This is a genomic window from Cellulomonas sp. ICMP 17802, assembly GCF_041295535.1.
Classification (GTDB): Bacteria; Actinomycetota; Actinomycetes; order Actinomycetales; family Cellulomonadaceae; genus Cellulomonas.
In genome coordinates, this window is the sequence record NZ_JBGFQZ010000021.1 from 1 (window position 1) to 54,616 (window position 54,616).

Below are 54,616 nucleotides of genomic sequence, written 5' to 3' on the forward strand. Positions count from 1 at the left end.
AGCACGTCGACGCCGAGGGTGTCCAGGACGACGGCGATGGGGCTGGCGACGGAGAAGCTGCCGTCGTCCTCGCCGGCCCAGAGCAGCCCGACGACGGTCCCGTCCTCGGCGACGACCGCGGAGCCGGAGTCGCCCTCGGCCGAGAAGGCGTCGACGCCCTCGCCCGGCTCGATCCGGATCTGGTCGCGCAGGGTCTTCCACCCGATGCCGGGGCCGAAGTCGACGGAGGTGGTGTAGTCGGTGGAGGTGACGACGCCGCTGGTCAGGCCCGTGGTGCGCCCGCTCTTGCGCACGGCGGCGTCCTCGGCGGCCGGTCCGGAGCCGGTGACGGGGCCGATGCCGACGATGCCGGGCAGCCACGGCGCACCCGGCGCGAGCGCGACGACGGCCGCGTCGATCCGGTCGGTGAGGGCACCGCGGACCAGGGCCCCGATGCGGTCGTGCCGCGGGTCGCCGCCGTCGGCGAGGGCGGGCTGGATCCAGGTGCTGGCGACGTCCTCGAGCCCGTCACCCGCGGCGACGTGCCAGTTGGTGAGCCCGAACGTGCGGCCGGTGTGCCGCTCGTAGACCAGCACGCCGAGCGTCCCGTTGACCGACCGCAGCTGCGCCTGCCCGTCGATCGGGACCGTCACGGGCGTGGCCGGCCCCAGGCTGATCCCCCCGGCGAGTGGGCGGACGCGCTTGGACGGCTGAGGGGCGGCCGCGGCCCCGGCGAGCAGCCGGACGCGGTGCTCGACGATGTCCGTGGGGATCCCGTCGATCTCGCTCGGGATGCGCTCGCTGTCCGCGAGGTCGTCGTCCGCACGCTTGCGCTCCACGTGCACGACGATCGCCTGGCGACCGGTCGGTGAGCCGCCGGACCGCTTCTCGCCGATGTCGACCCCGACCACGCCCGGCCGGGCGATGAGCGCGTCCTCGACGGTGCGCTTGGTGGTGCGGATCTGGTCGCGGGTGTGCGAGGCGGGTGTGGGGTCCTGCTCAGTCATGGCGCGCTTCTCCTCAGCCGGTCGGGTGCTCGTCAGGAGCGGGTGAATCCGGGCCAGATACATCGGTCCGGAAGAAGAGTTCCAGAGATGTATCTGGCTGCCGAGAGCATGCTCCTCTCCGGCGACCCCGATCGGTGGGGTCGCCCGCGGGTGCTCGCGGGGGGACGGTCCGCGACGCGGGCGGTCCGGGGGCACCCGTGGGCGGCCGGATCGTCCTTGTCGGGGTTGTCAGGGTCGTCCTACTGTGTGCGGGGCGGCCGCCCGACGAGGCCGCCTGTGAGGGGTCCATGATGAGTGACGACCTGGTGGAGCCGGTGGACACCGAGCTCCGCAGCCAGGGTGAGGGGCTCGCCGACCAGGCGGCCCGCGCGGTGGTGGCCTACCGCGACGGAGACCGTGCTCCGCTCGCCGCCCTGGTGCAGGTGATGACCCCCCTGCTGTGGCACACGGTGCGCGCCCAGGGGGCCGACCCCGAGCTGGCGCAGGACATCGTGCAGAACACGTGGCTGACCCTCGTCCGGGACATCGAGTCGATCCGCGACCCCCGCGCGACCCTGCAGTGGATGCTCGTCACCGCCAAGCGGGCGGCGTGGCGCTCGGTACGCCGCAGCCGGGACGAGCTGGTCCGCCACGAGCAGGACGAGCACGTGACCGACTGGCTGGCGGCGCCGACCGACGACCTGCCCGACTCGGTGGCCGTCCGGAGCGAGCGCGACGAGGTGCTCTGGCGCCACGTCGCGGAGCTGCCCGACCGGTGCCGCCGGCTCCTCGGGCTGGTCGCGCTGGTCGACCGCCCCGACTACTCCATCGTCTCGAGGTCGCTCGGCATGCCCGTCGGCAGCATCGGCCCCACGCGCGGGCGCTGTCTCGCCAAGCTGCGCGTCGCGCTCGCCTCCGACCCCGCCTGGAGCATGTCATGAGCGCCGACGAGAAGACCCTCGCCCTGGTCGCCGCGGGCGGCCTCGACATCGACGACCTGCACATCCTCGAGCGGCTCGCGGCCATGGTCGAGATGGCGGACCCCGTCCCGGAGGGCCTGGTCGAGCGCATCGGGATGGCGCTGACCATCGAGGCCATGCACGCCGAGATCGCGGAGCTCCACCTCGTCGGCGAGCCCGCCCTCGCGGTCCGCGCCGACGAGGCGAGCATCGAGGCCGGCACGATCACGTTCACCACCGACGTGCTCACCGTGATGATCTCCGTGCACGCCGAGGCCGGCCGGGTCCGGGTCGACGGGTGGGCCGCCCCCGCGGGCGAGCTCTCGGTCGAGCTGCACCAGGGCGGCGAGGTGACCACGACGTCGTCCGACGCCGACGGACGCTTCTCGTTCTCCGACATCGAGCGCGGACCGGCACGGCTCGTGCTCCGCCGCCCGTCGGACCCGACGGTGCCCATCGTGACGCCGCAGATCGAGCTCTAGCGCAGATGACCGAATCCGGCGGTCCGGCGGCGGCCGGGCCGCCGAGTCTCGGCGCTCTCGTCGAGCAGGTGCAGCGGGCGGACGACGACAACGCGGAGGGCAGGCCCACCCGCGCGCGCCGGCGGCTGCGCCCGGCGCTGCGCGCGCTCGACGCGATGCCGACCACCCCCGAGGTGGCCCACTGGCGTGCCCGCGCCCTGATCGAGCTGGCCAAGTGCGACTTCGAGACCCGGGGTGGCCCGCGGCCGATGCTCGAGCGCCTCGACCAGATGCTGGCCGAGCAGGAGGCCGCGGGTGGCGGCTGGCCGGGGCTGCGGCCGGCGGTCGCCGGGCTGCGCGGGCTGCTCGCGCTGCGGGCCGGGCGGCAGGACGACGCCCTGCGCGAGCTGGACGTCGCGGTCGCGGCGTCCGACGAGGCCGACCCCATCGACGCGGTCCGCTCCCTGCTCAACCGCGGTGTCCTGCACATGGACCGGCGCGAGCTGACCGCCGCCCGCGCGGACCTCGCCGACTGTGCCCGGCGCGCGCGCCAGGCGGGCTTCGTCCGCCTCGTGTTCAAGGCGGAGCACAACCTCGGCTACCTCAGCTTCGTCGCCGGGCGCATGCCCGAGGCGCTCGCGGTCATGGAGGCGGCGGCCGCCATCCTGCCGGGCCCGCCGCGGCCGACCGCGATCCAGGACCGCGCCCGGGTGCTGCTCGAGGCCGGGCTGGTGGGTGTCGCGGACAGCACCCTGGCCGAGGCCGCCGCGCTGTTCGAGGAGCAGCACCTGCCGCACGACGTCGCCGAGTGCGAGCTCGGCCGGGCGGAGTGCGCCATGCTGCGCGGCGACCTGGTCGCGGCCCGCGAGTTCGCGGTGTCCGCCGAGCGCAGGTTCCGGCGCCGGGGCGACGACGCGTGGGTGATCCGGGCGTCGCTGCTCGCGCTGCAGGCCGACGCGGAGGCCTGCGCGGCGGCGCCCGACGGCGCGCACGTGCGGGCCCGGTGGGCGTCGCTCGCGCGGAGCGCGGGCCGCCTGGAGCAGATGTGCGTGAGCACGGGCCGCACCATCTGGGCCACGGCCGCGGCCTACGTGCGCATCGAGTCCGACGTCGCCCGCGGCGTGCTGCAGGACCCGGCTGCGGTGCTCGAGGCCCTCGGGCCGGTCCGGAACAGCGACCCGATCGCGGTCCGGCTGCACGGCCGCCGCATCCGGGCCATGCTCGCGCTCGAGGCCGGCGACCGGGAGCGCGCGGGCCGGTACGTCCGCGCAGGTCAGCGCGATCTCGGGCTGCACCGGTCGCGGTTCGGCTCGCTCGACCTGCGCACGGCGGGCGCGGTGCACGGGACGGGCCTGGCCGACCTCGACGTCTCCCTGGCGTTGGCCACGGGCCGGGCCGCGGCGGTGCTGGACGCGGCCGAGCGCGTGCGGTCGGTGATCGGCGGGACCCCGCGGGTCAACCCGCCCAGCGACCCCGTCTCCGCCGCGCTGCTCGAGGAGCTCCGGGAGCTGATCGACCAGAACCGCGGTGTCCGGCTGCGCGTGGGTGGCGACCCGCGCCTGGTCCGCGTCGAGCGCGAGGCGCAGCGCCTCAAGCACGAGATCCTCGCGCGGTCGTGGCACGAGCGCGGCCGCGCGGGCGGCGACCGTGCGGGCCGCTCGGTCGAGGTGCGACGGCGGCTGCGGGACCGGCCGGGCGGCGTCGTCCTCGACGTGCTCGAGCACCGCGGCGAGCTCCTGGCCGTCGAGGTCGGCGAGGACCGCACGGCGCTGCACCGCCTGGGGGAGGCCGCCGGCATCGCGGAGCTGGTCCGCCGGGTCCACGCCGACCTCGAGGTGACGGCCAACCCGCTGGTCCCGGCCGACCTGCGCGACGTCGCCCGGAACTCGCTGCGGCACGGCATGTCCGCGCTGCAGACGCGGCTGAGCCCGGCGCTGGAGGCCTCGGGCGAGCTCGTGGTCGTCGCGACCGGCTGGCTCGGCGTCCTGCCGTGGTCGATGCTGCCGTCGCGGATCGGCCGGCCGACCGTCGTCGCGCCGTCCGTGCACCACTGGATGACCTACGCCGGCACGCTCCAGGGCGTGCCGACGCGGGTGAGCGCGGCGGCCGGGCCCGGGCTGCAGCACGCCGAGACCGAGGCCGAGGAGATCGGTCGGCTGTGGCCGGGCGGCGAGGTCGTGGTGGGTGGCGAGGCGACGGTGTCGCGGATGATCGGGCTGCTGGGCGAGCCCGGCATCGTGCACCTCGCCGCGCACGGGCGGCACGAGCCCGACAACCCGCTGTTCTCGTCGGTGCGCATGGCGGACGGTCCGCTGTTCGCGCACGAGCTGGACTCCGGCGGCGGCTCGCCGGACCTCGTCCTGCTCTCCAGCTGCGAGGTCGGCCGCGCGAGCATCCGGGCCGGCGGCGAGGCGTTGGGGCTGGCCAGCGTGCTGCTGCGCACCGGCGTCGGCTGTGTCGTCGCCGCGGTGGCGCCCCTGCCAGACGAGACGGCGCTCAAGGTCATGACGCGCACCCACGCGCTCCTCCGGTCGGGGGTGCCCGTGGCCGTGGCCGTCGCGACGGCCACGGCCGAGGACGCCGCGGAGACCGGCGTGGTCGCGCCCCTGGTGTGCTTCGGCGCCCCGCTCTGAGCGTCAGCCGTGGTGGTGGGACCCCATGCCCGGCATGCCGGGCATCCCGGGTGCCGCAGCCCCCGCGTCGGTCGACGCCAGCCCCGGCACGGTGATCGTCGCCGCGAGCAGCGACCCGAGCGCGAGGACCCCGAGCCGGACGAGCGGGCCGGCGGACCGTCCCGACGGGCCGGGTCGCAGCCCGACCGCGAGGAGCACCGCGGCGCCGAGCTGCAGCACCGCGGCCGCCACGTCCGCCGGGCCGAGCGACCCGGTGACGGCCACCGCGGCGACCAGCCAGCCGACGGCGCCGCCGAGCAGGGTGGCCAGCGCGGCGCGGGGCAGCGGGGCCGGACCGCGGAGTGCGGCGACGGCCCAGCCGAGCTCGGCGACGCCGACGACCGCGAGGGCGACCCCGAGCCCGGGGTGGTGCCCCAGGTGCTCGGAGCCGAGGGCGATCAGGACCAGCCCGCCCCCCAGGGCGGCGTAGGCCGACCCGGTCCGTCCGACGAACGCCCGCGTGCCCTCCTGGGTGGCGAACGCCGGGACCGCCGGGGCGGCCGCCGGACGCACCGCGTGCGTGGTCATGCTCACGCCGTCCGCGCGCCGGTGCCCACCGTCTGGTCGGCCTTGTCGGCGGCGAGGCCGACGCCGAGCAGCAGGATCGCGCTGGCGAAGTGCAGAACGTTGTCGGCGCCGTTCAGGGCGAGGATGTTCGCGCCGGAGCCGACGAGGAACAGGCCGAGCACGCCCACCAGCAGGTAGACGGCGCCGATCGTGGTGTTCGTGCCCTTGGCGGCGCGCACGGAGGTGCGGGCGGCCACCAGCAGGGCCGCGCCGATGAGCAGGTGCACGATGTTGTGCAGCGGGTTGACGTCGAACACGATCAGCGGCCGGCCCTCGGTGGCGGCGAACGAGACGCCGCCGGTGACGGCGAAGCCGGCGAGGCCGACGAGCAGGTAGACGATGCCGAAGACGGTGCCGACGAGGCGGTTCGGGGACTGGGACACGGGGGTCCTCCTTCTGGAGCCGGGTACGTGCGTACGGGCAGGGTTCGCAGCGGGCGGCCGTCCGGATGGGACCGGATTTGGAGGACCTCGCCGCGGTGACGTACCCTCGGGTCATCCAAAGACCGCCGGTCGTCGGTCCGTCGTGCGCACACCAGTGCGTGTGTCGGTCCGCCCGAAGTCCCGCAGCAGCGGAGGCCAGCGCAGGTGAGAGTTCCCGGAAGGCTCGGTGCTGCCGAGCCGCCTGACGAGCCCCGCGCCTGCGCGGGGCTCTTTCGTTTGTGGGGCGTGACGACTGGTGGCACCACCATCGGAAGGATTGCCATGGCGAGGCCGGACAAGGCAGCCGCTGTCGCGGAGCTCACGGACCTGTTCCGTGACAGCAACGCGGCCGTGCTGACCGAGTACCGCGGGCTCACCGTCGCGCAGCTCAAGAAGCTGCGCAAGGCGCTCAGCGGCAACGCAACCTACGCCGTGGTGAAGAACACGCTGACCGCGATCGCGGCCAAGGATGCCGGCCTCGAGGGCCTCGACGACGTGCTTGCGGGCCCGTCGGCGATCGCCTTCGTCTCCGGTGACCCGGTCGAGGCCGCCAAGGGACTGCGTGACTTCGCCAAGGCGAACCCCGCACTGGTCATCAAGGGCGGTGTCCTCGAGGGACGCGCCCTGACCGCTGCGGACGTCACCAAGCTCGCGGACCTCGAGTCCCGCGAGGTGCTGCTGGCCAAGGCTGCCGGCGTGTTCAAGGCGTCGCTGTTCCAGGCGGCGTACCTGTTCACGGCGCCCGCCGCACAGGCCGCGCGCACCATCGACGCCCTGCGCCTCAAGCGCGAGGAGTCGGCCGAGGTCGCAGCCTGAGCCATCCGGCACAGGCGCTCACAAACCCCCTGCCCGAGCCGGCCACCACGGCCGCCGGGCGCTGAACGGAAGGAACCGCCATCATGGCGAAGCTCACCACCACCGAGCTCATCGACGCGTTCAAGGAGCTCTCCCTCATCGAGCTCTCCGAGTTCGTGAAGGCGTTCGAGGAGACCTTCGAGGTCACCGCTGCCGCTCCGGTCGCCGTCGCGGCCCCCGCCGGCGCCGGTGGCGCTGCCGAGGTCGAGGCCGAGGAGGAGAAGGACTCGTTCGACGTCGTTCTCGAGGCCGCGGGCGAGAAGAAGATCCAGGTCATCAAGGAGGTGCGTGCCCTCACGAGCCTGGGCCTCAAGGAGGCCAAGGACCTCGTCGACGCCGCCCCCAAGGCCGTCCTGGAGGGTGTCAACAAGGAGGCCGCCGAGAAGGCCAAGGCGACCCTCGAGGGCGCCGGCGCCACGGTCACCCTCAAGTGATCACCGCCTCCGGCAGGGTCGGTGCGCCGACCGGCCGGAGGTAGGGGAGCGACGCTCCCGCAGCTGGTCGACGAGGCCCGCGTCCCGATGACGGACTCGGGCCTCGTCGCTTGTCTGACCAGCCACGACGTGGTCCGTCCACAGCCGGACGGGGGTCCAGGCTTTCGCCGGCCCGCCGGGTGTGCCACCATGTGCGCGGCGACAACGTCGTCGCCGGACGGGCGGAGCCGCCTGTTCGTACCGGACGCCTCGTGGCCGGTCACCCACCTCGGTGGGGGACTCCAGGAGGTGTCGATGCCGGGTGGACTTTGACACCGCGGCCGAGTATGCTAGCGCTTTGCGCTGGCCTGTGCCCGCGATCCCGTATAACCCGAGCCCACCTTCGTCGTTCGTACACGACGTCGCCAGGCTCGCCGGCCGGGGGATCGCGCCTAGCCAGGACCAGTGCAGCGTGCACTCGATCCGCTGGGAAGGACCCCTCTTTTGGCTGCCTCGCGCACCCCTTCTGCTCCGACCGCCGACGCCATCGCGAACCGCACCGCCTCTCGCCGTATCTCCTTCGCCAAGATCCACGAGCCCCTCGAGGTCCCGGACCTGCTCGGTCTGCAGACGGAGAGCTTCGACTGGCTGCTCGGTAACGAGAAGTGGCAGGGCCGTGTGGCCAAGGCCCTCGAGGCCGGACGTCAGGACGTTCCCGAGACCGCTGGTCTCGAGGAGATCTTCGAGGAGATCTCGCCTATCGAGGACTTCGGCGGATCCATGTCGCTGTCGTTCCGCGAGCACCGCTTCGAGCCGCCGAAGTACACGGCCGAGGAGTGCAAGGAGAAGGACTTCACCTTCGCCGCGCCGCTGTTCGTCACGGCGGAGTTCGTCAACTACACCACCGGCGAGATCAAGAGCCAGACGGTCTTCATGGGTGACTTCCCGCTCATGACCGAGCGCGGCACCTTCATCATCAACGGCACCGAGCGCGTGGTCGTCTCGCAGCTCGTCCGTTCGCCCGGCGTGTACTTCGAGCGCACCGCCGACAAGACGTCCGACAAGGACGTCCTCACGGCCAAGGTCATCCCGAGCCGCGGCGCCTGGCTCGAGTTCGAGATCGACAAGCGCGACAACGTCGGCGTGCGCGTCGACCGCAAGCGCAAGCAGAACGCCACGGTGCTGCTCAAGGCCCTCGGCATGACGGATGCGGAGATCCGCGAGGAGTTTGCGGCGTACCCCGCCGTCATCGACACGCTGGACAAGGACCACGTCCAGACGCAGGACGAGGCGCTGCTCGACCTCTACCGCAAGATCCGCCCGGGCGAGCCGCCCACGGTCGAGGCCGGCCGCGCGCTCATCGAGAACTTCTACTTCAACCCGAAGCGCTACGACCTCGCCAAGGTCGGCCGCTACAAGCTGAACAAGAAGCTCGGCCTGGACGTCCCGCTCGCGGACTCGGTCCTGTCGCGTGATGACGTCGTCGCCACCATCAAGTACCTCGCGTCGCTGCACATCGACCTGCCGACCCTGCCGGGCACGCGTGCCGGCGAGGCCGTCGAGATCCGCGTCGAGCCCGACGACATCGACCACTTCGGCAACCGTCGCATCCGCGCGGTCGGCGAGCTCATCCAGAACCAGGTCCGCACGGGCCTGTCGCGGATGGAGCGCGTCGTGCGCGAGCGCATGACGACGCAGGACGTCGAGGCGATCACGCCGCAGACCCTGATCAACATCCGCCCCGTGGTGGCGTCGATCAAGGAGTTCTTCGGCACGTCGCAGCTGTCGCAGTTCATGGACCAGAACAACCCCCTCGCGGGCCTGACGCACAAGCGTCGCCTGTCCGCGCTGGGCCCGGGTGGCCTGTCCCGCGACCGCGCCGGCATGGAGGTCCGTGACGTCCACCCGTCGCACTACGGCCGCATGTGCCCGATCGAGACCCCTGAGGGCCCGAACATCGGCCTCATCGGCTCGCTCGCCACGTACGGGCGGATCAACCCGTTCGGCTTCGTCGAGACGCCGTACCGCAAGGTCATCAAGGGCAAGGTCTCGGACGAGGTCCACTACCTGACGGCCGACGACGAGGACCGCCACGTCATCGCGCAGGCGAACGCCCCGCTCAAGGCGAACGGCTCCTTCGAGGAGGACCGCGTCCTGGTCCGCGTCAAGGGCGGCGAGATCGAGTACGTCGCCGGCGAGGCCGTCGACTACATGGACGTCTCCCCGCGCCAGATGGTGTCGGTGGCCACGGCCCTGATCCCGTTCCTCGAGCACGACGACGCCAACCGTGCCCTCATGGGTGCCAACATGCAGCGCCAGGCCGTCCCGCTGGTCCGTTCCGAGGCCCCGCTCGTGGGCACCGGCATGGAGCGTCGCGCGGCCATCGACGCGGGCGACGTCATCGTCGCGACGAAGCCGGGTGTCGTCACCGAGGTGTCGGCCGACCTGATCGTCGTCGCCAACGACGACGCCACCACGTCGACGTACCGCGTCGCCAAGTTCCGTCGCTCGAACCAGGGCACCTCGTACAACCAGCGCGTGCTGGTCGACACCGGCGCCCGCGTCGAGGTCAACTCGGTGCTCGCCGACGGCCCGGCCACGGACGAGGGCGAGCTCGCGCTCGGCCGCAACCTGCTGGTCGCGTTCATGTCGTGGGAGGGCCACAACTACGAGGACGCGATCATCCTGTCGCAGCGCCTCGTGCAGGACGACGTGCTCTCCTCGATCCACATCGAGGAGCACGAGGTCGACGCGCGCGACACCAAGCTCGGCCCGGAGGAGATCACGCGGGACATCCCGAACGTCTCCGAGGAGGTCCTCGCGGACCTGGACGAGCGCGGCATCATCCGCATCGGCGCCGAGGTCGCGGCGGGCGACATCCTCGTCGGCAAGGTCACGCCCAAGGGCGAGACCGAGCTGACCCCCGAGGAGCGCCTGCTCCGCGCGATCTTCGGCGAGAAGGCGCGCGAGGTCCGCGACACGTCGCTCAAGGTCCCGCACGGCGAGTCCGGCACGGTCATCGAGGTCCGCACGTTCAGCCGGGAGGACGGCGACGAGCTGCCCGCCGGCGTGAACGAGCTCGTCCGCGTGTACATCGCGCAGCGCCGCAAGATCACGGACGGCGACAAGCTCGCCGGCCGCCACGGCAACAAGGGCGTCATCTCCAAGATCCTGCCGGTCGAGGACATGCCGTTCCTCGCCGACGGCACCGCGGTCGACGTCGTCCTCAACCCGCTCGGCGTGCCCGGCCGCATGAACGTCGGCCAGGTCCTCGAGACGCACCTCGGCTGGGTGGCCAAGCAGGGCTGGGACATCCAGCTCGCCGAGGGCGACGTCTCGTGGCGGGACGACGTCCCGGCCATCGCCGCGTCGTCGCCGGCCGGCAACCCGGTCGCGACGCCCGTGTTCGACGGTGTCCCGGAGACGACCCTCACCGGTCTGCTCTCGGCCACGCTGCCGAACCGTGACGGCGAGCGCACCGTGGGCGGTGACGGCAAGGCGCGCCTGTTCGACGGGCGCTCCGGCGAGCCGTTCCCGGAGCCAGTCGCGGTCGGCTACATGTACATCCTCAAGCTGCACCACCTCGTCGACGACAAGATCCACGCACGCTCCACGGGTCCGTACTCGATGATCACGCAGCAGCCGCTGGGTGGTAAGGCGCAGTTCGGTGGCCAGCGGTTCGGCGAGATGGAGGTCTGGGCCCTGGAGGCGTACGGCGCCGCCTACACGCTGCAGGAGCTCCTCACCATCAAGTCGGACGACGTCCCCGGCCGCGTCAAGGTGTACGAGGCGATCGTCAAGGGGGAGAACATCCCCGACTCGGGCATCCCGGAGTCCTTCAAGGTGCTCCTCAAGGAGATGCAGTCGCTCTGCCTGAACGTGGAGGTGCTCTCCTCGGACGGCGTCTCCATCGACATGAAGGAGAACGACGACGAGGTCTACCGCGCAGCGGAGGAGCTCGGCATCGACCTGTCCCGGCGCCCGAACGCCAGCAGCGTCGAAGAGATCTGACGTCGAGCCTGCCGCCCTTCCGTGAAGGGTGGGCGGCGGGCCCGCACCCTTAGCAACATTTCCGTTCAGCTGGTGCACACCGGCAAGCGAAGGAAGTAGGACCCCCCTTGCTCGACGTCAACGTCTTCGACGAGCTGCGTATCGGCCTTGCCTCGGCCGACGACATCCGTGCCTGGTCGCACGGTGAGGTGAAGAAGCCCGAGACCATCAACTACCGGACCCTGAAGCCGGAGAAGGATGGCCTGTTCTGCGAGAAGATCTTCGGTCCCACCCGGGACTGGGAGTGCTACTGCGGCAAGTACAAGCGCGTGCGCTTCAAGGGCATCATCTGCGAGCGCTGCGGCGTCGAGGTGACCCGCTCGAAGGTCCGTCGTGAGCGCATGGGCCACATCGAGCTCGCCGCGCCCGTCACGCACATCTGGTTCTTCAAGGGTGTGCCGTCGCGGCTCGGCTACCTGCTCGACCTCGCCCCGAAGGACCTCGAGAAGGTCATCTACTTCGCGGCCTACATGATCACGTGGGTCGACGTCGACGGCCGGCACGAGGACCTCCCCAACCTCCAGAACGGGATCGACCTGGAGAAGAAGGAGATCTCGGACCGCCGCGACAACGACATCAACACCCGCGCCACCAAGCTCGAGGCCGACCTGGCCGAGCTGGAGGCCGAGGGTGCCAAGGCCGACGCCCGCCGCAAGGTGCGCGACTCGGCCGAGCGCGAGATGGCTCAGCTGCGCAAGCGTGCCGACCTCGAGCTCGACCGCCTGGACCAGGTCTGGGACCGGTTCAAGAACCTCAAGGTCGCGGACCTCGAGGGCGACGAGATGCTCTACCGCCAGCTCCAGGACCGGTACGGCAACTACTTCGAGGGCTCGATGGGCGCCGCGGCGATCCAGAAGCGCCTCGAGGCGTTCGACCTCGAGGCCGAGTCCGACTCGCTGCGCGAGATCATCAAGACCGGCAAGGGCCAGCGCAAGACGCGTGCCCTCAAGCGCCTGAAGGTCGTCAACGCGTTCCTCACGACGACCAACTCGCCCACCGGCATGGTGCTCGACGCCGTCCCGGTCATCCCGCCGGACCTGCGTCCGATGGTCCAGCTCGACGGTGGCCGGTTCGCCACCTCGGACCTGAACGACCTGTACCGCCGCGTGATCAACCGGAACAACCGCCTCAAGCGGCTGCTCGACCTCGGCGCGCCCGAGATCATCGTCAACAACGAGAAGCGGATGCTCCAGGAGGCCGTCGACTCGCTGTTCGACAACGGCCGCCGCGGTCGTCCGGTGACGGGTCCGGGCAACCGCCCGCTCAAGTCCATCTCGGACATGCTCAAGGGCAAGCAGGGTCGGTTCCGCCAGAACCTGCTCGGCAAGCGCGTCGACTACTCGGGCCGTTCGGTCATCGTCGTCGGCCCGCAGCTCAAGCTCCACCAGTGCGGCCTGCCCAAGCAGATGGCGCTGGAGCTCTTCAAGCCGTTCGTGATGAAGCGCCTGGTCGACCTGAACCACGCGCAGAACATCAAGTCGGCCAAGCGCATGGTCGAGCGCGCCCGTCCCGTCGTCTGGGACGTGCTCGAGGAGGTCATCACGGAGCACCCGGTGCTGCTCAACCGCGCACCCACGCTGCACCGTCTGGGCATCCAGGCGTTCGAGCCCCAGCTGGTCGAGGGCAAGGCGATCCACCTGCACCCGCTCGTCTGCGCCGCGTTCAACGCGGACTTCGACGGTGACCAGATGGCCGTCCACCTGCCCCTGAGCGCCGAGGCGCAGGCCGAGGCCCGCATCCTCATGCTCTCGAGCAACAACATCCTCAAGCCGTCGGACGGTCGTCCGGTGACCATGCCCTCGCAGGACATGATCATCGGCCTGTACCACCTGACCAACGACAAGGACGAGGCGCTCGGCGCCGGCCGCGCGTTCAGCACGGTCTCCGAGGCGATCATGGCGTTCGACCAGGGTTCCCTGGACCTCAACGCCGTGGTGAAGATCCGCTTCGACGACCTGGTCCTGGCCGAGGAGGACGCGCCCGAGGGCTGGACCGAGGGCGACGCGCTGCTCTTCGAGACGACCCTGGGTCGTGCGCTGTTCAACGAGCTGCTGCCCGTGGACTACCCGTACGAGAACGGCGTCGTCGACAAGAAGCGTCTCTCGGTCATCGTCAACGACCTGGCCGAGCGCTACCCCAAGGTCGAGGTCGCTGCCTCGCTGGACGCGCTGAAGGAGGCCGGCTTCCGCTGGGCCACCCGCTCGGGCGTCACGATCTCCATCTCGGACGTCGCGACCCCGTCGGCCAAGGCGGCCATCCTCGAGGCGCACGAGGCGCGCGCGGCGAAGGTGCAGGGCCAGTACGAGAAGGGCCTCATCACCGACGACGAGCGTCGCCAGGAGCTCATCGAGATCTGGACGCAGGCCACCGACAAGGTCGCCGACGCGATGCGGGAGAACTTCCCGCGCCAGAACACCGTCTACAAGATGGTCGGCTCGGGTGCGCGCGGTAACTGGATGCAGGTCCGCCAGATCGCCGGTATGCGTGGCCTCGTGGCCAACCCGAAGGGCGAGATCATCCCGCGCCCGATCAAGTCGAACTACCGCGAGGGGCTGTCGGTCCTCGAGTACTTCATCGCGACGCACGGTGCCCGCAAGGGTCTGGCGGACACCGCTCTGCGGACCGCCGACTCGGGCTACCTGACCCGTCGTCTGGTGGACGTCTCGCAGGACGTCATCGTCCGTGAGGACGACTGCGGCACCGAGCGTGGTCTGACCATGCCGATCGGCGTGCCGGGGACGGACGGCGCCCTGCGTCGTCACGACAAGGTCGAGACGAGCGTCTACTCGCGCACGCTGGCGAGCGACGTCGAGGTCGACGGCGAGATCATCGGCCACGCCGGTGACGACGTCGGTGACGTGCTGCTCGACCGCCTCCTCGAGGCGGGCGTCGACACCCTGAAGATCCGCTCGGTGCTCACCTGCGAGTCCCGCGTCGGCACCTGCGCGCGCTGCTACGGCCGTTCGCTGGCCACCGGCAAGCTCGTCGACATCGGCGAGGCCGTCGGCATCATCGCGGCCCAGTCGATCGGTGAGCCCGGCACGCAGCTGACGATGCGTACCTTCCACACCGGTGGTGTGGCGTCGGCCGACGACATCACGCAGGGTCTGCCGCGTGTCCAGGAGCTCTTCGAGGCCCGCACCCCCAAGGGTGAGGCGCCCATCGCGGAGTTCTCGGGCCGCATCGCGGTCGAGGAGGGTGACCGTTCGCGTCGCCTCGTCCTCACGCCGGACGACGGCTCGGAGGAGATCGCCTACCCGATCACCAAGCGCTCGCGCCTGCTGGTCACCGACGGCGACCACGTCTCCGTGGGCACCCAGCTGGTCCAGGGTGCGGTCGACCCGAAGAAGGTCCTGCGCATCCTCGGCCCGCGTGCCACGCAGAAGCACCTGGTCGACGAGGTGCAGGTCGTCTACTCGTCGCAGGGTGTGGACATCCACGACAAGCACATCGAGGTCATCGTGCGGCAGATGCTGCGTCGCGTGACGGTCCTCGACTCCGGCACCACCGACCTGCTGCCCGGCGAGCTCGCCGAGCGTGGGCGCTTCGAGGACGCGAACCGCGCTGCGGTGTCCGAGGGCGGCCAGCCGGCCTCGGGCCGTCCGGAGCTCATGGGCATCACGAAGGCGTCGCTCGCGACCGACTCGTGGCTGTCGGCGGCCTCCTTCCAGGAGACCACCCGGGTGCTCACCGAGGCCGCGATGTCGGGTCGGTCCGACCCGCTGCTCGGCCTCAAGGAGAACGTCATCCTCGGCAAGCTCATCCCGGCCGGCACGGGCCTGCCCCGCTACGGCAACATCGCGGTCGAGCCCACCGAGGAGGCCAAGGCCGAGCTGTACCCGACCTTCGGCTACGACGAGATCGACTTCCCCGCCCTGGGCCTCGGCTCGGGCGAGGCGATCCCGCTCGAGGACATCGACTTCGGCGACTACCGCTGACGGCAGCTGCTCTCACCCCGAGGGGGTCCACCGTCCGCGGTGGGCCCCCTCGGGCCTTTCGTCCCGCGCCCGGGAATCGGCCGGGGCGCACCCTTGTTGTGCAGGTGTCCGCGTCCCTGGCCGATGGCAGCGGCTGTGGTCAGCCGCTTTGACGCCCCACCGGGCGCCAGGTAACGTAGGACACCGTGCCCGCGCCGTCGGGCTCTCGCGCATGCACTCGGTGGACGCCTCCTGCTCTGGGATGGTGCGTCCGGGAGCATCGGGTGGTTTCCCCCACCGCGCCGTCTCTCCGTCAAGGCAACCTTGCGGACTGCGGTGCGGAGGAGTGGGGCGACACGCCCGGGCGCGGGGGTCGGTTCGGGACGTACGACCTGCGGGGTAGTCGCGCGACGGGCGACGAACCCCGACCATGCCGGCCGTCCAGGGTGACGGGTGCCGGTCGACCAGAGATTCATCCAACAGACGGAGACGTAGTGCCTACGATCCAGCAGCTGGTCCGCAAGGGCCGGCAGGCGAAGACGAACAAGTCGAAGACGCCTGCCCTCAAGGGCTCCCCCCAGCGACGCGGTGTCTGCACCCGCGTCTACACCACGACCCCGAAGAAGCCGAACTCCGCGCTCCGCAAGGTCGCGCGCGTCCGCCTCTCGAGCCAGGTCGAGGTCACCGCGTACATCCCCGGTGTCGGTCACAACCTGCAGGAGCACTCGATCGTGCTCGTGCGCGGTGGCCGTGTGAAGGACCTCCCGGGTGTCCGCTACAAGATCGTCCGTGGTGCCCTCGACACGCAGGGCGTCAAGAACCGTAAGCAGGCGCGCAGCCGCTACGGCGCGAAGAAGGTGGGCTGATGCCTCGCAAGGGTCCGGCCCCCAAGCGGCCGCTCGTCATCGACCCCGTCTACGGGTCCCCGGTCGTCACGCAGCTGATCAACAAGGTCCTGCTCGACGGCAAGAAGTCCGTCGCGGAGCACATCGTCTACGGCGCCCTCGAGGGCGTGCGTGAGAAGACGCAGGGCGACCCGGTGGTCGTGCTCAAGCGCGCGCTGGACAACGTCCGCCCGTCGCTCGAGGTGCGTTCGCGCCGCGTCGGTGGTGCGACCTACCAGGTCCCCGTCGAGGTGCGCCCGGTCCGTCAGACCACCCTCGCGCTGCGCTGGCTCACCGACTACTCGCGCGCTCGCCGCGAGAAGACGATGACCGAGCGCCTCATGAACGAGATCCTCGACGCGTCCAACGGCCTCGGTGCCGCGGTCAAGCGTCGCGAGGACATGCACAAGATGGCCGAGTCCAACAAGGCCTTCGCGCACTACCGCTGGTAATCCCGGCACCCACGGGCGCTGCGCCGCCGGTCCGATCCTCGGGCCGGACCGGTGGCGCCACCCAAGCCAACCGACAAGGGGCAACTCACGTGGCACTGGATGTGCTGACGGACCTCACGAAGGTCCGCAACATCGGCATCATGGCTCACATCGATGCCGGCAAGACGACGACCACCGAGCGGATCCTGTTCTACACCGGGGTCAACTACAAGATCGGTGAGACGCACGACGGTGCGTCGACGATGGACTGGATGGAGCAGGAGCAGGAGCGCGGCATCACGATCACGTCCGCCGCGACGACCTGCTACTGGCACGACAACCAGATCAACATCATCGACACCCCGGGCCACGTGGACTTCACGGTCGAGGTCGAGCGCTCGCTGCGCGTCCTCGACGGTGCCGTCGCCGTCTTCGACGGCAAGGAGGGCGTGGAGCCCCAGTCGGAGACCGTCTGGCGTCAGGCCGACAAGTACGACGTCCCGCGCATCTGCTTCGTCAACAAGATGGACAAGCTCGGCGCGGACTTCTACTTCACCGTCGACACGATCGTGAACCGCCTCAAGGCCAAGCCGCTGGTCATCCAGCTGCCCATCGGCTCCGAGAACGACTTCATCGGCGTCGTCGACCTGGTCACCATGCGTGCCCTCGTCTGGCGCGGCGAGACCGCCCTGGGCGAGAAGTACGAGGTCGAGGACATCCCGGCCGACCTGGTCGAGAAGGCGGACCAGTACCGGGCCGAGCTGCTCGAGGCCGTCGCCGAGACGGACGACGAGCTGCTCGAGAAGTTCCTCGGTGGCGAGGAGCTGACGATCGCCGAGATCAAGGCCGGCATCCGCAAGCTCACCGTCGCGTCCGAGGCCTACCCGGTCCTGTGCGGCTCGGCGTTCAAGAACAAGGGCGTCCAGCCCATGCTCGACGCCGTCATCGACTACCTGCCGACGCCCCTGGACGTCCCGGCGGTCGAGGGCCACGACATGAAGGACCCCGAGCTCGTCGTCGAGCGCCACCCCGACTCGACGGAGCCGTTCTCGGCCCTCGCGTTCAAGGTCGCCTCGCACCCGTTCTTCGGCAAGCTCACCTACGTCCGGGTGTACTCGGGCAAGGTGGCGCAGGGCGCCCAGGTGCTCAACTCGACCAAGAACAAGAAGGAGCGCATCGGGAAGCTCTTCCAGATGCACTCCAACAAGGAGAACCCGGTCGAGGACGCCACGGCGGGCCACATCTACGCGTTCATCGGTCTCAAGGACGTCACCACGGGCGACACCCTGTGCGACCCGGCCTCGCCGGTCGTGCTCGAGTCCATGACGTTCCCGGAGCCGGTCATCGACGTCGCCATCGAGCCGAAGACGAAGGGTGACCAGGAGAAGCTCTCCGTGGCCATCCAGAAGCTGGCCGAGGAGGACCCGACCTTCCGCGTCAAGCACGACGAGGAGACCGGCCAGACCGTCATCGGCGGCATGGGCGAGCTCCACCTCGACATCCTCGTGGACCGCATGCGTCGCGAGTTCAAGGTCGAGGCCAACGTCGGCAAGCCGCAGGTCGCGTACCGCGAGACGATCCGTCGCTCGGTCGAGAAGATCGACTACGTGCACAAGAAGCAGACCGGTGGCTCGGGCCAGTACGCGAAGGTCCAGATGACCTTCGAGCCGCTGGACCCCGCCGAGGGCGAGCTCTACGAGTTCTCGAACAAGGTCACCGGTGGCCGCATCCCGCGCGAGTACATCCCGTCGGTCGACGCCGGCATCCAGAGCGCGATGCAGCTCGGCGTCCTCGCGGGCTTCCCGCTCGTGGGCGTCAAGGCGATCCTGCTCGACGGTGCCGCGCACGACGTCGACTCCTCGGAGATGGCGTTCAAGATCGCGGGCTCGATGATCCTCAAGGAAGCGGTCCGCAAGGCCGACCCGGTTCTGCTGGAGCCGGTCATGGCCGTCGAGGTCCGTACTCCTGAGGAGTACATGGGTGACGTCATCGGCGACATCAACTCGCGCCGCGGCATGATCCAGTCCATGGAGGACGCGACGGGCGTGAAGGTCATTCGCGCCCAGGTCCCCCTTTCCGAGATGTTCGGGTACGTCGGTGACCTGCGGTCGAAGACCCAGGGTCGCGCGGTGTACTCGATGCAGTTCGACAGCTACGCCGAGGTTCCTCGGAACGTTGCCGACGAGATCATCAAGAAGACCCGGGGCGAGTAGTCCCACAGGTCGAAACCTGTAGTTCCATCACACAAACCGACCCGTAGGACGCCGCACCAAGCAGCTACCGTCCGGTAGCTGCACACGTCGGCCAATCTCTACCAAGTCCTGAGGAGGACACCCAGTGGGCAAGGCGAAGTTCGAGCGGACGAAGCCGCACGTCAACATCGGCACCATCGGCCACGTCGACCACGGCAAGACGACGCTGACCGCTGCCATCTCGAAGGTGCTGCACGACAAGTACCCCGACCTGAACCCCTTCACGCCTTTCGACGAGATCGACAAGGCGCCCGAGGAGAAGCAGCGCGGCATCACCATCAACATCGCGCACGTGGAGTACCAGACGGAGAAGCGTCACTACGCTCACGTCGACGCTCCGGGTCACGCGGACTACATCAAGAACATGATCACGGGTGCGGCGCAGATGGACGGCGCCATCCTCGTGGTCGCGGCGACCGACGGCCCCATGGCCCAGACGCGTGAGCACGTCCTGCTCGCCCGTCAGGTCGGCGTGCCCTACCTGCTCGTCGCGCTGAACAAGACCGACATGGTCGACGACGAGGAGATCCTGGAGCTCGTCGAGGTCGAGGTGCGCGAGCTCCTCTCGGCCCAGGGCTTCGACGGCGACGACGTCCCCGTCGTGCGCGTCTCCGGCCTGAAGGCCCTCGAGGGCGACCCGATCTGGGTCAAGTCCGTGCAGGACCTGCTGGACGCTGTCGACGAGAACGTCCCGGACCCGGTCCGCGACATCGACAAGCCGTTCCTCATGCCCATCGAGGACGTCTTCACGATCACCGGTCGTGGCACGGTCGTCACCGGTCGCGTGGAGCGCGGCAAGCTCAAGGTGAACGAGGAGGTGGAGATCGTCGGCATCAAGGAGAAGGCGATCAAGACCACGGTCACCGGCGTCGAGATGTTCCGCAAGCTGCTCGACTACGCCGAGGCCGGCGAGAACGTCGGTCTGCTCCTGCGTGGTACGAAGCGCGAGGAGGTCGAGCGCGGCCAGGTCGTCGTCAAGCCCGGCTCGATCACGCCGCACACCGAGTTCGAGGGCCAGGTCTACATCCTGGCCAAGGACGAGGGTGGCCGTCACAACCCGTTCTACGGGAACTACCGCCCCCAGTTCTACTTCCGCACCACCGACGTCACCGGCGTCATCACGCTGCCCGAGGGCACCGAGATGGTCATGCCCGGCGACAACACCGAGATCCACGTGAACCTCATCCAGCCCATCGCGATGGAGGAGGGCCTCGGCTTCGCCATCCGCGAGGGTGGCCGCACCGTCGGCTCGGGCAAGGTCATCAAGATCATCAAGTGACGCGAGCCCCTCGGGGCAGCTGATCTGACGGAAGGGCCCGGGAGCTTCGGCTCCCGGGCCCTTCTGTCGTCTGCGGGCGGACCCGGGCTCAGCCCGAGTCCGGGTAGCCGGCGCGGCCGTCCCCGTCGAGGTCGGTGCACAGGCCGTGGGCCTCGGCGGCGCCCAGGTCGGCGACGCAGTCGGCGTAGCCCTCGATGTAGCGGAACGTGCCGTCGTCCGCGCCGGTCGCGTCGGTGCAGTCGGGGGAGCCGTCGGCGGGGTCGCAGGGCTCGCCCGGGACCGGGCTCGTCGAGGGGGTGGGCGCGGGAGCCGTCGGCGTCGTCCCCCGGTCGGTCGTCGCGGAGGCCGTCGTCGACGGGCTCGTCGTGGCCGATCGGGCGGGGTCCGGCCCGGCGGGCGACTGCGTGCAGCCGACGAGCACGAGGGCCGCGGCCGCGAGCCCGATCGCGCGGGCACCCAGTCGTTCCATGGGGGGCACGGTATCCGCCCCGGGGCGCCGCGCCCAGGACCGGGGGAGCCTGTCGCCCGCGGGGCCGTCCGGCGGGGCCCGCTGTGCGGGAGATCACGCGGATCTGGGCGCCGGGTGTGACGGAGGCGATTGGAGTTCCCGCGCGCACTCTGGCACACTGTTCAGGTTGCCTAGTTGAGGGCGGCGCGTTTGCGCGCGCGGCACACGACAGGGCTCACACACGTGGACGGCGTCTGGACCCCGGGAATACCCGGTGGTTGACGCCCGACAACAACCACCGATCTCGTGCCGGACACGGTACGCAGCGCAACGGTGTGTCGCGCCAAGCGACACGCCCGAGTGCGGGGGTCGGACGGGCCGGTTCCAACAGAGAGAAGTAGACGCGCCATGGCGGGACAGAAGATCCGCATCAGGCTCAAGTCCTACGACCACGAGGTCATCGACAGCTCGGCACGCAAGATCGTCGACACGGTGACTCGCGCTGGTGCGTCGGTCGTGGGTCCGGTGCCGCTGCCGACGGAGAAGAACGTCTTCTGCGTCATCCGGTCGCCCCACAAGTACAAGGACAGCCGCGAGCACTTCGAGATGCGTACTCACAAGCGGCTCATCGACATCATCGATCCCACGCCCAAGGCCGTCGACTCGCTCATGCGTCTCGACCTGCCCGCGGACGTGAACATCGAGATCAAGCTCTGACGCTGGGAAGGAACTGATTTCTATGGTTACCCAGCAGAACGAGCGCCCCGTCACGGCCTTGCTCGGCACGAAGCTCGGCATGACCCAGGTGTGGGACGACAACGGTCGTCTCGTCCCGGTCACCGTCGTCGCTGTCGGCACGAACGTCGTGACCCAGGTGCGCTCCGCTGACGCTGACGGCTACGCCGCGGTCCAGCTGGCCCACGGCCAGATCGACCCGCGCAAGGTCACCAAGCCGCTGAAGGGCCACTTCGAGAAGGCCGGCGTCACGCCGCGCCGGCACGTGGCCGAGATCCGCACGCCGAACGCCTCCGAGTTCACGCTCGGCCAGGAGCTCACGGCCGCCCTCTTCGAGGCCGGCTCGCTCGTGGACGTCATCGGCACCACCAAGGGCAAGGGCACCGCCGGTGTCATGAAGCGTCACGGCTTCCACGGCGTCGGCGCCTCGCACGGTGCGCACCGCAACCACCGCAAGCCCGGCTCGATCGGTGGCGCTTCGACGCCGTCGCGCGTGTTCAAGGGCATCAAGATGGCCGGTCGCATGGGCGTGGACCGCCAGACCACCCAGAACCTGACCGTGCACGCGGTCGACGTCGAGCGGGGTTTCATCCTCGTCAAGGGTGCCGTCCCCGGCCCCAAGGGTGGCGTCGTGGTCGTGCGTTCCGCTGTGAAGGGGGCGTGACCATGAGTGACACGCTGACTGTCGACGTGGTCGACGCCCAGGGCAAGAAGGCAGGCTCGGCCGACCTGCCCGCGGACGTCTTCGACGTGCAGACCAACATCCCGCTGATCCACCAGGTCGTCGTCGCGCAGCTCGCGGCGGCTCGCCAGGGCACCCACGACACGAAGTCTCGTGGCGAGGTGCGCGGTGGTGGGCGCAAGCCGTACAAGCAGAAGGGCACCGGCCGCGCCCGTCAGGGTTCGACGCGTGCTCCGCAGTTCGCCGGTGGTGGCGTCGTCCACGGCCCCACCCCGCGTGACTACTCGCAGCGCACCCCCAAGAAGATGAAGGCCGCGGCGCTCCGCGGTGCTCTCTCGGACCGCGCTCGTGCCGGCCGCGTGCACGTCGTCTCGGGCTTCGCCCCGGGCACGGCGCCGTCGACCAAGTCCGCGCTCGCCGTGCTCGACAACCTGTCGGGGCGCAAGCACGTCCTGGTGGTCGTCGAGCGTCAGGACGAGATCACGTGGAAGTCGCTGCGGAACGTCGAGCGGGTGCACCTGCTGGTCGCTGACCAGCTCAACACCTACGACGTCCTGATCTCGGACGACGTCGTGTTCACGCAGGGCGCGCTCGACGCGTTCCTCGCGGGGCCCGTCAAGGTCTCCGCCGACGCGAAGGACGATGCCAAGTGACCGACATCGGCAAGAACCCGCGCGACATCCTGATCGCGCCGGTCGTCTCCGAGAAGAGCTACGGCCTGCTCGACGAGGGGAAGTACACCTTCCTCGTCGACCCGCGGGCGAACAAGACCGAGATCAAGATCGCCGTCGAGCAGGTCTTCGGCGTCAAGGTCGACTCGGTCAACACCGCGAACCGTCAGGGCAAGGCCCGTCGCACCCGTTTCGGCATCGGCCGCCGCAAGGACACGAAGCGTGCGATCGTCACCCTCCGCGAGGGAACGATCGACATCTTCGGTGGTCCGGTCGGCTGAGAAGGACTGAGAACTCATGGGAATCCGTAAGTACAAGCCGACAACGCCGGGCCGTCGTGGCTCGAGCGTGGCCGACTTCGTCGAGATCACGCGCTCCACGCCGGAGAAGTCGCTGGTCCGTCCCCTCCACAAGACGGGTGGCCGCAACTCCACGGGTCGCATCACCACGCGTCACCAGGGTGGCGGGCACAAGCGTGCGTACCGCGTCATCGACTTCCGTCGTCATGACAAGGACGGCGTGCCGGCCAAGGTCGCTCACATCGAGTACGACCCCAACCGCACCGCCCGCATCGCGCTGCTGCACTACGCCGACGGCGAGAAGCGCTACATCATCGCGCCGAACAAGCTGTCGCAGGGTGACCGCATCGAGAACGGCCCCGGCGCCGACATCAAGCCCGGCAACAACCTGCCGCTGCGCAACATCCCGACCGGTACGGTCATCCACGCCATCGAGCTGCGGCCCGGTGGCGGTGCGAAGATCGCCCGCTCGGCTGGTGCGTCCGTGCAGCTCGTCGCCAAGGACGGCCCCTACGCCCAGCTGCGCATGCCGTCCGGTGAGATCCGCAACGTCGACCTGCGCTGCCGCGCGACGGTCGGCGAGGTGGGCAACGCCGAGCAGTCGAACATCAACTGGGGCAAGGCCGGCCGCATGCGCTGGAAGGGCAAGCGCCCGACCGTCCGTGGTGTCGCCATGAACCCGATCGACCACCCGCACGGTGGTGGCGAGGGCAAGACGTCCGGTGGACGTCACCCCGTCAGCCCGTGGGGCCAGGCCGAGGGCCGTACCCGTCGTCCGAACAAGCCGAGCGACAAGCTCATCGTGCGCCGTCGGCGCACCGGCAAGAACAAGCGCTGATAGGAGCCTGAGATGCCACGTAGCCTGAAGAAGGGCCCGTTCGTCGACGGTCACCTGCAGAAGAAGGTCGACGTCCAGAACACCGCCGGCACGAAGAACGTCATCAAGACGTGGTCGCGCCGTTCGGTCATCACGCCGGACTTCCTCGGCCACACGTTCGCGGTGCACGACGGACGCAAGCACACCCCGGTGTTCGTGACGGAGGCGATGGTCGGGCACAAGCTCGGCGAGTTCGCCCCGACGCGGACGTTCCGCGGCCACGAGAAGGACGACCGGAAGGGTCGTCGCCGCTGACCCCCGGGTCAGCCAGGCGACGCCCTTAACCGGCAGAGACAAGAAGGCAGGACAGCAATGGAAGCCAAGGCGAAGGCGCGGTTCGTCCGCGTCACGCCCCAGAAGGCCCGGCGCGTCGTGGACCTCATCCGTGGCAAGCAGGCCGGCGAGGCCGTGGCGGTGCTGAAGTTCGCGCCGCAGGCCGCGGGGGAGACGGTGCTCAAGGTTGTGGAGAGCGCGATCGCCAACGCTCGTGAGGCCGCCAAGCGGTCGAACGAGCGTCTGGACGAGGCGGACCTCTACATCTCCGAGGTGTTCGTCGACGAGGGTCCGACGCTCAAGCGGTTCCGTCCGCGGGCGCAGGGTCGGGCCAGCCAGATCCTCAAGCGGACGAGCCACATCACCGTGGTCGTCGCTGAGCGCGAGACGAAGGGACGGGCCCGATAGTGGGACAGAAAGTCAACCCGCTCGGGTACCGCCTGGGCATCACGACCGACCACCGCTCGCGTTGGTTCGCCGACTCGACGAAGCCGGGTCAGCGCTACCGCGACTACGTCCGCGAGGACGTGCAGATCCGCAAGCTCATGAGCACGGGTCTCGAGCGCGCCGGTATCGCCAAGGTCGAGATCGAGCGCACGCGTGACCGCGTCCGCGTCGACATCCACACCGCCCGCCCGGGCATCGTCATCGGGCGTCGTGGCGCGGAGGCCGACCGCATCCGCGGCGAGCTCGAGAAGCTCACGGGCAAGCAGGTCCAGCTGAACATCCTCGAGGTCAAGAACGCCGAGATCGAGGCCCAGCTGGTCGCCCAGGGCATCGCCGAGCAGCTGGCGAGCCGTGTGTCGTTCCGTCGTGCCATGCGCAAGGGCATCCAGTCGGCCCAGCGCGCCGGTGCCAAGGGCATCCGCGTGCAGGTCTCCGGTCGCCTCGGCGGCGCGGAGATGAGCCGCACGGAGTTCTACCGCGAGGGTCGGGTGCCCCTGCACACGCTCCGCGCGAACATCGACTACGGCTTCTTCGAGGCCCGCACCACCTTCGGGCGCATCGGCGTCAAGGTGTGGGTCTACAAGGGCGACATGACCGAGAAGGAGTTCGCTCGCGAGCAGGCGACCCAGGCCCCGCGCCCGGCTCGTGGCCCGCGCACGGACCGTGGCGAGCGCAGCGACCGTGGCCCCCGGGCCGGCGCTCCCCGTCGCGACCGCTCGGACGCCCCGGAGACCACCGAGGCCGCCGCCGCTCCCGCGGAGACGACCCCTGACAGCGGAACGGAGGCCTGAGCCGTGCTGATCCCGCGCAGGCTGAAGCACCGCAAGCAGCACCACCCGGGGCGCTCCGGCGCCGCGACCGGTGGTACCGCGATCTCCTTCGGCGACTACGGCATCCAGGCTCTCGAGCCCGCCTACGTCACGAACCGGCAGATCGAGGCTGCTCGTATCGCCATGACCCGCCACATCAAGCGTGGAGGGAAGGTCTGGATCAACATCTACCCGGACCGCCCCCTCACCAAGAAGCCTGCCGAGACCCGCATGGGTTCCGGCAAGGGTTCGCCCGAGTGGTGGATCGCCAACGTCAAGCCCGGCCGAGTTCTCTTCGAGCTCGCCGGCGTCCCGGAGCCGCTGGCTCGCGAGGCCATGCGCCGCGCGCAGCACAAGCTCCCGATGAAGACACGTTTTGTGGTTCGCGAGGGTGGTAACTGATGACTATCGGCACCAAGGAACTGGCTCCCAGCGAGCTGGACACCTTCGACGACGAGAAGCTTGTCGCCGAGCTGAAGAAGTCCAAGGAGGAGCTGTTCAACCTCCGCTTCCAGTCGGCGACCGGCCAGCTCGAGAGCCACGGGCGTCTCAAGGCCGTCCGTCGCGACATCGCGCGGATCTACACGATCCTGCGTGAGCGCGAGCTCGGCATCCGTACCGCCCCGAGCGCGAGCGAGTGAGACTGATGAGCGACGAGAAGAACGAGACCACCACGGCCATCGCCGAGAAGCGCGGCGACCGCAAGACGCGCCGCGGCTACGTGGTCAGCGACAAGATGCAGAAGACCGTCGTGGTCGAGGTCGAGGACCGGGTCAAGCACCCGCTCTACGGCAAGGTCATCCGGCGGACGAGCAAGGTCAAGGCGCACGACGAGCTGGGCTCGGCGGGCGTGGGCGACCTCGTGCTCATCATGGAGACCCGGCCGCTGAGCGCCACCAAGCGGTGGCGCCTGGTCGAGGTCCTCGAGAAGGCCAAGTAACCAAGCACCAACCCCCAGTTGCCCACGGGCGCCGGGTGGAGTCGCGAGACGACACCCGGCGCGACGTGTGCATCACGGCAACTATCCGTTCGGCCAGGCTCGGCCCATCCGGACCGAGAACCCGCCAGACGACAGGAGTAGGTAATGATCCAGCAGGAGTCGCGACTTCGTGTCGCCGACAACACTGGTGCGAAGGAGATCCTTTGCATCCGTGTGCTCGGCGGCTCCGGCCGTCGCTACGCAGGCATCGGTGACGTCATCGTCGCCACCGTCAAGGACGCCATCCCCGGCGGCAACGTCAAGAAGGGCGACGTCGTCAAGGCTGTCATCGTGCGCACCCGCAAGGAGCGCCGCCGTCCGGACGGTTCGTACATCAAGTTCGACGAGAACGCCGCCGTGATCCTCAAGAACGACGGGGAGCCCCGTGGCACGCGCATCTTCGGCCCGGTGGGCCGCGAGCTGCGCGACAAGAAGTTCATGAAGATCATCTCGCTGGCGCCGGAGGTGCTCTGACCATGGCGAAGATCAAGAAGGGCGACCTCGTCCTCGTCATCTCGGGTCGCGACAAGGGCCGTCAGGGCCGCGTCCTCGAGGTTCTCACCGAGACGCAGCGCGTCGTCGTCGAGGGCGTCCAGCGCGTGCAGAAGCACGTGAAGGCCGGCCAGACGCAGCGCGGCACGCGCACCGGCGGCATCGAGACCGTCGAGGCGCCCATCCACATCAGCAACGTGATGCTCGTGGACCCGGAGACCAAGAAGGGCACCCGGGTCGGCTACCGCACCGAGCAGGTCGAGCGCGACGGCCGTACCCGCACCGTTCGGGTCCGCGTCGCCAAGCGCTCCGGTAAGGACATCTGATGACCGAGACGACTCTCACGGCTCCGGCGCTCCCGCGCCTGAAGTCCAAGTACAACGACGAGATCCGCACGGCTCTGTTCGAGCAGTTCGGTCACGAGAACATCAACCAGGTCGCGCGCCTGGTGAAGGTCGTCGTGAACATGGGCGTCGGCGAGGCCGCCAAGGACTCCAAGCTCATCGAGGGCGCGATCCGCGACCTGACCCAGATCACGGGCCAGAAGCCGCAGGTCACCAAGGCTCGCAAGTCGATCGCGCAGTTCAAGCTGCGCGAGGGGATGCCCATCGGCGCCCACGTCACCCTGCGTGGTGACCGTGCCTGGGAGTTCCTGGACCGCCTGCTCTCCACCGCGCTGCCGCGCATCCGTGACTTCCGTGGCCTCTCGCCGCAGCAGTTCGACGGTCACGGCAACTACACCTTCGGCCTCGTGGAGCAGTCCGTGTTCCACGAGATCGACCAGGACCGCATCGACCGGGTCCGCGGGATGGACATCACGGTCGTCACGACGGCCGACACCGACGACGAGGGTCGCGCTTTCCTCAAGCTCCTCGGCTTCCCGTTCAAGGAGATCTGACCATGGCGAAGACTGCCCTCAAGAACAAGGCTGCTGCCAAGCCGAAGTTCGCGGTGCGTGGCTACACGCGCTGCCAGCGTTGCGGCCGGCCCCACTCGGTGTACCGCAAGTTCGGCCTGTGCCGGATCTGCGTGCGCGAGATGGCCCACCGCGGCGAGCTCCCCGGCGTCACCAAGAGCAGCTGGTAACCCAAGCAACACGAACGTCGGTAGGTCCAGCCCCCTCGGGGGCGGGATACCCCGGCGAGGAAGGGCGGAAGCCCCATGACCATGACCGACCCCATCGCAGACCTGCTCACGCGGCTGCGTAACGCGAACTCGGCTCACCACGACACCGTGCTGATCCCGTTCTCGAAGCTGAAGTCGCACATCGCGGAGATCCTCCAGGCGGAGGGTTACATCGCGGGCTGGAAGGTTGAGGACGCCGTCGTCGGCAAGAACCTCATCATCGAGCTCAAGTACGGCCCCAACCGCGAGCGTGCGCTCGCCGGTGTCAAGCGCGTGTCCAAGCCGGGCCTGCGCGTGTACGCCAAGTCGACCAACCTGCCCAAGGTGCTCGGCGGCCTGGGCGTGGCGATCCTGTCCACGTCCTCGGGTCTCCTCACCGACAAGCAGGCCGCCAAGAAGGGCGTGGGTGGGGAAGTCCTCGCCTACGTCTGGTAAGTCCGAGACGGAAAGGAGCTAGCCATGTCCCGAATCGGCAGAGTCCCCGTCCCGGTCCCGGCCGGCGTCGATGTCACCATCGACGGCGCCGTGGTCACGGTCAAGGGCCCGAAGGGTTCCCTCACGCACACGATCGCCGCACCCATCGAGGTTGCGCGCGACGAGGCAGGTGCCCTCGTGGTCACCCGCCCCGACGACGAGCGCGCCTCGCGCTCGCTGCACGGCCTCACGCGCACGCTGCTGGCGAACCTCGTCACCGGCGTCACCGAGGGCTACGTCAAGAAGCTCGAGATCGTCGGTACCGGTTACCGCGTGACGGCGAAGGGCGAGGACCTCGAGTTCGCGCTCGGCTTCAGCCACCCCGTCACCGTCAACCCGCCGGCGGGCATCACGTTCGTCGTCGAGGCCCCCACGCGCTTCTCGGTGCAGGGCATCGACAAGCAGCAGGTGGGCGAGGTCGCCGCGAACATCCGCAAGATCCGCAAGCCCGAGCCGTACAAGGGCAAGGGCGTCCGGTACGCGGGCGAGAACGTGCGCCGCAAGGTCGGAAAGGCCGGTAAGTAACCATGGCTCTCAAGATCATCGGCAAGGGCAAGCGCATTGCCCGCCAGCGTCGTCACCTGCGCCTTCGCAAGAAGGTCGCCGGCTCCGCCACGCGTCCCCGTCTCGTCGTGACCCGGTCCGCCCGGCACATCACGGCGCAGGTCGTGGACGACGGCATCGGTCAGACGCTCGTGTCCGCGTCCACCCTCGAGGCGGACCTGCGCGGCTCGAACGACGACAAGACCGCCAAGGCCCGCAAGGTCGGCGAGCTCATCGCCGAGCGTGCGAAGGCTGCCGGCCTTGACGCCGTGGTCTTCGACCGCGGCGGCAACAAGTACCACGGCCGTGTCGCTGCGGTGGCCGACGGCGCTCGCGAGGGCGGTCTGAAGCTGTGACGACGACGAACTGCGACATGAAGAAGAGGACTCACTGATGGCTGCTCCTCAGCGCAGCAACACCGGGGCGCCCGCGGGCGGCACCGGCGGCGGCGACCGCCGCGACGGCGGTCGTGGCCGTGACGGCGGCGGCCGCGGTCGCGACGCCGCAGAGAAGAGCGCGTTCCTCGAGCGCGTCGTGACGATCAACCGCGTGGCCAAGGTCGTCAAGGGCGGCCGCCGCTTCAGCTTCACCGCGCTCGTCGTGGTCGGCGACGGCGACGGCACCGTGGGTGTCGGCTACGGGAAGGCCAAGGAGGTGCCCGCGGCGATCGCCAAGGGCGTCGAGGAGGCCAAGAAGAACTTCTTCAAGGTCCCGCGCATCCAGGGCACCATCCCGCACCCCATCCAGGGTGAGGCCGCTGCCGGTGTCGTCTTCCTGCGTCCGGCCTCGCCGGGTACCGGTGTGATCGCCGGTGGCCCGGTGCGCGCCGTGCTCGAGTGCGCCGGTATCCACGACGTCCTGAGCAAGTCGCTCGGCTCGTCGAACGCGATCAACATCGTGCACGCCACGGTCGCGGCCCTCAAGGGCCTCGAGCGTCCCGAGGCCGTGGCCGCGCGCCGCGGGCTCCCGGTCGAGCACGTGGTCCCGGCCGCTCTGCTCCGCGCCCAGGCTGCCGGCCTGGCTGCGGCGGCGGGCTCGAAGGCAGGTGCGTGATGGCTCGACTCAAGGTGACCCAGACGCGGTCTGGCATCGGCGGCAAGCAGAACCAGCGCGACACCCTGCGCACCCTGGGCCTCAAGCGGATCGGCGACGTCGTCGTCAAGGAGGACCGTCCTGAGATCCGCGGCATGGTCAAGACGGTGACGCACCTTGTCGCGGTCGAAGAGGTGGAGTGACCATGGCTGACGAGAACGAGAAGGGCACCGACGAGGTGACGGCCCCCAAGAAGGCCGCCGCCAAGAAGGCCCCCGCGAAGAAGGCCGCCGACACGGAGTCCGCTCCGAAGGCGACCAAGGCGAAGACGGCTGCGGCTGACAAGCCGAAGGCCGCCAAGGCCGACAAGGTCGAGGCGACCACCGAGGCCGCACCGAAGGCGAAGGCCGCCAAGGCTGAGCCCAAGGCTGCTGCGCCGAAGAAGACGGTGTCCGCCGCGGCGGCGAAGGCGGCCGAGGCCGCCGCGCAGCCCGGCAACGGCGGCACGCTCAAGGTGCACCACCTCCGTCCGGCCCCCGGCGCCAAGACCGCCAAGACCCGCGTGGGTCGTGGCGAGGCGTCCAAGGGCAAGACGGCCGGTCGTGGCACCAAGGGCACCAAGGCCCGCTACCAGGTGCCGACGCGCTTCGAGGGTGGGCAGATGCCTCTGCACATGCGCCTCCCGAAGCTGCGCGGCTTCAAGAACCCGTTCCGCGTCGAGTACCAGGTGGTCAACCTGGACAAGCTCTCGGCGCTGTACCCGAACGGTGGCGACGTGACGGTCGCCGACCTGGTCGCGAAGGGCGCGGTCCGCAAGGGCCAGCCCGTCAAGGTGCTCGGCACCGGCGAGCTCACGGTCAAGGTCTCTGTCGCGGTCGACGCCTACTCGGCGTCCGCGAAGGACGCGATCGAGGCTGCCGGCGGAAGCGTCGCGCAGGACTGATCGAAGGACGGGACCGGTGGGGAAGTAGATTCCCACCGGTCCCGTTCCGCATGTCGACGGGCATCAGTTAGGGTGCCCCGGTGCTCGCGACGTGTCGCGAGCTGCACGGCCGGAACCAACCGGTCGTACGAGATCCCGCTCCGGCGGCTCAGGAGGACTGGTGCTCAGCGCATTCGTGCGGGCGTTCCGAACGCCCGACCTGCGGCGCAAGCTGCTCTTCACCATCGCGATCATGGTGATCTTCCGCATCGGATCCTTCCTGCCGACGCCGGGAGTCTCCTACCCGAACGTGCAGGCGTGCATCGAGCAGTCCCAGGGCAACGACCTGCTGGGCCTGGTGAACCTGTTCAGCGGCGGCGCTCTGCTGAAGCTGTCCGTGTTCGCGCTCGGGATCATGCCGTACATCACCGCGAGCATCATCATCCAGCTGCTCCGCGTGGTCATCCCTCGTTTCGAGGAGCTCCACCGCGAGGGCCAGTCGGGCACCGCGAAGCTCACGCAGTACACGCGGTACCTGACGATCGGCCTGGCGATCCTGCAGTCGACGACGATCATCACGATCGCGCGCAGCGGTCAGCTGTTCAGCGGCTGCACCGTCGACGTCATCCCGAACGACAACTGGGTCACCCTGCTGATCATGGTCATCACCATGACCGCCGGTACCGGCCTGATCATGTGGCTCGGCGAGCTCATCACGGAGCGCGGCGTCGGCAACGGCATGTCGCTGCTCATCTTCACGTCGATCGCCGCGAGCTTCCCGACCGCCCTGTGGTCCATCGCCGGTGGGGACAACGGCATCTCGAAGTTCGTCATCGTGCTCGCGATCGTGGTGCTGGTGATCGCGCTGGTCGTCTTCGTCGAGCAGTCCCAGCGCCGCATCCCCGTGCAGTACGCGAAGCGCATGGTCGGCCGCCGCATGTACGGCGGCTCGAGCACCTACATCCCGATCAAGATCAACATGGCCGGCGTCATCCCGATCATCTTCGCGTCGTCGCTGCTCGCCGTCCCGGGCCTGCTGGCCCAGTTCGGCGACCCGGCCGCGGGATGGGTCCAGTGGGTCAGCCGCTACCTCGCGCAGCCCAGCGCGCCGCTGCACCTCGCGCTCTACGTCGTCCTGATCATCTTCTTCTGCTACTTCTACACGGCCATCACGTTCAACCCGGACGAGGTCGCGGACAACATGAAGAAGTACGGCGGCTTCATCCCGGGCATCCGGGCGGGCCGGCCCACGGCCGAGTACCTGGACTACGTGATCTCGCGCATCACGGCGCCGGGATCGCTCTACCTCGCCGTCGTCGCGCTCATCCCGACCATCGCGTTCATCGTGCTCGGCGTCGGTCAGAACATCCCGTTCGGTGGCTCGTCGATCCTCATCGTGGTCGGCGTCGGCCTCGAGACCGTCAAGCAGATCGAGTCCCAGCTGCAGCAGCGGCACTACGAAGGGTTCCTGCGGTGAGCACGCGTCTGGTCCTGCTCGGTCCTCCGGGAGCGGGCAAGGGCACCCAGGCCGCGCGGCTCGCCGAGCGGCTCGGCGTGCCGGCGATCTCCACGGGCGACATCTTCCGCGCCAACATCAAGGGCGGCACGCCGCTCGGCAAGACGGTGCAGGAGTACACGTCCCGCGGCGCGCTGGTGCCCGACTCGGTCACCAACGAGATGGTGCGCGACCGCCTGGGCCAGGACGACGTCGTCGACGGCTTCCTGCTCGACGGGTACCCCCGCAACGTCGCCCAGGTCGCCGAGCTCGACGCGATCCTCGCGGACGCCGGCCTGGCGCTCGACCTCGCGGTCGAGATCACGGCCGACCCGGAGGTCGTGGTCGGCCGCCTGCTCAAGCGCGCCGAGATCGAGGGCCGCGAGGACGACACCGAGGACGTGGTCCGCCACCGCCTCGACGTCTACGCCCAGGAGACCGCCCCGATCGCGCGGGTGTACGCCGACCGCGGCCTGCTCGCGCAGGTGGACGGCATCGGGGACGTCGACGACGTCACCGAGCGCCTCGTCGCGGCGATCGGCGCCCCGAGCGCCGGCTGACCGTGTTCGGCCGCGAGCGGATCGAGTACAAGACGCCCGAGCAGGTGCTGCTCATGCGGCGCGCCGGCCTCGTGGTCGCGGACGCCCTGGCGGCCGTGCGTGAGCGGACCGTCGCGGGGGTCACCACCGCCGAGCTCGACGCGGTCGCCGCCGCCGTCATCGGTGACGCCGGCGCGCTGCCGTCGTTCCTCGGCTACGAGGGCTACCCGGCCCGGCTGTGCGTGTCCGTGAACGACGAGGTGGTGCACGGCATCCCCGGGCCGCGGGTGCTCGAGCCCGGTGACGTGGTGTCGATCGACTGCGGCGCCATCGTCGACGGCTGGCACGGCGACTCCGCGATCACCGTCGTCCTGGACGAGGCCGACCCGCACGACGTGGCACTGGCGCAGACGACCGAGCGCGCCATGTGGGCGGGCATCGCTGCGCTGGCCGGCGCCGAGCGGCTCGGGGCGGTGGGGGAGGCCGTCGAGGACGTGGTCGACGCCGCCCAGGCCGCCGGGCTGAACGGCGGCGTGCGCTACGGGCTCGTGGAGGAGTACGTGGGCCACGGCATCGGCACCGCGATGCACCAGCCGCCCGACGTGCCGAACTTCCGGCGCCGCGACCGCGGGCCGCGCCTGCGGCCGGGGTTGTGCGTCGCCGTCGAGCCGATGCTCGTGCGCGGCGAGCGGCACACGCAGGTCCTCGAGGACGACTGGACCGTGGTCACGGACGACGGCTCCCGGGCCTCGCACTGGGAGCACACGGTGGCGGTCCTCGAGTCCGGGATCTGGGTCCTCACCGCCTCGGACGGCGGCGCGGCGAAGCTCGCGGAGCTCGGCGTCACGGTCGCGCCGCTCGCCTGACGTCGCTGGCTACTGCCCGGTACGTCCATCTAGGTGAACTTGCGTCCAGTTGTCCACAAAACGGCCGTGATCAGCCGAAACAGACAGCCGACGACCGGTTTGTCCGATACGGTCCTGCCCGGCGGTGAACGTTTCCGTCATGGGCGCCCCGGGGCCCGCGCGGCACGTCGGCGCGGTGGAGGGTGGGTGCCCGCCTCCGGCAGGCACGTGGTCAGCGCGCGCCTGCACTCGATGCGATGGGTGGCTCATGCAGCGCAGCGTTCGTCCTTCCCCGTTCTCCGCCCTCCGGTCCGGCCGTGCCGTCCGCGTGGCCGCCGCCGCCGTGGGCGTCGCGGCGGTGCTCCTCTCGCTCGGCGCGGGCGCCGCGCAGGCGCACGACGGCGCCGGGCACGGCGGCCGCGGCGGCCCGCAGTGGCAGCAGCCGAAGCAGAACCAGGCGACCACCGGCGCGTACGTGTACCTGAAGAAGGACGTGCGCAAGCCGGCGTCGTGGGAGAACTCGACCCAGCAGTACCTGGTGACCACCTGGCCCGGTGCCTCGTACCGGGACCTCACGCTCGACGAGGTCCGCGCGGCGCTGCCGGCCGGTGTGACGCTCTGCGGGACGGCCTGGGGCGTGCAGGAGGACCAGGCGACCGGCGACTCGACCGTCTTCACCAGCAAGCCCGCCCCGTCCTATCCCACCGACTACATCGGCTGGGGCCCGATCTTCGCGGCCCGGCACTGGGAGCTCACCGACATGGTGACCGTGCCGGCGTGCGGAGGGGTCGCCCCGACCACGAAGCCGACGGTCGCGCCCACGGCCACCCCGAAGCCGACGCCGAAGCCGACACCCACGTCCTCGGTCCCGTGCCCGCCCAGCGCCACGCCGACCCCGTCGTCCACCCCCACGCCCGCCCCGACCGCGTCGACGCCGGCTCCCACCCCGACCGCGACCGCCGTCACCGTGCCCAGCCCGTCGCCGACGGGCGAGGTCGGCGGGACGTCGACGCCCACGCCGTCGCCGACGGTCGAGACCGCGGCACGGCCGGTCGCCACGCCGAGCCCGAGCGCGACCTTCTACTCCGAGGTGCTGGCCGCCGGCGGGGGGACCGGGGCGGTGCTCGCCACCACGGGCTCGTCCGCGACGCCCGTGCTGCTCGCGGGGGCGATCCTCGTGCTCGCCGGCGTCGCCCTGGTGCTCCTGCGCCGCCGCCGCTCCGCCTGAGCCGCGGCCCGGGACGAACGAGCCGCGGCCCGGGACGACCGAGCCCGGGGCGCGGGACGGGGTCATCGCCAGGGCGGCGGTGGCCCCGTCGGCCGGTGTGGCCGACGGCACGCGGGTCCGAGACCGGGCCGGTTTCGTCCCCTGGGCCTGATGGCGTAAGATCGTCCGTTGGGTGTGCGCCCGGTTCTCCTGCAGAAACCCTGGCGCGCTGTCCCCACACGTAATTCCCACGTAGGCCCCACCGCGACCGGTGCCGCTCCTGTCAGGAGCGGAGTCGGCTGATGTGGGCTGATCCACACGACCGACAGTTAGCGGAGGATATGGCGAAGAAGGACGGTGTCATCGAGATCGAGGGCAGCGTCGTGGAGGCTCTGCCGAACGCGATGTTCCGCGTGGAGCTCACCAACGGCCACAAGGTGCTCGCCCACATCTCGGGCAAGATGCGACAGCACTACATCAGGATCCTCCCCGAGGACCGGGTGGTGGTCGAGCTGAGCCCGTACGACCTGTCCCGTGGCCGGATCGTCTACCGCTACAAGTAATCACCACTCGAACACGCCGTCATCCCTCGGGGGACCCCGAGAAAGAACGGCGGCGGAGGAACACGCGATGAAGGTCAAGCCCAGCGTCAAGAAGATCTGCGACAAGTGCAAGGTGATCCGCCGGCACGGTCGCGTCCAGGTGATCTGCGAGAACCTGCGCCACAAGCAGCGCCAGGGCTGATGCCCTGACGCCGGTCCGCTCGGACCAGCAGCTCGACCAGCACCACCGGTCCCCCCGGGGACCAGCAAGCGCACAGCCACTCCGGCGTTCACCCGCCGGTGCACCCTCGGTCGGAGGCCGAGGCCCGCAAGCACGCGGGAGGGCCGTGCGGCAGACCTCCGAAGCAGTTCAGGAGCCACCAGGCACATGGCACGTCTTATCGGCGTCGACCTCCCCCGCGAGAAGCGGCTCGAGATCGCGCTCACCTACATCTACGGGGTCGGCCGTACCCGCGCCCAGGCAACTCTGGCCGCGACCGGCATCAGCCCGGACCTCCGCGTGAAGGACCTCGGCGACGCCGAGCTCGTCGCGCTCCGTGACTACCTCGAGGGCAGCTACAAGCTCGAGGGTGACCTTCGCCGTGAGGTCGCTGCGGACATCCGCCGCAAGGTCGAGATCGGCTGCTACGAGGGCCTGCGTCACCGCCGTGGCCTTCCGGTGCGCGGGCAGCGCACCAAGACCAACGCGCGTACCCGCAAGGGCCCCAAGCGCACCGTGGCCGGCAAGAAGAAGGCCGGGCGCAAGTAGCCCTTTCCGGCACGGTCGCGTCAGACGATGCGCCGCCGGTCACCGACCAGCTGATCTCGAGAGAAGAAGAGAATGCCTCCCAAGACCCGTTCTGCCGTGCGCAAGCCGCGCCGCAAGGAGAAGAAGAACATCTCCCACGGCCAGGCGCACATCAAGAGCACGTTCAACAACACGATCATCTCCATCACCGACCCGACCGGCGCCGTCATCGCGTCGGCCTCGTCGGGCCAGGTGGGCTTCAAGGGCTCGCGCAAGTCGACCCCCTTCGCGGCGCAGCTCGCCGCCGAGGCGGCCGCCCGTCGCGCCCAGGAGCACGGCATGAAGAAGGTCGACGTCTTCGTCAAGGGCCCCGGCTCCGGCCGCGAGACCGCGATCCGCTCGCTGCAGGCGACCGGCCTCGAGGTCGGCTCGATCCAGGACGTGACGCCCCAGGCGCACAACGGCTGCCGTCCGCCGAAGCGCCGTCGCGTCTGACCCACGGCTTCGCCGGGTCGGTGCGCGCCGCGAGGTGCGCACCGACCCGGACAGCGTGACGTCGGCCAGGTAGACCGAGACCGGGCCGGCCCGTAGTACTGCGCAGCGTCATATGGCGGACGCCCGCTGAGAGGAAACACACCGTGCTGATTGCACAGCGCCCCACCCTGACCGAAGAGGTCATCTCGGAGAACCGTTCGCGGTTCTCCATCGAGCCGCTGGAGCCGGGATTCGGCTACACGCTCGGCAACTCGCTCCGCCGGACGCTGCTGTCCTCCATCCCCGGTGCCGCCGTCACGTCCATCCGGATCGACGGCGTCCTGCACGAGTTCTCCACCGTGCCGGGCGTCAAGGAGGACGTCACCGAGATCATCCTCAACATCAAGCAGCTGGTCGTCTCCTCGGAGAACGACGAGCCCGTCGTGATGTACCTGCGCAAGCAGGGCGCGGGTGAGGTCACCGCCGCGGACATCGTGCCGCCGGCCGGCGTCGAGGTGCACAACCCCGACCTCCACCTCGCCACGCTGAACGACAAGGGCAAGCTCGAGATCGAGCTGACCGTCGAGCGTGGCCGCGGCTACGTGTCGGCGAACCAGAACAAGTCGTTCGACGCCGAGATCGGCCGCATCCCGGTCGACTCGATCTACTCGCCCGTCCTCAAGGTGACCTACAAGGTCGAGGCGACGCGTGTCGAGCAGCGCACGGACTTCGACAAGCTGGTCGTCGACGTCGAGACCAAGTCGGCCATCGGCCCCCGCGACGCGCTGGCCTCGGCCGGCAAGACGCTGGTCGAGCTCTTCGGGCTGGCCCGTGAGCTCAACGTCGAGGCCGAGGGCATCGAGATCGGCCCGTCGCCGACGGACGCCGCGCTCGCCGCGGACCTCGCTCTGCCGATCGAGGACCTGCAGCTGACGATCCGCTCCTACAACTGCCTCAAGCGCGAGGGCATCCACTCCGTGGGTGAGCTCGTGGCGCGGTCCGAGGCCGACCTCCTGGACATCCGCAACTTCGGTGCGAAGTCCATCACGGAGGTCAAGGAGAAGCTCGCCGAGCTCGGCCTGACGCTCAAGGACAGCCCGCTCGACTTCGACCCGTCCGCCACCGCCTACTACGGCGACGACGAGGGCGACTTCGTCGAGGACGAGCAGTACTGACGCCGGGGACGTAGACGGTCGGCCCGACGGCCGACCGTCCACAGCCCATCACTGGAACTCAAGGAGTAAAGACCATGCCTACGCCCACCAAGGGTCCCCGGCTCGGTGGCGGACCGGCGCACGAGCGGCTGATCCTCGCGAACCTCGCGACGTCGCTGTTCGAGCACAAGCGCATCACGACGACCGAGACGAAGGCCAAGCGCCTGCGTCCGCTCGCCGAGCGCCTGATCACGTTCGCCAAGCGTGGTGACCTGCACGCCCGCCGCCGCGTGATGACCGTCGTCAAGGACAAGTCCGTCGTGCACGTGCTGTTCACCGAGATCGCCCCGGCCGTGGCCGAGCGTCAGGGTGGCTACACGCGCATCACCAAGATCGGCCCCCGCAAGGGCGACAACGCCCCGATGGCCGTCATCGAGCTCGTGCTCGAGCCGCTCTCCCCGAAGCAGGCCGTCGTCAAGGAGGCCACCAAGGCCGCCGCGAAGGCTGCGCCGAAGTCGAAGACGGCCGACAAGGTCGAGGACAAGCCCGTCGAGGACGCGCCCGTCGAGGACGCCGTCGTCGAGGACGCGCCCGCCGAGGCCGAGGGCGACGCCGAGAAGGCGTGACCTGACAGCTCCACCGCGAGAGCCCGGGACCGACTGGTCCCGGGCTCTCGCGCGTCCGGGGGCCCCGACGGCGCCGGGCACCGCGCCTACAGTCGGAGCATGAGCCTGCCGGTCGTCCTCGTGCACGGGCTGCGGACGTCCCGCACGATGTGGCGTGCCCAGCTGGCGGCGCTGGAGCGCGTCGGGCGCCGCGCGGTCGCGGTCGACCTGCCCGGGCACGGCGCGCGGGTCGCCGAGCCGTTCACGCTGGACGCCGCCGTGGACACGGTCGCCGAGGCGATCGAGACGGTGGGCGGGGAGGCGTTCGTCGTCGGCCTCTCTCTCGGCGGGTACGTGGGCATCCGGCATGCCGCGCGTCGGCCCGGCCAGGTCGCCGGGCTGCTCGCCGCGTCGTGCTCCACCCAGCCGCACCGGCTGCTGCTCGGCGGCTGGTCCGTCGGCGCCCGCGGCATCGCGCTGCTGCCGGATCGCGGCGCGCGTCTGAACCGGTTCCTCGTCGACCTCGCCCTGCCGCCCGACGGCGCGCGCGACGTCGGTGCCGGCGGCTTCGCGCTCGACGTCACGAACCAGGTGCTGCGCGAGATGACGGTCGCGACCCCCCTGGAGGACCTGGCGCGGGTCGAGGCGCCGGTCTGGCTGGTCAACGGCGCGTTCGACCACTTCCGCGGCGAGGAGCGTCGGTTCCTGGCGGCGTGCCGGGACGGGCGGCTGGTCGTCGTGCCCCGCGCGACGCACCTGGTGAGCCTGGTCCAGCCGGCGCGGTTCACGCGGGTGATGCTGGAGGCGCTGGACCAGGTCGACGACCGCGCCGGGGTGGGGCGGTCCGCCGCCGGGTGAGCCGGCGGCGCTGCGACGTCAGGCGCCGAGCGACCACGCCCGGACGCCGCCCACGATCCCGGCCTGGTTGGGCACCACGACGACGTCGTCGCCGAGCCGGGCCAACGTGGTCGCAGTGACCTGGCGCGCGTTCCCGCCGCCGAGGTAGAGCCGGTCCCACACGAACACGGGCCGGAACCCGTCGACCACGCGCCGGACGCGTCGGGACCACAGCCCGTCGCCGAGGCGGGCGCGCTCGACCTGCCCGATGTACGCGTCGTACGTGGTGCCCCAGCGCACGGGCGCGTGCGAGAGCTCGAGGTGGGGCGCGAGCACCCCGCCGTCGAACAGCGCGGTGCCCAGGCCGGTGCCGAGGGTGAGCACGAGCTCGATGCCCGTCCCCGAGATGACGCCCGCGCCGTGCACCTCGGCGTCGTTGAGCACGAGGGTCGGCAGGCCGAGCCGCGCCTCGACGGCCGCCCGGATGTCGCACCCTGCCCACGCGGCGAACAGGTCGGGGTCGACCGCGGTCCGGGGGCCGGCGCGGGTGACGTAGTGCGGGGTCGCGACGACGACGCCGTGCCGGATCATGCCGGGCATGCCGACCGTGACGCGCTGGGCGGCGGGGAGGCCGGCGGCGATGTCCGCGATCGTGGCGACGAGGCGCTCGGGCGGCAGCGGGTACGGCGTGGGCACGCGGACCGCGGGAGCATGCAGGGTGCCGGCCGCGTCCAGCACGGACGCCTTGATGCCTCCGCCACCGCAGTCGACGGCCAGGGTGAACGGGTCGGAGCCGGTGCTGGGCACGGGCCCACGCTAGTCCGGCCGGAGGCCGGTGCCCGGGAACCGAGCCGACGCCGACTACCGTGTGGACCCGTGAGCGAGAGCGTGCAGGAGCCCGCCGTCCGGCTGCGGCTCGACCTGGCCTACGACGGCACCGACTTCGCCGGCTGGGCGCTGCAGCCCGGCCTGCGCACGGTCCAGGGCGTGCTGGAGGCGGCCCTGGCGACCGTCCTGCGCACGGACGGACCGCCCCGGGTGACCGTGGCGGGCCGCACGGACTCGGGCGTGCACGCGCGCGGCCAGGTGGCTCACGTCGACATCCCCGCCGGGCTGCTGGCGGCGTCGCGCGGCCGGACGGACCGCCCGGTCGAGGAGGCGCTGCTGGGCCGGCTCGGCGGCGTGCTGCCCACCGACCTCGTGCTGCACGCGCTGACCCGGGCGCCCGACGGGTTCGACGCCCGGTTCTCGGCCCTGCGCCGGCGGTACACGTACCGCATCTGCGACGACGCGGCCCGGCGCGACCCGCTGTCCCGCGCGCACGTGCTCTGGCACCGCCGCGCGCTGGACGTGGACGCCATGGCCGCGGCCGCGCGACCGCTGGTGGGCCGGCACGACTTCGCGTCGTACTGCAAGCCGCGCGAGGGGGCCACGACGATCCGCACCCTCGAGGCGTTCGCCTGGTCCCGGCCGGTCGACGGACCCGACGCGGGGCTCGTGGTCGCCACGGTGCAGGCGGACGCGTTCTGCCACTCGATGGTGCGCTCGCTGGTGGGCGCCAGCCTGGCCGTGGGGGAGGGGCGCAGCGGCCCGGGCTGGCCGGCCGAGCTCCTCGCGCGCCGTCGTCGGGACGCCGGGGTGCACGTGGTCGCCGCCCGCGGGCTCACGCTGGAAGAGGTGGGTTACCCGTCCGACGACCAGCTGGCCGCCCGGGCGGCGCAGACGCGCGCGCGCCGGGCGGCCGAGGACCTGCAGCACGCCGGAGGCTGCTGCGGCTGAGGCAGGTCAGTCCTCGGGTCTTGCCGGTCGGACTGCCCTTGCGCTCCGCTCCGGGCGAGTGACGCTCCGCGCCCCTCACCCTGCGCTGCGCTCCAGGTCAGTCCTCGTCGACGTCGTCGCGGTACCGGCGGTCGTCGACGTACTCCTCCTCGATGAGGTGCACGGCGGCCTCCTCGGCGGTCGCCGCGCCGCCCGAGATGCCGGCGTCGATGGCGAACCCGTCGGTGCCGCCGGCCTCGACGGCGTCGTCGTCCTCGATCAGGCGGCCGGCGCGGTACTCCTCGCGCTCGGGGCGGGGGCGGGCCTCCCAGACCTCGGGCTCCTCCTGCCCGATGCGCTGGTCGATCGTCTCCCGGTGCGCCTCTTCCCACGGCGTCTCGCCGTAGTGGTTCGAGCGGGGCCGGGTGGGCACCGTGTAGCCCTCGTCGAGCAGGTCCTCGACGCCGCGGTCGAGCAGGGTGTCCTCGCTGGACAGCTGGTCGGTGTCACCCTCGCTGTCGAGCTCGGGGTCTTGGCTGGTGCCGGAGGTGTCGGTCATGCCTCCGACCTTCGCACCGAGCGTGCGCCGACGCCAGAGGTGAGCGGGCCCACGGACAATGCGATGGGCCACACCCCGTGCGGCAGGGAGGATGGGGGCATGGGTCATCTGGACATCGGCGGCATCGGGTACGTGCTCTCCGACGGGCGCCCGCTGCTCGACGACATCACGTTCCGCGTCGGCGACGGCGCCCGCGTCGCGCTCGTCGGGCCCAACGGCGCGGGCAAGACGACGCTCCTGCGGATCGTGGCCGGCGACGAGCAGCCGCACAGCGGGTCCGTCGGGCGCAGCGGCGGCCTCGGCATCATGCGCCAGGACATCGGGCGCATCGACGACGACCGGTCGATCCGGGACCTGCTGGCCTCGCTCGCCGCGCCGGCCGTCCGGGACGCCGCCGCCGAGCTCGCCGCGGCCGAGCTGGCGATCATGGAGGTCGACGACGAGCCCGCGCAGATGCGGTACGCGCAGGCGCTCGTCGACTGGGCCGACGTCGGGGGCTACGAGGCCGAGGCGGGCTGGGACCGGGTCACCGACGCCGTGCTGTCCATCCCGTTCGAGCAGGCGCAGCACCGCGAGGTGCGCACGCTCTCGGGCGGCGAGCAGAAGCGGCTGGTGCTCGAGGCGCTGCTGCGCGGCCCGGACGAGGTGCTGCTGCTCGACGAGCCCGACAACGCGCTCGACGTGCCGACCAAGCGCTGGCTCGAGGACAAGCTGCGGGCGTCGAACAAGACCGTGCTCTTCGTCAGCCACGACCGCGAGATGCTCGCGCGCGTCGCCACGCAGGTGGCGACGCTCGAGCCCGGTGTGATGGGCGCCGCCGTGTGGGTGCACGGCGGCGGCTTCGCCACGTACCACCAGGCGCGGGAGGACCGGCGCTCGCGGCTGGAGGAGCTGCTGCGGCGGTGGGAGGAGGAGCACACGAAGCTCAAGGAGCTCGTGCTGACCCTCAAGACCAAGGCGGCGTTCAACGACGGCCTGGCGTCGCGCTACTCCGCGGCGCAGACCCGGCTGCGCAAGTTCGAGGAGGCGGGACCCCCCACGCTCCTCGCCCGCGAGCAGAACGTCCGGGTGCGGCTGCGGGGCGGCCGGACCGCCAAGCGCGCGGTCGTCGCGACGGGTCTGGAGCTCACCGGGCTGATGAAGCCGTTCGACCTGGAGGTGTGGTTCGGCGAGCGGGTGGCCGTGCTGGGCTCCAACGGCTCGGGCAAGTCCCACTTCCTGCGGTTGCTCGCGGCCGGCGGCAGCGACCCCGGGCCGGAGCACGCGCCCGCCGACGACGTGCCCGTGGCGCCGGTGAAGCACACCGGTCGGGTGGTCCTGGGCCCGCGCGTGCGGCCGGGCTGGTTCGCGCAGAACCACGGGCACCCGGAGCTGGTCGGGCGCACGCTGCTCGAGATCCTGCACCGGGGGGAGGGGCACCGCTCGGGCCTCGGGCGGGAGCAGGCCAGCAAGGCGCTGGACCGGTACGAGCTGGTCGGGGCCGCGGAGCAGCGGTACGAGACGCTCTCCGGCGGGCAACAGGCGCGCCTGCAGATCCTGCTGCTCGAGCTGGGGGGAGCGACGCTCCTGCTGCTCGACGAGCCGACCGACAACCTCGACCTGCACTCGGCGGAGGCCCTGGAGACCGGTCTCGCGGCGTTCGAGGGCACGGTGCTCGCGGTGACCCACGACCGCTGGTTCACGCGGACGTTCGACCGGTACCTGGTGTTCGGCGCGGACGGGGAGGTCGTCGAGACGCCCGAGCCGGTCTGGGACGCCGCGCGCGTGGACCGGGTGCGCTGACCGGACGACGAGCTAGACGACGAGCGCGACCGCCAGGGTCGCCATCACCACCGCGATGACGAGGTCGAGCACCTGCCATGCGCGGGGCTTGGCGAACACCGGGCGCAGGGAGGCCGCGCCGAATCCCAGCGCGGTGAACCAGACGACGCTGGCGGTCACGGCGCCGGCGCCGAACGCCCAGGCGCCCGGGTCGTGCTGGTGGGCGAGCGAGCCGAGCAGCACGACCGTGTCGAGGTAGACGTGCGGGTTGAGGAAGGTCAGGGCCAGGCAGGTCGACAGCACCGCGCCGAGCGCCACGGGACCCTCCGCCGCGGGGTCGAGCCGCGACGGGTGCCGCGCGCGCAACGCCGCGCCCACCGCGAGCACGAGCAGGAACGCCGCGCCGACGTACCGGGTGGCCGTGAGCACGGCGGGATGGGACGTGACGAGCGCGCCGAGCCCCGCGATGCCGGCTGCGACGAGCAGCGCGTCCGCCGTCGCGCAGACGGCCACCACCGGGAGCACGTGCTCCCGCCGGATGCCCTGGCGCAGCACGAAGGCGTTCTGTGCCCCGATCGCGACGATGAGCGACAGGGCGGTGAGGAAGCCCGAGAGGGCGGCGGCGGGCACGGGACGACGCTAGGCGGTGGGCGTCATGAAGACCAGTTCATGGTTCTGGTGATCCGTTAGGATCATTCATGTGGCGTTCGACGCGGACCAGCTGAGCGCCCTCGCGGCCGTCGTGCACGAGGGCAGCTTCGACGCGGCCGCGCAGCGGCTGCACGTCACGCCGTCGGCCGTCAGCCAGCGCATCAAGGCGCTCGAGCAGCAGGTGGGCCGCGTGCTGGTGCTGCGCACGCGGCCGTGCCGCCCGACCGAGGACGGCGAGGTGCTGGTCCGGCTGGCGGGCCAGGTGGAGCTGCTCGGCAGGGACGCGCTCGGTCAGCTGGTGCCCGCCCCGGGCGGCCCCCGGAGCGCCCGGACGGCCGGTGCGACACGGCGGCTGCCGGTGGCCGTCAACGACGACTCGATGTCCACCTGGTTCCCCGCGGCCGTGGCCGACCTGCCCCCGGACGTGCTGCTCGACCTGCGGCGCGAGGACCAGGACCTGTCCGCTGACCTGCTGCGGGACGGCACGGTGATGGCCGCGGTGACGGCCGACCCGCGCGCGGTGCAGGGCTGCCGGGTGCGCCGGCTGGGGGCCATGCGGTACCTGGCGGTGGCCGCGCCCGAGCAGCGGGACCGGTGGTTCGCCGACGGCCTGGGCGCCGAGGCGTTCGCGGCGGCGCCCCTGCTCGCGTTCAACCGGGAGGACGGCCTGCAGGAGCGGTTCGTGGCGTCGGTGGTGGGCCGCCGCACCGTCACGCCGCTGGTGCACTTCGTGCCGTCGCAGTCCGCGTTCGTCGGGCTGATCGAGGCCGGGCTCGGGTGGGGGATGGTGCCCGAGGCGGCGGCGACGGAGCGCATCGCGGCGGGTGCGCTGGTCGAGGTCCGGCCCGGCAGGAACCTCGACGTCCCCCTGTACTGGCAGCACTGGGCGCTGCGGACGCCCACGCTGGACGACCTGACCGAGAGGGTCGTGCGGGCGGCGTCGGCGGCCCTGCGCCCGGTTCCGCGGCACGGGCCGCCCGGCGGGGCCTAGCGCGTTTTGACCCTCCGGCAACGCGGCGGCTACCCTGGTGTGTCGTTGTGCGTCCCCGTTCCGGCGGCTGCTCGTGCCCTCTCAGCACGCAGCACCGAGCCAGAACGGCAGGGCTGGTGCGTTCCCGCTCGCCGCCCGGAAGCCGACGAAAGCATTCATCGGCGGACCCGCACCCTGCGAGGTCTGCCGCGACAAGATTCGCAACGAAACGAAGGCTGACGACCGTGCGCACGTACACCCCGAAGCCCGGCGACGTCGAGCGGAACTGGTACGTCATCGACGCGACCGATGTCGTCCTGGGCCGCCTGGCCACTCATGTGGCCACGTTGCTGCGCGGCAAGCACAAGGCGACGTTCGCTCCGCACGTCGACGGCGGTGACTTTGTCATCGTCATCAACGCGGAGAAGATCGCCCTGACCGGCAACAAGCGCGAGAACAAGCTCGCGTACCGTCACTCGGGTTACCCGGGTGGCCTCCGCGCCGTGGCCTACTCCGACCTCCTGGAGAAGCACCCCGAGCGCGCGATCGAGAAGGCTGTCCGCGGCATGCTCCCCAAGAGCTCGCTCGCGCGTCAGCAGCTCACCAAGCTCAAGGTCTACGCCGGTGCCGAGCACCCGCACGCGGCGCAGCAGCCGAAGCCCTTCGAGATCACCCAGGTCTCTCAGCAGGCGTGAGCCGGCTGAGTACAGAGAACAAGGACGCGAGGACACCAGTGGCAGAGACCACGGTCGACATCGACCTCGAGGGCGATGACACCCCCACCAGCTACACCTCCGAGACGGCTGCCCCGACGGGCCGCGGTCAGAGCATCACGGCACCCGCGAACGCCCTCGGCCGTCGCAAGGAGGCCATCGCGCGCGTGCGCCTGGTCCCCGGCACCGGTCAGTGGAAGGTCAACGGGCGCACGCTCGAGGACTACTTCCCGAACAAGGTGCACCAGCAGCTCGTGAACTCCCCGTTCAAGCTGGTCGACGTCGAGGGTCGTTTCGACGTCGTCGCCCGCATCACCGGCGGTGGCGTGAGCGGCCAGGCCGGCGCGCTGCGCCTGGGCATCGCCCGTGCGCTCAACGCGATCGACGAGGAGCACAACCGCCCGGCTCTCAAGAAGGCCGGCTTCCTGACCCGCGACGCCCGCGTCGTGGAGCGCAAGAAGGCCGGTCTCAAGAAGGCCCGCAAGGCACCGCAGTACTCGAAGCGCTGATCCGCTGTCTTTGAGTGCAAGGCCCGATGGCCCTGCTGGTCTCACGACCAGCGGGGCCATCGGCATGTCTGCGACCATCAGCAGGGACGTGCGAGGGCTCCGCGGGGCGCCTCACGACGAAGGAGTCTGACCATGGGCCGACTGTTCGGGACCGACGGCGTGCGTGGGCTCGCCAACCGGGACGTGACCGCCGAGCTGGCGCTCGACCTCTCCGTGGCCGCCGCGCACGTGCTGGGCTCCCTGGGCCAGTTCGAGGGGCACCGGCCGCGCGCGATCGTCGGCCGTGACTCCCGGGCGTCGGGGGAGTTCCTCGCCGCCGCCGTCTCCGCCGGGCTCGCCTCCGCCGGCGTCGACGTCAACAACGTGGGCGTGCTGCCGACGCCGGCCGTCGCGTTCCTCACCGCCGAGCTCGGCGTCGACATCGGGGTCGTGCTCTCGGCGTCGCACAACCCGATGCCCGACAACGGCATCAAGTTCCTGGCCAAGGGTGGTCACAAGCTCGACGACGAGCTCGAGGCCGCCATCGAGGCGCGCATGGGTGAGGACTGGGAGCGGCCGCTGGGCGGTGACGTCGGCCGCATCCGCGTCGACACCGGTCGCGCCGGCGAGCAGTACATCGAGCACCTGGTCGGCACCATCGACGTGTCGCTGGCCGGCCTGCGGATCGCGGTCGACTGCGCGAACGGCGCCGCCAGCGAGGTGGGCCCCGCGACGCTGCGGGCGGCCGGCGCCGACGTCGTGGTCATCAACGCCTCGCCCGACGGGCGCAACATCAACGAGAAGTGCGGCTCCACCCACCCCGAGCAGCTGCAGGCCGCCGTGGTCGCGTCCGGGGCCGACCTCGGGGTCGCGTTCGACGGGGACGCCGACCGGTGCCTTGCCGTGGACGCGACGGGCGCGCTGGTCGACGGCGACCAGATCATGGGCATCCTGGCCATCGCGATGCGCGACCGCGGCGACCTGGTCGACGACACTCTGGTCACCACCGTGATGAGCAACCTCGGGCTGAAGATCGCCATGCGGGAGGCCGGCATCAGGACGATCGACACCGCGGTGGGCGACCGGTACGTGCTCGAGGCCATGCGCGCGGGCGGGTACTCGCTCGGCGGGGAGCAGTCCGGGCACATCATCATGGCGGCCCACGCCACCACCGGGGACGGCGTGCTGACGGCGCTCCAGCTCGCGGCCCGCGTGGCGGCGACCGGCACGACGATCGCCGACCTGGCGGGCGTGGTCCACCGGCTGCCGCAGACGCTGGTCAACGTGCCGGGCGTGGACAAGCGCCGCGCGGGCAGCGACGACGAGCTGCTCGACGCCGTGCGCGCGGCCGAGGCCGCGCTCGGGGACACCGGCCGCGTACTGCTGCGGTCCTCCGGCACCGAGGACCTCGTCCGGGTCATGGTCGAGGCAGGCACCCAGACGGAGGCGGACCGCGTGGCGCACGACCTCGCCGGCGTCGTCTCCCAGCGGCTGGCGCTCTAGTGCCCTCGGGCCCGCAGTGGGACCAGGCGCTGCGCGACGTGGCGCTCTGGATCGTCGAGGCCGGCACCCGGTCGCCCGAGGGGCTCGCGCCGATCGTCCAGGCGGGTCACCCGGCCCTGCGTGCGGTGGCGACGCCGTACGACGGCCAGCTCTCGGACGAGGAGCTCGCCGCCCTGCTCGACGTCATGCACCGGACGATGCGGGCCGCGCCCGGCGTCGGTCTGGCCGCGCCGCAGCTGGGGCTCCCGCTGGCCCTCGCCGTGCTCGAGGACCCGGGCTCGGTCTCCGAGGAGCACGCCGAGGTGCGCGAGCGCGAGCCGCTGCCGTTCCGGGTGCTGGTCAACCCGCGCTACACGCCGGTCGACGCCGAGCACGTCGCGTTCTACGAGGGGTGCCTGAGCGTCGTCGGGTACCAGGCCGTCGTCGCGCGCGCCCGGCAGGTGCACCTGGTCGGGCTGGACGAGCACGGCACGGCGCTCGACGAGGTGGTGTCGGGCTGGTCCGCGCGGATCGTGCAGCACGAGACCGATCACCTGGGCGGCACGCTCTACCTCGACCGCGCAGAGCTGCGCTCGCTCGCCGCGACCGACGAGTTCGGCGCCCGCTGGGCCGCCGAACCGAGCCCCGCCGCCGCGGCCCGGGCCCTCGGGTTCCCGCTGTCCTGAGCAAGCGACCCGGGGCTGACCCCGGGTCCGACCCCGGGAGGATTCGGGGCTGCCCCAGGGATGAACCGGGGGTCACCCCTATGTCCCTGCGGGCCCGGCGCGACTTACCGTGGTCACACGACACCGGCGGATCGACCGCCGGTGCACGACGCAGGAGGATCACACGTGGTGGAGGCCTGGGCGCTGGCGCTCGTCGGTTCCCCGTGGATCTTCGTGGTGCTGTACCTGTTCGCCACGATCGACGGGTTCTTCCCCCCGATCCCGAGCGAGTCGATCGTCATCGCCCTCGCGGCGCTGTCGATGTCGACGGGTGCGCCGAACCTCGCGCTCATCGTGCTCGTCGCCGCCGCCGGCGCGTGGACCGGCGACCAGATCGCGTACCAGATCGGCACCAAGGTCAAGGTGCGCGAGCTGCGGCTGCTCCGGTCGCCCCGGGGGCAGGCCGCCGTCGACTGGGCGGAGAACGCCCTGGCGAACCGCGGGGCGGCCTTCATCATCGCCGCGCGCTACATCCCGATCGGCCGGGTCGCCGTCAACATGACGGCGGGCGCGGTCGGGTACAGCCGCCGTCGGTTCATGGGGCTGACCGCCATCGCCGCGCTCACGTGGGGCTGCTACTCGAGCCTCATCGGGATCGGGGCCGGCGCGTGGCTGGGCGACCACACCCTCGCCGCTGTGGCCGTCGGTGTGGTGGGCGGCCTGGCCATCGGGGTGGTCGTGGACTGGATCCTGCGCCGCCTGACCCGCCGTCGCGTCGTCGCCGAGCCCGAGCGCGCGGTGCGGATCGCCGACGAGGCCCCCGTTCCTCTGCCCGAGACCGTCCCTCCGGTCACAGGACGCTCACGATCCGACCCCGCCGCCTAACGATCCGGTCTCACCCGGTCATTTCCCCCATGACTGTGCTTACTCTCTGACTGTGCCGACGTCGCGGTCGGCGCTCCCGTGCTCGTCCACACCCCCGGGGGTGTGCTGACGCATGGGCAGAGGCGACAGGGGGCGAGATGGGCAGGCGTGCACGGTGGGCGGCGTGCCTCGTGCTGCCCGCGGTGCTCCTCACGGGCCTCGCGGCCTGCAGCGCGCCCGACCAGGCGCAGGACGCGCCGACCGCGGTGGTCGCCGCGACCGCGGACTGCCTCTCGCCGCAGGTGCTCGCCGAGCTCGAGCTGGCGTCGGACGACGAGGCCGCCGCGGGTGGCACCCCGCGGGCGGACGCCCCGGCGCCGGGGCGTGTGCCCGACGGCTTCGCCCCCGTGAGCGTCGTCGTCTGCACCCCCGGCGGCACGCTGCACGACTCGTCCGGGACCTGGGTCGCGCTCACCGCGAGCCGGCGCGAGGGCGACCTCGACGCACTGGTCACCGCGCTGCGCCGGCCGTCGGCGCCGCGCGGAGGCACCTGCAGCACGTCGACGGTGGTGCCGCCGGCCCTCTGGCTGGTCGACGCCCTGGGCCGGGCGATCCGCCCGACGTGGCCCACCGACCGCTGCGGGAGCCCGCAGGCGGCGGTGTCGGCGGCGCTCGACGCGCTCGAGGAGACCGACAGCGAGCAGTACCCCGTGCGCCTGGTCGACCCGGCCGGGGACAGCGAGACCCCCTGACCGGCCCTACAGCTTGCGGAGCCGGACGCGCTCGACCGAGTGGTCGGAGCCCTTGGTGAGCACCAGGGTCGCCCGGCTGCGGGTCGGCAGGATGTTCTGCACCAGGTTGGGCTCGTTGATCGAGTCCCAGATGCGCTCGGCGCGCTCGACGGCCTCGTCGTCGGTCAGCGACGCGAACCGGTGGAAGTACGACTCGGGCCGCGCGAACGCCGTCTCCCGCAGGGCCAGGAAGCGGTCGACGTACCACCGGCGCACGTCGGCCGTCCGCGCGTCGACGTAGATCGAGAAGTCGAAGAAGTCGCTCACGGCGAGGTTCGACGTGCCCTCGGCGGTCGGGCGGGCCGGCTGCAGGACGTTGAGGCCCTCGACGATGAGGACGTCGGGCCGGTTCACCACGATCTCGCGGCCCGGGAGGATGTCGTAGGTGAGGTGGTCGTACACGGGGACGTGGACCTCGGGCCGGCCGGCCTTCACCTTGGACACGAACCGCAGCAGGGACCGCCGGTCGTAGGACTCGGGGAAGCCCTTGCGCTCCATCAGCCCGCGGCGCTCGAGCTCCGCGTTGGGGTAGAGGAAGCCGTCCGTGGTCACCAGCTGGACCCGGGGGGTCGCGGGCCAGCGGGCCAGCAGCTCGCGCAGCAGGCGCGCGGTGGTCGACTTGCCGACGGCCACCGAGCCGGCCACCCCGATGACGAACGGGGTGCCGCCGACGTCCTCGCGCAGGAACGTGCTCGACGCGGCGTGCAGCCCGCGCGTCGCCTCGATGTGCAGGTCGAGCAGCCGGGAGATCGGCCGGTAGATGGCGTCGACCTCCGCGAGGTCGATCGGGTCGCCCAGGCCCGCGAGGCGCTCGACGTCGGCGTCGGTCAGCGGCAGCGGGGTGGAGGCGGAGAGCCGCGTCCAGGCGTCGCGATCCAGGTCGACGTAGGGCGTGGCCGGGGTCAGCGACGATGGCACGGGGTCGATTGTGCCCGAGGTCCGCCGCGGGGGCCGTCCGGGCGCGCCCCGGTAGACTCGCGGCCATGTGTGGAATCGTCGGCTACGTCGGTAGCCAGGTAGCCAGCGACCGCCCCCTCGATGTCGTGCTGGAGGGTCTGCGCCGCCTCGAGTACCGCGGGTACGACTCCGCGGGCGTGGCGCTGGTGAGCCCGGACGGCCGGCTGGCCACGGCCAAGAAGGCCGGCAAGCTGGCCAACCTGGTCGAGGAGCTCGACCTGCGCCCGCTGCCGGAGTCCACCGCGGCGATCGGCCACACCCGCTGGGCCACCCACGGCGCGCCGACGGACGTCAACGCCCACCCGCACGTCGCGGGCAAGCTGGCGGTGATCCACAACGGCATCGTCGAGAACTTCGCCAGCCTCAAGGCCGGGCTGGTGGCCGACGGCGTCGAGTTCCTGTCGGAGACCGACACCGAGGTCGCCGCCCAGCTCATCGCCCGGGCGTACCTGACCACGGGCGACCTCACGGCCGCGATGACCGAGGTGGCGCGCGCGCTGCACGGCACGTTCACGCTGCTGGCCGTGCACGAGGACGCCCCGGACACGGTGGTCGGCGCCCGGCACGACTCGCCGCTCGTCGTCGGCATCGGCGAGGGGGAGAACTTCCTCGGGTCGGACGTGGCGGCGTTCATCTCGCACACGCGCGAGGCGCTCGAGCTGGGTCAGGACCAGGTGGTGACCATCACCCCCGACGCCGTCGCCGTCACCGACTTCGACGGGCGGCCCGCGCAGGCCCGCCGGTACACGGTCGACTGGGACGCGGCCGCCGCCGAGAAGGGCGGCTTCGCCTCGTTCATGGACAAGGAGATCCACGACCAGCCGCAGGCCGTCGCCGACACCCTGCTCGGGCGCACCGACGCGCACGGGCGGTTGGTGCTCGACGAGGTGCGGATCGACGAGTCGGTGCTGCGCTCGGTCGACAAGATCATCGTCGTCGCCTGCGGGACCGCGGCCTACGCGGGGCACGTCGCCAAGTACGCGATCGAGCACTGGTGCCGTATCCCGGTCGAGGTCGAGCTGGCGCACGAGTTCCGGTACCGCGACCCCGTGGTGGACGAGCGGACCCTCGTGGTCGCCGTGTCGCAGTCGGGCGAGACCATGGACACCCTGATGGCGGTGCGCCACGCGCGCGAGCAGGGCGCCAAGGTGCTGGCCCTGGTGAACACGCACGGCTCGACCATCCCGCGCGAGTCCGACGCGGTGCTGTACACGCACGCCGGGCCCGAGATCGCGGTGGCGTCGACCAAGGCGTTCCTGGCGCAGATCACCGCGGCCTACCTGCTGGGCCTGTACCTGGCGCAGCTGCGCGGCAACAAGTACGCGGACGAGGTGGCGGCCATCCTGGCCGAGCTGCGCGCCATGCCCGACAAGATCCAGCAGGTGCTCGACCGGTCCGGCCGGGTGCGGGAGACCGCGCGGTCGATGGTGGACACCACGTCCGTGCTGTTCCTCGGCCGGCACGTCGGGTTCCCCGTGGCCATGGAGGGTGCGCTCAAGCTCAAGGAGCTCGCGTACATCCACGCCGAGGGGTTCGCCGCCGGCGAGCTCAAGCACGGGCCCATCGCGCTCATCGACGAGGGGCAGCCGGTGTTCGTCATCGTCCCCTCGCCGCGCGGACGGGACTCGCTGCACTCGAAGGTGGTCTCGAACATCCAGGAGATCCGCGCCCGCGGGGCCCGCACCCTGGTGATCGCCGAGGACGGCGACGAGGACGTGCTGCCGTACGCCGACGAGGTGTTCTTCGTGCCGCAGTCGCCCACGCTGCTGGCCCCGCTGCTGGCCGTGGTGCCCCTGCAGGTGTTCGCGTGCGAGCTGGCGACGGCCAAGGGCCTCGATGTCGACCAGCCGCGCAACCTGGCCAAGTCGGTCACGGTCGAGTGAGCCACCCGCGCGAGCCCGGCGTGCGCCGAGCGTGATCATCGGGGTGGGCATCGACGTCGTGGACGTCGCCCGGTTCGTCGAGACCCTGCACCGGGTGCCGGCCCTGCGCGACCGCCTCTTCACGCCCGAGGAGCGCGAGATGCCGGAGACGTCGCTGGCCGCGCGGTTCGCCGCGAAGGAGGCGATCGCCAAGGCGCTCGGCGCGCCCGCAGGCATGAGCTGGCAGGACGCGACCGTGCGACGGGTGCTCGGCGCGCAGCCCGTCGTCGAGGTCGTCGGCACGGTCGCCGCCGCGGCCGCGGCCGCGGGGGTGGACCGGTTCCACCTGTCCATCTCCCACGACGCGGGCATCGCGTCGGCGGTGGTCGTCGCCGAGCGGGACTGAGGTCAGCGCAGGGCGGGGACGACCTCGTTCTCGAACAGCTCGATCCCCGAGCGGTCGTACGCCGCCTCGGCGAAGTACGTGATCGCGTAGGTCATGCCCAGCTTCTGCAGCGCCTGGAGCTTCTCGACGATCTGCTCGGGCGTGCCCACCAGGGTCCCGTTGCGGAACTCCTCGGCGACCTGCGCGGCCTTGGCCGGCACGGAGTTGCTGTAGTGCTCCTCCACCCAGGCAATCCGGTCGTCGACGTCGGCCTCGGTGGCGCCGATGACCACGTTGTAGTTGGCCGAGCGCGTGATCTCCTCGAACGGGCGGCCGATGGCCTCGCAGTGGCCGCGCAGGATCTCCGACTTGTGCGCGAAGCCCTCCGGGCTGCCGTCGAAGTTGGTGTACGCCGCGTGCTCGGCGGCGATGCGCAGCGTCTTCTTCTCGCCGCCGCCCGCGATCCACAGCGGCGGGCCGTCGACCTGAAGGGGGAGCGGCGCGAGCTGCGCGCCGGACACCTGGTAGTGCTCGCCGTCCAGCGTCGCGGTGCCGTTGGTCCACATCTGCTTGAAGATCTGGACGCCCTCGTCGAGCATCGCGATCCGCGTGCCGGCCGACGGGAAGCCGTAGCCGTACGCCAGCCACTCGTGCTCGTACCAGCCCGCGCCGATGCCCATCTCGACGCGGCCGCCCGAGATGATGTCGGCCGTCGTCGCGACCTTGGCCAGGTACGCCGGGTTGCGGTACGCCATGCAGGTGCACATCTGGCCGAGCCGGACGCGGCTGGTCGACGCGGCGAACGCGTTGATGAGGCTCCACGCCTCGTGCGTGGCCTCGCCGTTGGGCTCGGGCACCGCGTGGAAGTGGTCGTAGACCCAGATCGACTCGTAGGCGTCGCCCTCGTCGGCGTGCCTGGCCAAGCCGCTCATCGTCTGCCAGTGCTCACGCGGGTCGATGCCGGTGAGGTCCTGCCGCCAGCCCTGAGGGATGAAGAGTCCGAAGCGCATGCGGGGCAGGTTACCCGCGCGGCGACGGTCCTGCCTGCCCGGGTCGAATCGATCCGTGCCGACCGGCTGGGCAGGTGCCCCGTCGACCCACCAGGATGGGAGGCGTGCTGCAGACCTGGACCTCCGCGCAGGTGCGCGCCGCCGAGCAGCCGCTGCTGGCCGCCGGGGTACCGCTCATGGAGCGGGCCGCGTTCGCGCTGCACGTGCACGTGGCCGCGGCGCTCGTCGACCTGCGGGGGCGGGTGACGGGCGCGCGGGTGGTGGTGCTGGTCGGGTCCGGCAACAACGGCGGCGACGCCCTGTACGCCGGCGCGCTGCT

At 71.1% G+C, this 54,616-nt stretch carries 63 protein-coding genes and 1 pseudogene; 55 read left to right on the forward strand and 9 right to left on the reverse strand.

All coding sequences use genetic code 11. From position 1 onward, the window contains the following. Positions 1–986, reverse strand: a pseudogene (locus AB5970_RS14205) (peptidase S32); the annotation flags it as partial. Positions 987–1,276: 290 nt separating this feature from the next. On the opposite strand from AB5970_RS14205, the gene AB5970_RS14210 reads away from it, so the two are divergent. The 3 genes from AB5970_RS14210 to AB5970_RS14220 are packed head-to-tail and all read left to right on the forward strand — an operon-like array spanning position 1,277 to position 5,018. Continuing rightward, positions 1,277–1,906 (forward strand): RNA polymerase sigma factor, encoded by a 630-nt coding sequence (locus tag AB5970_RS14210; RefSeq protein WP_370504606.1) that lies wholly within the window; start codon positions 1,277–1,279, stop codon positions 1,904–1,906. Continuing rightward, complete coding sequence (locus tag AB5970_RS14215; RefSeq protein WP_370504607.1) at positions 1,903–2,406, forward strand: carboxypeptidase regulatory-like domain-containing protein; 504 nt, start codon at positions 1,903–1,905, stop codon at positions 2,404–2,406. Before AB5970_RS14210 ends, AB5970_RS14215 begins: the two co-directional genes overlap by 4 nt. A gap of 5 nt (positions 2,407–2,411) precedes the next feature. Further along, a complete protein-coding gene (locus AB5970_RS14220; protein ID WP_370504608.1) occupies positions 2,412–5,018 on the forward strand; it encodes a CHAT domain-containing protein in 2,607 nt (868 codons plus the stop codon). A gap of 3 nt (positions 5,019–5,021) precedes the next feature. On the opposite strand, the gene AB5970_RS14225 is transcribed toward AB5970_RS14220, so the two are convergent. Further along, positions 5,022–5,585, reverse strand: a complete 564-nt coding sequence (locus tag AB5970_RS14225; protein WP_370504609.1) for a hypothetical protein — start codon at positions 5,583–5,585, stop codon at positions 5,022–5,024. Positions 5,586–5,587: 2 nt separating this feature from the next. Beyond that, complete coding sequence (locus AB5970_RS14230) at positions 5,588–6,007, reverse strand: DUF4383 domain-containing protein (protein WP_370504610.1); 420 nt, start codon at positions 6,005–6,007, stop codon at positions 5,588–5,590. Between the two features lie 321 nt (positions 6,008–6,328). Here AB5970_RS14230 and rplJ point away from each other — a divergent pair, with 321 nt between their 5' ends. The 8 genes from rplJ to tuf all read left to right on the forward strand — a co-directional run bounded on the left by rplJ (position 6,329) and on the right by tuf (position 20,127). Beyond that, positions 6,329–6,862, forward strand: a complete 534-nt coding sequence (rplJ, locus tag AB5970_RS14235) for a 50S ribosomal protein L10 (RefSeq protein ID WP_370504611.1) — start codon at positions 6,329–6,331, stop codon at positions 6,860–6,862. Between the two features lie 83 nt (positions 6,863–6,945). Beyond that, positions 6,946–7,335, forward strand: coding sequence for a 50S ribosomal protein L7/L12 (rplL, locus tag AB5970_RS14240; RefSeq protein WP_370504612.1), 390 nt, complete (start codon positions 6,946–6,948; stop codon positions 7,333–7,335). A 483-nt stretch (positions 7,336–7,818) separates the two neighbouring features. Further along, positions 7,819–11,325, forward strand: a complete 3,507-nt coding sequence (rpoB, locus tag AB5970_RS14245) for a DNA-directed RNA polymerase subunit beta (RefSeq protein WP_370504613.1) — start codon at positions 7,819–7,821, stop codon at positions 11,323–11,325. A gap of 107 nt (positions 11,326–11,432) precedes the next feature. Beyond that, positions 11,433–15,302 carry a DNA-directed RNA polymerase subunit beta' gene (locus AB5970_RS14250; protein ID WP_370504614.1) on the forward strand — a complete coding sequence of 1,290 codons (3,870 nt, stop codon included), beginning with the start codon at positions 11,433–11,435 and terminating at the stop codon, positions 15,300–15,302. A 473-nt stretch (positions 15,303–15,775) separates the two neighbouring features. Beyond that, positions 15,776–16,147, forward strand: a complete 372-nt coding sequence (gene rpsL, locus AB5970_RS14255; RefSeq protein ID WP_013770160.1) for a 30S ribosomal protein S12 — start codon at positions 15,776–15,778, stop codon at positions 16,145–16,147. Continuing rightward, entirely contained in the window at positions 16,147–16,617 is a 471-nt protein-coding gene (rpsG, locus tag AB5970_RS14260) for a 30S ribosomal protein S7 (RefSeq protein WP_028045072.1), read from the forward strand. The genes rpsL and rpsG overlap by 1 nt, the downstream gene beginning before the upstream one ends. 89 nt (positions 16,618–16,706) lie before the next feature. Further along, positions 16,707–18,809, forward strand: coding sequence for an elongation factor G (gene fusA, locus AB5970_RS14265; RefSeq protein WP_370504615.1), 2,103 nt, complete (start codon positions 16,707–16,709; stop codon positions 18,807–18,809). Positions 18,810–18,933: 124 nt separating this feature from the next. Continuing rightward, positions 18,934–20,127 (forward strand): elongation factor Tu, encoded by a 1,194-nt coding sequence (gene tuf, locus AB5970_RS14270; RefSeq protein WP_370504616.1) that lies wholly within the window; start codon positions 18,934–18,936, stop codon positions 20,125–20,127. An 88-nt stretch (positions 20,128–20,215) separates the two neighbouring features. On the opposite strand, the gene AB5970_RS14275 is transcribed toward tuf, so the two are convergent. Then, complete coding sequence (locus AB5970_RS14275; RefSeq protein ID WP_370504617.1) at positions 20,216–20,596, reverse strand: hypothetical protein; 381 nt, start codon at positions 20,594–20,596, stop codon at positions 20,216–20,218. 387 nt (positions 20,597–20,983) lie between these two features. Between AB5970_RS14275 and rpsJ the strand changes: the two genes are divergently transcribed. The 32 genes from rpsJ (at position 20,984) to AB5970_RS14435 (ending at position 39,402) form a co-directional block, all read left to right on the forward strand. Continuing rightward, positions 20,984–21,292 (forward strand): 30S ribosomal protein S10, encoded by a 309-nt coding sequence (rpsJ, locus tag AB5970_RS14280; protein ID WP_013117879.1) that lies wholly within the window; start codon positions 20,984–20,986, stop codon positions 21,290–21,292. A gap of 22 nt (positions 21,293–21,314) precedes the next feature. Then, positions 21,315–21,974: a 50S ribosomal protein L3 gene (gene rplC, locus AB5970_RS14285; RefSeq protein WP_370504618.1), complete on the forward strand. Its 660-nt coding sequence runs from the start codon at positions 21,315–21,317 to the stop codon at positions 21,972–21,974. 2 nt (positions 21,975–21,976) lie between these two features. Continuing rightward, the gene (gene rplD, locus AB5970_RS14290; protein ID WP_370504619.1) at positions 21,977–22,645 is read left to right on the forward strand and encodes a 50S ribosomal protein L4; all 669 of its coding nucleotides are present in this window, start codon (positions 21,977–21,979) and stop codon (positions 22,643–22,645) included. Then, on the forward strand, positions 22,642–22,944 hold the full coding sequence (gene rplW, locus AB5970_RS14295; RefSeq protein ID WP_056088917.1) for a 50S ribosomal protein L23: 303 nt from the start codon (positions 22,642–22,644) through the stop codon (positions 22,942–22,944). Before rplD ends, rplW begins: the two co-directional genes overlap by 4 nt. Positions 22,945–22,960: 16 nt before the next feature. Next, a complete protein-coding gene (rplB, locus tag AB5970_RS14300) occupies positions 22,961–23,800 on the forward strand; it encodes a 50S ribosomal protein L2 (protein WP_055912153.1) in 840 nt (279 codons plus the stop codon). Between the two features lie 12 nt (positions 23,801–23,812). Beyond that, the gene (gene rpsS / locus AB5970_RS14305; protein WP_055912154.1) at positions 23,813–24,094 is read left to right on the forward strand and encodes a 30S ribosomal protein S19; all 282 of its coding nucleotides are present in this window, start codon (positions 23,813–23,815) and stop codon (positions 24,092–24,094) included. A 57-nt stretch (positions 24,095–24,151) separates the two neighbouring features. Beyond that, the gene (gene rplV / locus AB5970_RS14310) at positions 24,152–24,520 is read left to right on the forward strand and encodes a 50S ribosomal protein L22 (protein ID WP_056088920.1); all 369 of its coding nucleotides are present in this window, start codon (positions 24,152–24,154) and stop codon (positions 24,518–24,520) included. Then, positions 24,520–25,350 (forward strand): 30S ribosomal protein S3, encoded by an 831-nt coding sequence (rpsC, locus tag AB5970_RS14315; RefSeq protein WP_370504620.1) that lies wholly within the window; start codon positions 24,520–24,522, stop codon positions 25,348–25,350. Before rplV ends, rpsC begins: the two co-directional genes overlap by 1 nt. 3 nt (positions 25,351–25,353) lie before the next feature. Further along, complete coding sequence (gene rplP / locus AB5970_RS14320) at positions 25,354–25,770, forward strand: 50S ribosomal protein L16 (RefSeq protein ID WP_056088927.1); 417 nt, start codon at positions 25,354–25,356, stop codon at positions 25,768–25,770. After that, positions 25,770–26,009: a 50S ribosomal protein L29 gene (rpmC, locus tag AB5970_RS14325; protein ID WP_055912162.1), complete on the forward strand. Its 240-nt coding sequence runs from the start codon at positions 25,770–25,772 to the stop codon at positions 26,007–26,009. The genes rplP and rpmC overlap by 1 nt, the downstream gene beginning before the upstream one ends. Before the next feature lie 5 nt (positions 26,010–26,014). After that, entirely contained in the window at positions 26,015–26,308 is a 294-nt protein-coding gene (gene rpsQ / locus AB5970_RS14330) for a 30S ribosomal protein S17 (protein ID WP_370504621.1), read from the forward strand. A gap of 144 nt (positions 26,309–26,452) precedes the next feature. Continuing rightward, the gene (gene rplN / locus AB5970_RS14335; RefSeq protein ID WP_034625870.1) at positions 26,453–26,821 is read left to right on the forward strand and encodes a 50S ribosomal protein L14; all 369 of its coding nucleotides are present in this window, start codon (positions 26,453–26,455) and stop codon (positions 26,819–26,821) included. Positions 26,822–26,823: 2 nt separating this feature from the next. Then, entirely contained in the window at positions 26,824–27,165 is a 342-nt protein-coding gene (gene rplX, locus AB5970_RS14340) for a 50S ribosomal protein L24 (protein ID WP_370504622.1), read from the forward strand. After that, positions 27,165–27,737 carry a 50S ribosomal protein L5 gene (gene rplE, locus AB5970_RS14345; protein WP_370504623.1) on the forward strand — a complete coding sequence of 191 codons (573 nt, stop codon included), beginning with the start codon at positions 27,165–27,167 and terminating at the stop codon, positions 27,735–27,737. Before rplX ends, rplE begins: the two co-directional genes overlap by 1 nt. Positions 27,738–27,739: 2 nt before the next feature. Beyond that, positions 27,740–27,925 carry a type Z 30S ribosomal protein S14 gene (locus AB5970_RS14350; RefSeq protein WP_028045055.1) on the forward strand — a complete coding sequence of 62 codons (186 nt, stop codon included), beginning with the start codon at positions 27,740–27,742 and terminating at the stop codon, positions 27,923–27,925. A 75-nt stretch (positions 27,926–28,000) separates the two neighbouring features. Beyond that, on the forward strand, positions 28,001–28,399 hold the full coding sequence (gene rpsH, locus AB5970_RS14355; RefSeq protein ID WP_208212220.1) for a 30S ribosomal protein S8: 399 nt from the start codon (positions 28,001–28,003) through the stop codon (positions 28,397–28,399). A gap of 24 nt (positions 28,400–28,423) precedes the next feature. Then, positions 28,424–28,963 (forward strand): 50S ribosomal protein L6, encoded by a 540-nt coding sequence (gene rplF, locus AB5970_RS14360; protein ID WP_370504624.1) that lies wholly within the window; start codon positions 28,424–28,426, stop codon positions 28,961–28,963. Between the two features lie 2 nt (positions 28,964–28,965). Then, positions 28,966–29,337 carry a 50S ribosomal protein L18 gene (gene rplR, locus AB5970_RS14365; protein ID WP_370504625.1) on the forward strand — a complete coding sequence of 124 codons (372 nt, stop codon included), beginning with the start codon at positions 28,966–28,968 and terminating at the stop codon, positions 29,335–29,337. Positions 29,338–29,374: 37 nt separating this feature from the next. Next, entirely contained in the window at positions 29,375–30,034 is a 660-nt protein-coding gene (gene rpsE, locus AB5970_RS14370) for a 30S ribosomal protein S5 (protein ID WP_370504626.1), read from the forward strand. After that, a complete protein-coding gene (gene rpmD, locus AB5970_RS14375; protein ID WP_028045050.1) occupies positions 30,034–30,216 on the forward strand; it encodes a 50S ribosomal protein L30 in 183 nt (60 codons plus the stop codon). Before rpsE ends, rpmD begins: the two co-directional genes overlap by 1 nt. Positions 30,217–30,218: 2 nt before the next feature. Beyond that, entirely contained in the window at positions 30,219–30,956 is a 738-nt protein-coding gene (gene rplO / locus AB5970_RS14380; RefSeq protein WP_370504627.1) for a 50S ribosomal protein L15, read from the forward strand. A gap of 160 nt (positions 30,957–31,116) precedes the next feature. Further along, positions 31,117–32,412, forward strand: coding sequence for a preprotein translocase subunit SecY (gene secY, locus AB5970_RS14385; RefSeq protein WP_370504628.1), 1,296 nt, complete (start codon positions 31,117–31,119; stop codon positions 32,410–32,412). Beyond that, positions 32,409–32,990, forward strand: a complete 582-nt coding sequence (locus AB5970_RS14390; RefSeq protein WP_370504629.1) for an adenylate kinase — start codon at positions 32,409–32,411, stop codon at positions 32,988–32,990. The genes secY and AB5970_RS14390 overlap by 4 nt, the downstream gene beginning before the upstream one ends. Positions 32,991–32,992: 2 nt before the next feature. Then, a complete protein-coding gene (gene map / locus AB5970_RS14395) occupies positions 32,993–33,835 on the forward strand; it encodes a type I methionyl aminopeptidase (RefSeq protein WP_370504630.1) in 843 nt (280 codons plus the stop codon). Between the two features lie 307 nt (positions 33,836–34,142). Next, positions 34,143–35,042: an LPXTG cell wall anchor domain-containing protein gene (locus AB5970_RS14400; RefSeq protein ID WP_370504631.1), complete on the forward strand. Its 900-nt coding sequence runs from the start codon at positions 34,143–34,145 to the stop codon at positions 35,040–35,042. A 320-nt stretch (positions 35,043–35,362) separates the two neighbouring features. Further along, positions 35,363–35,584 (forward strand): translation initiation factor IF-1, encoded by a 222-nt coding sequence (infA, locus tag AB5970_RS14405; protein WP_013770189.1) that lies wholly within the window; start codon positions 35,363–35,365, stop codon positions 35,582–35,584. A 67-nt stretch (positions 35,585–35,651) separates the two neighbouring features. Further along, the gene (gene rpmJ, locus AB5970_RS14410; RefSeq protein ID WP_013117849.1) at positions 35,652–35,765 is read left to right on the forward strand and encodes a 50S ribosomal protein L36; all 114 of its coding nucleotides are present in this window, start codon (positions 35,652–35,654) and stop codon (positions 35,763–35,765) included. Between the two features lie 186 nt (positions 35,766–35,951). Then, entirely contained in the window at positions 35,952–36,332 is a 381-nt protein-coding gene (gene rpsM / locus AB5970_RS14415) for a 30S ribosomal protein S13 (RefSeq protein WP_315093933.1), read from the forward strand. Positions 36,333–36,404: 72 nt separating this feature from the next. Beyond that, a complete protein-coding gene (gene rpsK / locus AB5970_RS14420) occupies positions 36,405–36,806 on the forward strand; it encodes a 30S ribosomal protein S11 (RefSeq protein WP_370504632.1) in 402 nt (133 codons plus the stop codon). A gap of 143 nt (positions 36,807–36,949) precedes the next feature. Continuing rightward, positions 36,950–37,960, forward strand: a complete 1,011-nt coding sequence (locus AB5970_RS14425; protein ID WP_370504633.1) for a DNA-directed RNA polymerase subunit alpha — start codon at positions 36,950–36,952, stop codon at positions 37,958–37,960. Between the two features lie 74 nt (positions 37,961–38,034). After that, positions 38,035–38,565 carry a 50S ribosomal protein L17 gene (rplQ, locus tag AB5970_RS14430; protein ID WP_370504634.1) on the forward strand — a complete coding sequence of 177 codons (531 nt, stop codon included), beginning with the start codon at positions 38,035–38,037 and terminating at the stop codon, positions 38,563–38,565. 99 nt (positions 38,566–38,664) lie between these two features. Beyond that, positions 38,665–39,402 carry an alpha/beta fold hydrolase gene (locus AB5970_RS14435; RefSeq protein ID WP_370504635.1) on the forward strand — a complete coding sequence of 246 codons (738 nt, stop codon included), beginning with the start codon at positions 38,665–38,667 and terminating at the stop codon, positions 39,400–39,402. An 18-nt stretch (positions 39,403–39,420) separates the two neighbouring features. Here AB5970_RS14435 and AB5970_RS14440 read toward each other — a convergent pair whose 3' ends face one another. Then, positions 39,421–40,188: an ROK family protein gene (locus AB5970_RS14440; RefSeq protein WP_370504636.1), complete on the reverse strand. Its 768-nt coding sequence runs from the start codon at positions 40,186–40,188 to the stop codon at positions 39,421–39,423. Positions 40,189–40,257: 69 nt separating this feature from the next. Here AB5970_RS14440 and truA point away from each other — a divergent pair, with 69 nt between their 5' ends. After that, on the forward strand, positions 40,258–41,160 hold the full coding sequence (gene truA, locus AB5970_RS14445) for a tRNA pseudouridine(38-40) synthase TruA (RefSeq protein ID WP_370504637.1): 903 nt from the start codon (positions 40,258–40,260) through the stop codon (positions 41,158–41,160). A gap of 97 nt (positions 41,161–41,257) precedes the next feature. Here truA and AB5970_RS14450 read toward each other — a convergent pair whose 3' ends face one another. Continuing rightward, positions 41,258–41,698, reverse strand: coding sequence for a DUF5709 domain-containing protein (locus AB5970_RS14450; RefSeq protein WP_370504638.1), 441 nt, complete (start codon positions 41,696–41,698; stop codon positions 41,258–41,260). Positions 41,699–41,797: 99 nt separating this feature from the next. Here AB5970_RS14450 and AB5970_RS14455 point away from each other — a divergent pair, with 99 nt between their 5' ends. Further along, a complete protein-coding gene (locus tag AB5970_RS14455) occupies positions 41,798–43,480 on the forward strand; it encodes an ABC-F family ATP-binding cassette domain-containing protein (RefSeq protein WP_370504639.1) in 1,683 nt (560 codons plus the stop codon). Positions 43,481–43,492: 12 nt separating this feature from the next. Here AB5970_RS14455 and AB5970_RS14460 read toward each other — a convergent pair whose 3' ends face one another. Then, on the reverse strand, positions 43,493–44,089 hold the full coding sequence (locus AB5970_RS14460; RefSeq protein ID WP_370504640.1) for a LysE/ArgO family amino acid transporter: 597 nt from the start codon (positions 44,087–44,089) through the stop codon (positions 43,493–43,495). A gap of 70 nt (positions 44,090–44,159) precedes the next feature. On the opposite strand from AB5970_RS14460, the gene AB5970_RS14465 reads away from it, so the two are divergent. The 7 genes from AB5970_RS14465 to AB5970_RS14495 all read left to right on the forward strand — a co-directional run bounded on the left by AB5970_RS14465 (position 44,160) and on the right by AB5970_RS14495 (position 50,044). Continuing rightward, positions 44,160–45,101, forward strand: a complete 942-nt coding sequence (locus AB5970_RS14465) for a LysR family transcriptional regulator ArgP (RefSeq protein ID WP_370504641.1) — start codon at positions 44,160–44,162, stop codon at positions 45,099–45,101. 224 nt (positions 45,102–45,325) lie between these two features. Beyond that, the gene (gene rplM, locus AB5970_RS14470; RefSeq protein WP_370504642.1) at positions 45,326–45,775 is read left to right on the forward strand and encodes a 50S ribosomal protein L13; all 450 of its coding nucleotides are present in this window, start codon (positions 45,326–45,328) and stop codon (positions 45,773–45,775) included. A 38-nt stretch (positions 45,776–45,813) separates the two neighbouring features. Further along, entirely contained in the window at positions 45,814–46,302 is a 489-nt protein-coding gene (gene rpsI, locus AB5970_RS14475; RefSeq protein ID WP_056088985.1) for a 30S ribosomal protein S9, read from the forward strand. A gap of 132 nt (positions 46,303–46,434) precedes the next feature. Continuing rightward, complete coding sequence (glmM, locus tag AB5970_RS14480; RefSeq protein ID WP_370504643.1) at positions 46,435–47,784, forward strand: phosphoglucosamine mutase; 1,350 nt, start codon at positions 46,435–46,437, stop codon at positions 47,782–47,784. 29 nt (positions 47,785–47,813) lie between these two features. Next, positions 47,814–48,449: a peptide deformylase gene (locus tag AB5970_RS14485; RefSeq protein WP_370504651.1), complete on the forward strand. Its 636-nt coding sequence runs from the start codon at positions 47,814–47,816 to the stop codon at positions 48,447–48,449. 165 nt (positions 48,450–48,614) lie between these two features. Continuing rightward, entirely contained in the window at positions 48,615–49,313 is a 699-nt protein-coding gene (locus tag AB5970_RS14490; protein WP_370504644.1) for a DedA family protein, read from the forward strand. A 137-nt stretch (positions 49,314–49,450) separates the two neighbouring features. Then, the gene (locus tag AB5970_RS14495) at positions 49,451–50,044 is read left to right on the forward strand and encodes a hypothetical protein (RefSeq protein ID WP_370504645.1); all 594 of its coding nucleotides are present in this window, start codon (positions 49,451–49,453) and stop codon (positions 50,042–50,044) included. A 6-nt stretch (positions 50,045–50,050) separates the two neighbouring features. Here AB5970_RS14495 and coaA read toward each other — a convergent pair whose 3' ends face one another. After that, positions 50,051–51,001 (reverse strand): type I pantothenate kinase, encoded by a 951-nt coding sequence (coaA, locus tag AB5970_RS14500; RefSeq protein WP_370504646.1) that lies wholly within the window; start codon positions 50,999–51,001, stop codon positions 50,051–50,053. Between the two features lie 65 nt (positions 51,002–51,066). On the opposite strand from coaA, the gene glmS reads away from it, so the two are divergent. Further along, on the forward strand, positions 51,067–52,923 hold the full coding sequence (glmS, locus tag AB5970_RS14505; protein ID WP_370504647.1) for a glutamine--fructose-6-phosphate transaminase (isomerizing): 1,857 nt from the start codon (positions 51,067–51,069) through the stop codon (positions 52,921–52,923). Between the two features lie 31 nt (positions 52,924–52,954). Beyond that, a complete protein-coding gene (locus AB5970_RS14510; protein WP_370504648.1) occupies positions 52,955–53,308 on the forward strand; it encodes a holo-ACP synthase in 354 nt (117 codons plus the stop codon). Positions 53,309–53,310: 2 nt separating this feature from the next. Here AB5970_RS14510 and AB5970_RS14515 read toward each other — a convergent pair whose 3' ends face one another. Beyond that, positions 53,311–54,297 (reverse strand): LLM class F420-dependent oxidoreductase, encoded by a 987-nt coding sequence (locus AB5970_RS14515; RefSeq protein WP_370504649.1) that lies wholly within the window; start codon positions 54,295–54,297, stop codon positions 53,311–53,313. Positions 54,298–54,401: 104 nt separating this feature from the next. On the opposite strand from AB5970_RS14515, the gene AB5970_RS14520 reads away from it, so the two are divergent. After that, positions 54,402–54,616: NAD(P)H-hydrate epimerase (locus AB5970_RS14520; RefSeq protein ID WP_370504650.1), on the forward strand; the 215-nt coding region annotated here is incomplete at its 3' end.

Excerpts from the sequence above, each read along its gene's own strand:
- rpmC (WP_055912162.1), top strand. The coding sequence starts at position 25,770 with ATGACTATCGGCACCAAGGAACTGGCTCCCAGCGAGCTGGACACCTTC.
- AB5970_RS14450 (WP_370504638.1), bottom strand. The coding sequence starts at position 41,698 with ATGACCGACACCTCCGGCACCAGCCAAGACCCCGAGCTCGACAGCGAG.
- AB5970_RS14220 (WP_370504608.1), top strand. The coding sequence starts at position 2,412 with ATGACCGAATCCGGCGGTCCGGCGGCGGCCGGGCCGCCGAGTCTCGGC.
- rplQ (WP_370504634.1), top strand. The coding sequence starts at position 38,035 with ATGCCTACGCCCACCAAGGGTCCCCGGCTCGGTGGCGGACCGGCGCAC.
- glmS (WP_370504647.1), top strand. The coding sequence starts at position 51,067 with ATGTGTGGAATCGTCGGCTACGTCGGTAGCCAGGTAGCCAGCGACCGC.
- rplV (WP_056088920.1), top strand. The coding sequence starts at position 24,152 with ATGGAAGCCAAGGCGAAGGCGCGGTTCGTCCGCGTCACGCCCCAGAAG.
- AB5970_RS14215 (WP_370504607.1), top strand. The coding sequence starts at position 1,903 with ATGAGCGCCGACGAGAAGACCCTCGCCCTGGTCGCCGCGGGCGGCCTC.
- rplX (WP_370504622.1), top strand. The coding sequence starts at position 26,824 with ATGGCGAAGATCAAGAAGGGCGACCTCGTCCTCGTCATCTCGGGTCGC.
- rpsJ (WP_013117879.1), top strand. The coding sequence starts at position 20,984 with ATGGCGGGACAGAAGATCCGCATCAGGCTCAAGTCCTACGACCACGAG.
- rpmD (WP_028045050.1), top strand. The coding sequence starts at position 30,034 with ATGGCTCGACTCAAGGTGACCCAGACGCGGTCTGGCATCGGCGGCAAG.
- rpsK (WP_370504632.1), top strand. The coding sequence starts at position 36,405 with ATGCCTCCCAAGACCCGTTCTGCCGTGCGCAAGCCGCGCCGCAAGGAG.
- AB5970_RS14515 (WP_370504649.1), bottom strand. The coding sequence starts at position 54,297 with ATGCGCTTCGGACTCTTCATCCCTCAGGGCTGGCGGCAGGACCTCACC.
- rpsQ (WP_370504621.1), top strand. The coding sequence starts at position 26,015 with ATGAGCGACGAGAAGAACGAGACCACCACGGCCATCGCCGAGAAGCGC.
- rplO (WP_370504627.1), top strand. The coding sequence starts at position 30,219 with ATGGCTGACGAGAACGAGAAGGGCACCGACGAGGTGACGGCCCCCAAG.
- rpsE (WP_370504626.1), top strand. The coding sequence starts at position 29,375 with ATGGCTGCTCCTCAGCGCAGCAACACCGGGGCGCCCGCGGGCGGCACC.
- rplN (WP_034625870.1), top strand. The coding sequence starts at position 26,453 with ATGATCCAGCAGGAGTCGCGACTTCGTGTCGCCGACAACACTGGTGCG.
- rplB (WP_055912153.1), top strand. The coding sequence starts at position 22,961 with ATGGGAATCCGTAAGTACAAGCCGACAACGCCGGGCCGTCGTGGCTCG.
- AB5970_RS14455 (WP_370504639.1), top strand. The coding sequence starts at position 41,798 with ATGGGTCATCTGGACATCGGCGGCATCGGGTACGTGCTCTCCGACGGG.
- rplR (WP_370504625.1), top strand. The coding sequence starts at position 28,966 with ATGGCTCTCAAGATCATCGGCAAGGGCAAGCGCATTGCCCGCCAGCGT.
- rpsM (WP_315093933.1), top strand. The coding sequence starts at position 35,952 with ATGGCACGTCTTATCGGCGTCGACCTCCCCCGCGAGAAGCGGCTCGAG.
- rplE (WP_370504623.1), top strand. The coding sequence starts at position 27,165 with ATGACCGAGACGACTCTCACGGCTCCGGCGCTCCCGCGCCTGAAGTCC.
- rpsS (WP_055912154.1), top strand. The coding sequence starts at position 23,813 with ATGCCACGTAGCCTGAAGAAGGGCCCGTTCGTCGACGGTCACCTGCAG.
- AB5970_RS14225 (WP_370504609.1), bottom strand. The coding sequence starts at position 5,585 with ATGACCACGCACGCGGTGCGTCCGGCGGCCGCCCCGGCGGTCCCGGCG.
- rplF (WP_370504624.1), top strand. The coding sequence starts at position 28,424 with ATGTCCCGAATCGGCAGAGTCCCCGTCCCGGTCCCGGCCGGCGTCGAT.
- AB5970_RS14275 (WP_370504617.1), bottom strand. The coding sequence starts at position 20,596 with ATGGAACGACTGGGTGCCCGCGCGATCGGGCTCGCGGCCGCGGCCCTC.
- rplJ (WP_370504611.1), top strand. The coding sequence starts at position 6,329 with ATGGCGAGGCCGGACAAGGCAGCCGCTGTCGCGGAGCTCACGGACCTG.
- AB5970_RS14495 (WP_370504645.1), top strand. The coding sequence starts at position 49,451 with ATGGGCAGGCGTGCACGGTGGGCGGCGTGCCTCGTGCTGCCCGCGGTG.
- rplL (WP_370504612.1), top strand. The coding sequence starts at position 6,946 with ATGGCGAAGCTCACCACCACCGAGCTCATCGACGCGTTCAAGGAGCTC.
- infA (WP_013770189.1), top strand. The coding sequence starts at position 35,363 with ATGGCGAAGAAGGACGGTGTCATCGAGATCGAGGGCAGCGTCGTGGAG.
- rpmJ (WP_013117849.1), top strand. The coding sequence starts at position 35,652 with ATGAAGGTCAAGCCCAGCGTCAAGAAGATCTGCGACAAGTGCAAGGTG.
- AB5970_RS14210 (WP_370504606.1), top strand. The coding sequence starts at position 1,277 with ATGAGTGACGACCTGGTGGAGCCGGTGGACACCGAGCTCCGCAGCCAG.
- AB5970_RS14435 (WP_370504635.1), top strand. The coding sequence starts at position 38,665 with ATGAGCCTGCCGGTCGTCCTCGTGCACGGGCTGCGGACGTCCCGCACG.
- rpsH (WP_208212220.1), top strand. The coding sequence starts at position 28,001 with ATGACCATGACCGACCCCATCGCAGACCTGCTCACGCGGCTGCGTAAC.
- rpsG (WP_028045072.1), top strand. The coding sequence starts at position 16,147 with ATGCCTCGCAAGGGTCCGGCCCCCAAGCGGCCGCTCGTCATCGACCCC.
- rplC (WP_370504618.1), top strand. The coding sequence starts at position 21,315 with ATGGTTACCCAGCAGAACGAGCGCCCCGTCACGGCCTTGCTCGGCACG.
- AB5970_RS14350 (WP_028045055.1), top strand. The coding sequence starts at position 27,740 with ATGGCGAAGACTGCCCTCAAGAACAAGGCTGCTGCCAAGCCGAAGTTC.
- glmM (WP_370504643.1), top strand. The coding sequence starts at position 46,435 with ATGGGCCGACTGTTCGGGACCGACGGCGTGCGTGGGCTCGCCAACCGG.
- rplD (WP_370504619.1), top strand. The coding sequence starts at position 21,977 with ATGAGTGACACGCTGACTGTCGACGTGGTCGACGCCCAGGGCAAGAAG.